Below are 57671 nucleotides of genomic sequence, written 5' to 3'. Positions count from 1 at the left end.
GGATTCTTTAATATCCGCGGAACAACCTTATCAGGAGGCATGCAATTTATTTTCTGTATAATCATGATTGCAGCTATATTTATACTTCTACTATTAGTTGGAATCCAGCCAGGCGCGGGATTCTCCAATATCACACCGATGTTCCCGGCGGAAACAACAGCAATTGCTGCGGTTATTTCCATCGTTGCTATTGCGCCGTGGGCCTATGTCGGTTTTGATAATGTGCCACAAGCTGCGGAGGAATTTGACTTTCCCTCCAGCAAAGCATTTAAATTAATTGTCTTTGCCATTTTAGTAGCAGCAGCATTATACAGCTTAATGATTATTGTCACTGCAATGGTTCGTCCATGGGAAGGCGTCGTTGAGGAAAATCACATCTGGGGTACAGGTTATATCATTGAAAATCTGCTTGGACCTTTAGGATTGGCTATTCTTGCAGTGGCATTGACCATGGGGATTTTCACCGGGCTGAATGGATTTATTATTTCATCCAGCAGGCTATTATTTGCCATGTCCCGGGCTAAAATTATTCCAAAAGGCTTTTCCAGACTGCATCCAAAATATAATACGCCTTACTTGGGGATTATATTTGCAGTAATCGTTGCGATGCTGTCACCATGGTTCGGGAGAGAAGCCCTGATGTGGGTTGTAGATATGTCCTCCATTGGTGTGACCATTGCTTATTTTTATACCTGTTATGCAGCCTTTACCTTATTTAAAATGAAAAAAGACCATACCTTTAATGAAAAAAAACATATTGAAGCTCCCGGAAAGAAAGTTATTGCGATACTGGGGATGATTGCCAGCGTTATCTTCCTTAGCCTGCTGCTTATCCCGGGTTCGCCGGCATTTTTAGGCGTAGAGTCCAGAATTGCTTTGATTGCGTGGATTGTTTTAGGGATTATTTTTTATATTATCAAACGTAAAGATTTCAATAAAATTCCTGAGAAAGAATTAAATTATTATATTCTTGGGAAGGAAGAAATTGAGATTGAGAGGGATGAAAATAATTAAAAGAAAAAAACTTGAGCTTTTAAAGTGGACGTACCCTATAAAACAGATAAGCATGTTTTTATCTGTTTTATAGGGTCCAGTTTATATTTTTTGTCACAAGCCTATACACAAATAAAAGAAAAATCAGCGTGCCGATATTTTCTTACATGTTCTGTTGATTCATTGCCCCTACCATCGAAATAATAGTAAAAATGACAGCAATGATAAAGACCTTTAACCAAAATTTGGATATGGGTTTCTTTTTTATGGCGCGGTAGATAAGGCTCCAAATTCCTGTGAGTATTAAAGAAAGTAAAAATGCTCCAAGCAATCTGCCGAAGAGGTAAGCGATCATGTTGGTCATGGCGGTTTTCTCCTTTGTTTTTATTTGGTTTTGATGGAGAAGATGTATATTATAGAAATATATTATCAGATTTATCTGGGAGTATCTATACTGTGATTTAGTTATATTAGATATGTGTGATCTGATTGATAGCAGGAAGTGACTGGAAGTCTTAAAAATTTAAGTTTATTCTGATAGTATTTAAGAAACTTAGAAATTTGTTTTGGAATCGTTCATTGCCAGCATCAGAAAACGTGGAGGATTCAATCCACAGAAGCTTCAGGATGTAACATATAACATGAAAGGAGAACGAAAATCATGATATCTCACGTCATATGGGATTTAGGAGAAACCTTAACAACCCCGCCCAATGGAAGGGTAGACGCAAAGCCCCTTACAGAATATCCGGAAATAGAGCTGAGAGAGCATGTATTGGAAGTACTGGAAACAATAAATAACATGGGTTTAAAGCATGCGATCCTCAGCAATACAGCGACAAGTGACACCGATGTCGTCCGGGAGCTGTTAAAAAGGTTAGGGGTTCTGGACAAATTTGAATATGTTTATGCCACGAAGTCAGAGCTGGACCCGTCTATTCCAGAAAAACCGGATAGTATCGTATATCAGTATGTACTCGATAAATTAGATATTAAAGCCGAAGAAGCTGTTATGATAGGTAATACCTGGGATACGGATATTATTGGAGCAAATAGAGTTGGAATGCATGCGATTTGGCTTCAAAACCCGGAAGTATCTGTTAGAAAGGATTTTGATGAAAAGGTTATAACTCCTCCATGGATGTTACCGGTATGGGATATAGCGGCGGTGCCGAAAGCGATTGAACTGATTGCAGGAGTAGAGTTAAGCTCAAATAAGGATAAGCAGTAAGCTTTAATGATTTTTATGAATCAAATTAAAACACATTTAAAAGTATATATAACATGAAAGCCAGCTATTTTAAAGTAGCTGGCTTTCATGCTTGAACGGGCACTTTATTTGTCTTGAAAAAGAAATAGGGCGATAAGAAAGTGGCTTCAGTGTATTTGTAAGTACCTCTCTTTTTTCACATAAGTTAAGCTTCTTTGGTTATTGGATTGCACTTGGTTCTACATGGTAAATGGTTTCCCCATCCTTAATCGTCTCCAAAACCTGTATATCTCGAATATCCATCTTATCCACTTTCAACGGATTCCTATCTAATATTACTAAATCAGCTGCTTTGCCTTCCTCCAGACTCCCTTTATGATCCTCTTCAAAGTATTGATATGCAGCATTGATAGTTACAGCTTTCAACGCTTCATAAACACTGACACATTCTTCCGGCCCAATACGGATGCCATTTCTCGTTTGTCTATTCGCTGCACACCAGATTGTATGCAGCATATCCGGTTTCACGATTGGCGGGTCCTGGTGGAAGTTCACACATAGTCCGCGGTCATATGCTGATCTGGCCGGGCTGATACGCCGGCCCCGTTCTTCACCGAGATTTTTTAGATGCACATCGCCCCAGTAATATGTATGCGCTATAAAGATAGAAGGAATCATAGATAATTCAGCCATTTTATCGAGCTGGTCATTTCGTACAGTCTGGCAGTGAATCATAACAGGTCTTAAATGATGTTTATTTGGATTCTTTGATTCTTCTAAAGAAGCCTGATAGTTACGCAAAAGCTGATCGGAGGCAGCATCACCGTTACAATGTGTCAGCAGCTGCACATTGTCATTAATTGCGGCATCTGTAAATTGCTTCACCTGCTCATCCTGATACCATGGATATCCCCGATAGCTTTCTTCTCCTTCATATGGTTCTGTCAGCCAGGCGGTTTTTCCTTGAGGAGACCCGTCTAGAAACATTTTATAGCCGCCGATTTTAAAATGGTCAGCATATTTTTTTGCATATGACTGATTTTCTTCCATCAGCTTTTTTGGTTCCGCATCAAAAACAGGGTAGGCGACCACATCTATTTTCAGCTTTTGCTGCTGTGCCAAGGCTTTGAATAAGTCAATAATTTCTTTGGATGATGCGCCGTCCTGGACAGTTGTAATGCCATTTTTGATATAAATATCCTGAGCAAACTCAGCCAGCTTGACATCATCCCGCTTCACACCTTTGAAAAGCGTTTTTTGCAGCCCCATCATGGCGTTTTCTTCTAAATAGCCATTTGGCTCTCTGCTTCCTTCCATCCGACCGATTGTTCCGCCTTCCGGATCTGGTGTATGCTTGTCTATACCCGCTGCCTGCAATCCCAAATCATTCGTGCAGCCCAAGTGGCCGGACGCATGTAAAATGAAGATTGGATGCTCCGTGGAGACTTGATTCAGAATATCTTTGGCTGGATGACTGTTTTCCTCAAGAAAATTATTATCGTACCCGAACCCGACTACAATATCACCTTTATTCAACCGTTTTTCCTGAATATAATCTTTCAATGTCTGGATAATATCGCTAAAATTGCTGCATTCACTTAAATCGGCCATCAATGAAAATTGACCGACCATTGAAATATGTCCATGCGGGTCAATAAAAGCTGGCACCAAAGTTTTACCCTGGAGATCAATTTTTTCTGCATGATGATCAGCTGCCTGTTTCACTTCTTCCAGACTTCCTTGCTTCTTAATAAGACCATCCTCTGTTAAAACAGCCTCGGCGTAGTCATCCTCTCCTGTCATTGTAAGGATATCGCCGCCATAATATAGTTTTTGCATTACATTTCACTCCTTATTTTTCATAACACTTTTGCATAGGATTTCTCTTTCCTTTCACTTGTTTCAATATTTTCCTTAAAGTCATATGTTTTTCTGCCCCATACTTTGAATACTTTTAATAAAATTAAATAGAGGGGAATGGGTGCTAGTAACCATAGAATTCCTGCTGTGACAGATAACGTTCCTGCCATAATCATCATAATGGTTGTAACTGTCACATAAGAGAACATCATCGGGATATTCATCATGCCTAATTCAATGGCGGTGGTGGAGCGCAGGGAAGGCTCAATAATCCTTACCAGCGCAATCCCGCTCGGCACAGTTCCCAGCGAAGTTCCCAGTAAGCCAAGTGTCCGGGAAAAGTCATTATCACCGCCCAGCCGTTTTCCAAAATATAAGACTACGGCGACTGTTAAGATCGTTATAACAATGGATTCGATAATAATCGGGACAATCCACTGGCCGATGATACTGAATTGAACAGCCATAAAGGAGCATACCACCAGATAATCTGTGGACCAGCCGGTAATTTTTGTTTGAAAGGTATTATCCAGTAAATGGTCGAGCCGGAGCTTTTTCAATATCATTTTTACCAGATAACCGGCCAGCATTCCATAAATAAACAGCATTCCGCCGAGGGTTGGACCTGCACCCGGGATCAGTGAAACGAGATACGCCATTCCTAAAGCCAGCACATAACAGATTCCAATCATTGTAAAGTGAAAGGTCATCGTATCCATATTACCGCTGAAGACTGTTTCCTGTCCGATAGACTCTCTTTTGTCATCCTTTGTATAATAGCCGCGTTTTATATAATTTTTAATCTCTGATTCTCCATATTTCTTGGCTAATCCGCGTTTTAAGCCATATTTCGCAATCGGTACGCCAACTAAGAAGCAGGCAATAAAACCGATTGCTGCAAAGGTTAGGCCGACCATAGCCGCATTTTCTATGCCATACTGCTGTTCGAAAATAGCGCCGAATGTAGCTGCCTGCCCGGGACCTTGAGCAAATGCAAATGGGATAAGCAATCCATATAGTGCGTCCATCCCGAAATAACTGCCGATTAAGAGAGCGACAACAATACCGGCAACAGGTGTCAGTGCATATAATAGATTCCAAAGCATACCAAGACCGACAGCTCCCTTGACAATTTGTTTACCAACCGCATCTTCTTTATTATTTTTGTTATTGCTTGTTAAACCAATGGAAATGAATGTAATCGTAAATAACTGTGTGACAATGATCATGAACATTTCTGCATTGGTTGCCTGAATAAGGTTTGTATTCATTAAAACTAAGCCTAGAATACCGGCTATGACACTGGCAGGTACCAGCATATTTCTAATAAAAGATATTTTTGATCTGATAATCATCCCAACACAAAGCAGGATGCTCGCGATGCCGAAAGCAATCATAAAACTCATTTTTATGACCTCCTTGAGACTGTCTATATCTGTGCATAGAATTAGTATTCTTCATTTTATGCTAAAAGTAAAAGTATTCTCAAGGAGGTAAGAATGTTCGTACCAGTTAAGAAATAATAGATTATTCTACATCTATCTGCTGTTTCTCGACAAGGTTATCTTAAATGCGTACATGTCCGCCCGATAATGAGCTCTTTCAAATTCGACAAAATCCCCATTCATATCTGTAATTTTTCTTTCCGCAATAATAATACTCGAGCCTTCTGAAATATTTAATAGCTGTGAATCATTCCCTGTTGCGGTACTGGCTCTGATTTCCTGCTCTGCCTGAAAGGTTTTTACTTTAAGTTCCCGTTCGAGTAATTCATAAAATGCCTCCTGATCTAAATTAAATTGAGACAGCTTCTTACCTAACGCAACAGGATAATAATGTCTTTCAACCCCCATTGGAATATCATTTGCATATCGTACTCTTTTAAAGTGATGGGCTTTATCTAATCCAGTGATATCCTTTAATCTTCCAAATAGTTCAATTTCTTTTGATGTAATTAATTTCGCTCCCGGTGACATTCCCATTTTTTTAATATTCTCTGAGGTGCTGCTGAGACTGCCGAGCCAGTCATTGATTGTCCTGACTGCTATAAAGGTTCCTTTTCCGGGCTTTCTCATCAGGATACCTTCCCGGACAAGCTGCTCTATACTTTGCCTGACGGTACTTCTGCTGACATAGTATTCATTCATTAGTTCCCGCTCGCTGGGAATTTTATCTACATAATGGCTGTTATATATTTTTTGTTCTATCTTTTGTTTTAATTGCACATGAAGAGGAATGGAATTTGTATAGTCTAAGCTCATTGGTGTTCCCTCCGATGGTTGCTGAGTTTATTTTGTGATTGATATTTATTATTTTAGCATGTTTTGGGAAGAGGAAGGATTGAGAAGCTCGTTATATAGAGGAGAGATTAAAAATAAAAAAATGAAAAATTTATAAAAGGAATTCTTAAATTTTTATCAATATTTGCGAATAATACTTAATTTTCACTTGTTTTTAAGGTATAATTAACTATGAATATAGTTCTGTTAATTTATATCCTATCAAAAATTCCCCTGTGTTTTATAGGTATACAGAAATAAACACTAACCATTAAAATCTCTATTTACATAATGAAACAAGAGGTTATTTTAGTAGGAATAAATGCAAAATACAGAAAAATGGAAGGGCTATGTTGAAATTTGCTGGAATTGTAGCCTTTCATACAAAAAAGGGGGTTATAGTATTGTCTATGGCATTAATACTTATTGGTTTATCAGCTTTATTTTTTTCACTTATTTATTTTATTATCTATTTTGTTCAGAAGAATATCTTTAAGCGTGAAAAGGTATTAAATAAACGGCTACTTTGTACTACTGCAATCAGTGGTGTAATTTTATTTGCTGTTGGTATTGGTTTTGAAAATACAGATAATAATTCCGTGAAGGTAAAAGAGCTGACAGAAGAGAACGAAGAGTTGAACAGTGAATTAGAAAGCATACACTCTGATCATGAACAAGAACTTGCTGCATTAGAGGAGCAATATAAATCTGAAATGACAGATTTAGAAGGTCAACATGAAGAGATATTAGCTGAATTAAAAGCAGAAGCAGAGAAATCCTCTAATGATATAGAAGAGTATGAAGAGTTAATCGCAACCTTAGAAGAAGAAAATGAGCAAATCAGTTCGTTGAATGATGATATTGAATCTCTAAATAATGAACTGGAAGAGCTGTCTGAGGAGAATGAATCTCTGAAAAGTGAAATAAGTGATTTAGAGTCACGACTTGCAAGTGCAGAGTCGAATGCAGCTGCTGCAAGTGCCGGCAGTAATGCATCCAGCTCAGGTTCGGAATCAAGTTCTGCATCTGATTCCAGCTCAGATACAGATTCGAGCGGTTCATCATCCAGCCCTGATGTATATTATAAAAACTGTACAGAAGCCAGAGCAGCAGGAGCAGCACCTGTATATCAAGGTGATCCGGGATATGCAGCTCATTTAGATCGTGATGGAGACGGGGTTGGATGTGAGTAATCCGAACCTGCGATTGCCCAACTTGGATTGGGAAAGAAAAATATTAGCTGCTTGAAAAAGTGGAGGATAGTCCATACCTAGTTAAGTAGGTGTGGACTATTTTGGATATATAGCTTTTGGATTACTCGCTATTTAATTTCTTGAACCACAAACAGCTGTTGATCCATTCTTATAAATTGGATACGTACGCTGTATTTCTAATATGAAAATTCAGGATGATTATGCTTGATAATATCGAAAATATAGCCAATTTCACTGATAGGCAGGCTAATGTTATAAACATTCTCCAATTGAATGAACGCTTTTTTTATTCCTCTTATAAATTCGTGGTGGCTCTGCTTAAAGCTTTCCAAATCTGTATAGACCTCAATTGGCTGTTGTTTAACAAGCCTTTCTATTAAGCAGCTGATATGAATATATAAACTGATTTTTGAAGAATTAGATAACTCAACCTGAAACATTTCCTGTAATAAAGATAATGTTTTTTCGACATGATTGATTATTTTCTCCGGATTTAATATCGTAATATGGTCAAGCACACTTTGCGTCGAAAATTGTTTAAGCAGCTTATCGTTAAGTATGGAAATTTCACTTTCTGTTAACACGGCTTCAAGGATTTCATACCATTTAAACTGATTATTCCCGCTGATGATATCTTCAATTGCGACAAACGGGATTCCTTCTATTCCCGGGTCCAGCGATCCGACAATACCCAGGATGTTGTATTCATTAAAATAGTTGGCCTCTGTTCCGGCATGCTTCAAGCTGGAGTAGTCGTATGCTATCACATCAATGTTTTGAATATCCTTAAATATCCTGTCCAGTAATTCCTTAAATTTCATAGCCGTTCCGATACCAGTATCACAAGTAGTAATAATGACATTTTCTTTTTTAGTGACAGGAGGTTCAATAATTTGATATTGAGGTACCTGTTCCTCCATTTTTGCTAATATGTCATGGATTGGTTTGTTTTGCAGGATTTTTTCTCCTGCTTCTATCACCATCGAGGTTGTCACATTATTGACTAAGCCGATTGTTCCTTTAAAGCTGTTTTCCAGTCGATCGGACAGCTGTATAAGTGATCCCATATCGACAAAAATAATAATATCACTGCTGTTATCGATGGTTTTGAGAAATAATGTAATCTTTTCAATAACCTCGGAGACAGACACCTCTATCGGCATATCAAATCCTTGAAAAAGGTATTTTCCCAATAGCCGATTAGCGACATTGGCGATGCTGGAAGCGGTATTTTCTCCGTGGCAAACAATAATCGATTTGATTCCCTTGTTATCGGTCAGCTTTTCAAAACCTCTTAAAAACAGGATAATAATATTTAAGTCCAGTAAATTAATTTGCATTCCCAATACATTTTCCAACTCTTCTTTTATCAGATTTGCCTGGTTAAATTCTCTTGGATAAACATGCTTTAAGCCTTCTAAGAGCTTTCTGAACGTCCCTTCTTCATCTGCTGCTGTTGAAAATGATTCATTTCTGTAAATGATGTACTTCGCTATTTTCAAAATGGTCTGCTGTGAATAGAAGATGTAATCGTAAACCTTTAAAACATTAAATAACAGCTTTTCGATCGTATTAACCTTTTGTTCAGAGCGTTCAAGAATCGAAAATGACTGCAGGGTATCTAAATATTTGTTTACATCTTCTACTAACACGGAAAAAGGGATGTCCTGATGCTGCTTCACTTTTGTTTGAATCTCTGTGAATAAATGATTGATGATATTTTCTGTTTCTGAAAGATGCTTATCGGATAATTTAGTGCTGTCCCTGTAATCAATAATCATGCTGTCCAGAAGGATATGCTTGAATTGATAATGTAAATAATACTTATTATCTGCGTACAGCTTTATTAAATGCTCGGGAAAATGTCTGATGTTAATCGAAATATTGTTATCAGCCTGAGAATTTTCCTGCAGTGCGCTGGCACAGGAAAAAATAATGACATTTCTGAGTCCGCCGATATTGCCGGGCGGATCATATTTAAAAAGTGTGTAAACCACATCTTTAGAAATATCTAATGTCTTGTTGATCCGTTTGCTCTCATCCCTGTAAAATTTTTTGATTAAGGCTTGCTTATTTTTGAGAGAAATTTGATGAAGGGATGGTAAGTCAATTATTACTGGTATTCTTCTTGTAAAAGTAGGTAAAAAAGCTTCGCTGGGGTTTTCCGTAGTTGCAAGAATAACCCTGACATTTGTTTTCCTTTCTACATCACTGTTACCTAAAGGGTTATAGACACCTTTATCCATCAGTAAAAATAATTTTTCCTGACTTTCAAAAGATAACCGATGTGCTTCGTCTAAAAATAGTACACCATTATTGGCAGCTTCGACTACGCCATTTTTATTACTGTCCGCCCCGGTAAATGCTCCTTTGACATGTCCAAATAGTTTAGCAGTAATTAAATCGGGGTTATCTGCATACTCTGCACAGTTAAAAGTAATAAATTTACCGTCCTCCGGGATAATTGCTTTTGCTGCAGCATAATCATAGATTAATTTTGCCAGATAACTTTTTCCGACACCTGAATCGCCGGTGAGCAGTATCGGCAGTCCGCTGGGAGGGTAACTGATTGCTGTTTTGCATTGCTCAATCATATTTTTAGTATCCATGGAATCGCCAATAAAGCTTTCAAAAGGATCAAAGGTGTTTTCCGTAATGGAAAAATAGCTTTTTAATGCATCTATACTTTTGAAGACGAATGTTTCAATAACTTTATCATAATAGTTTTCTAATGTTTTTCTCTCAAAGAATAAAACGGGACGCGAATTTACCTTGATGACTTCCTTCCGATGGAATAAGTCATTCAGGAGACGGCTTGCTACACTTCGATTCATTTGAAACGTATCGCTTAATCGTGTTGCAGTAACACCTTTTCCTGGCTGCTGTGTATCCTTATTGATTGATTGTTCGCTTAGAAATTGAATTAGTTTATCTCTCTCCATAGATCTCATCCTTTTAAAATAAATAGTCATTGCAGCGTACCTGTGATGCGGGGTACGCTGCAATGTCCTATTATGATTTGCTTCTCATCAGCTGATGGAAATTATGAAATTTAGAAACAGCAGGGTCAATTCCTTTTTCGTTTGCAAGTACAGCAGACAGCAGCTGTAACGGGATAATATATTCAAAGATGCTAAATAACGGATCCTCATCCGTAGCAAAGTTTAAATGTTGCTTCGAAGCATCGAATTCCTCGCTTCCAATCAAATAACAATGCTTGGTAATTTTATTTAGAAATTCTTTTAATAGCACTATTCTTTCCTGACTCTCATGCTTTGGTGCCAGGAAAATAAAATTGCTATCTTCACTGACACAATTATAAACACCATGCATATATTCTTCCATTTCGTATCCGATAACAGGTACTCTTACCGTTTCCAGAAGCTTTAATGCTCCTTCAAGTGCCGTAGCGTAGTTGGCTCCATATCCGATAACCATGATTTCGCGGGCGTTTGTCAGTTCATCTTTAATCCGGTAAACCCATTCCTCCGAGGCTTTTGTGATTTCATCCAGCTTCTCGAAAGTGTTCTTCATTCTTGATAAATAGCTGTTATACTCTTCACTGCTTAATAGATAATGATGCTTGCTGAATTCTAATGCGAAGAGCATTAAGGTAAGGATCGATGCGACATATCCTTTCGTTTTTGCACCAGCCTTTTCGTGGTCTCCTACGCAAATAGGTAAAAAGTAATCAGAAGTATCAGCCAGATGACTATCTTTATATTCTGACATACCTACTGTTGGAATCTTCATTTCCTGTGCGCGTTTTATCCCATTTATAGTAGATAAACTGCTGCCGCCCTGAGAGATACCTAACACAAGACTGCTTTTATCCGCTGTCAGATTTTCCTGCATAAAGTGGGTAGGGTACGTAGGGTGAACCTCCCAATTGGTTACTTCTTCAACCAACGGCTTTGCAGCTACGGCCGCATGATAAGATGTTCCCGATCCGATAATATAGACATTCTTTACTTCCTTGCTGATAGATGGAATAACAGCGCTTGTGATATCTTCTCTGTCCGCTATTAAATTCAACAGTACTTCCTTTTCCTCCAAAATATATTGATGCATTAAATTAACCGTCATATTAAATTCCTCCTTTAGAAAATTCCTAAAACTGAGCTCACAATTCCTATTGCAATAATTCCTAACATAATATAGTTCACTTTAACGTTTTTCTTTAGCAGATAGAGTATAAATAAGGTTAAGCCCAGCGGTATCACTTTTGGCAGAATCTCATCCAGCGTCTCCTGCAGATTTACTTCACTGCCCTGCATACTGAAAGAGAGGGGAGTGGATAAATCGATCAGCGTTCCTGTCATTGCTCCAATCACAATCAAGCCTAATACCGAGGCACTTAAAGATACTTTTTCAAATTGCCCTTTTTCCTGAACCTTGTCCAATAAGTCTGTTCCTTTATTAAAGCCTATGAAAGTCCCGTAGTACCTGGCTAAAAAATGCGGGACATTATAGAGCACCAGAAATAAAATCGGACCTAAAATATTTCCGTCAGTAGCCAGGGAGATTCCTATACCGGCAGCGATTACTCTGAATGTACCCCAGAAAAATGAATCACCGATACCGGCCAGCGGTCCCATTAATGCCACCTTAATATTATTGATCGTGCTTATATCAAAATTCTCTTTGTCTTTCGCGTTTTTCTGCTCCATCGCACCGGAGATACCCATAATAAAGCTGGATACTGCCGGAGTCGTATTAAAAAATGCCAAATGACGCTGATATGCTTCTGCTCGATCTTTGCTGTCGGGATACAATTTCTTTAATAGTGGAATTAAAGAAAAAAGGTAACCCAATGCCTGCATCCGTTCATAAGTAAAAGAACCTTGGAGTGTAAAAGAGCGCCAGAACACTTTTCTTAAATCCTTTTTTGTAATTTCACCCGGCTTTTTTTGTTCTTCCATTACAATGTAACCTCCTCATCGTCAGACTTATCTAACTGATAGAGTATGACTGCAATAATGGCACCGATAATAGCGACTCCGGTGATATCCACGCCAAAGTAAATAGCTATGACAAACCCCAGAAAGAAATAAGGGGACAGCTTCATACTGAAGGTCATTTGCAGCAGCAATGCAAAGCCCAGAGCTGGAAACATCGACGCTGCTACTCCTAATCCATCCGTTATAAAGGCAGGGATATTATTGACAAATGCCTCTACCGTTTCTGAACCCAGCATGATCCCTAAAAAATTCGGTACAAATCCATTTAAAAAGAATAGTGAAACACCGAGCCAATGCATCAGGGTTATCTTTCCTGTATCTCCTTGCTTGGCATAACGATCCGCCCGATGAATAAAAAAAGTATTGATCGTCCGAACCAGAATCCCTAAAGATTGCGCCAAAATAGCAATAGGTACAGCTAATGCCAAGGCGACTTCCGGACCGCTGCCTGTCATAATGGCAAACGCTGTCCCTAACACTCCACCAGTAGTAACATCCGGGGGAGTGGCTGAACCAATACCGACAATCCCCATCCAGACCAATTCCAGTGTTGCACCTACGATAATCCCTGTTTGCAGATCCCCCAGAATCAGCCCAACCACGGGACCAAGTACTAACGGCCGCTCAATCATGGTTTGTCCAAAAATTCGGCCATCCAGGATTCCAACTGCTCCGACAAGCCCTATCAAAATCGCTTCCAGCAGCATTTTCTTCCTCCTTCCAAAGCGTTTTTAAACAAGATTTTTAAATAATTTCTTTGTATCATTAGGAACCTGGCGAATCTCTACTTCTATTTTTTCTTCAATTGCTTTTAAATTTTTAATATCTTCATCATCTACCGCTACGGCACGGGAAATTAATTTTTTTCCTTCTGCCATACGCATGCCGCCAACGTTAATGCTTTTGATGTTATCGGCAGCCTCGACAAGGCTTTTCGCATCTTTGGCAGAATCAATGATGACTAGCGCTTTCATTTTGGGGTTGTCCAATTTAGGCAAATCCTTGATCGCTTCCTCAACCGATTTAATATAAAGCTTGGCATTTGGAGGCTTAGCCATCTTCAGCGCCATTTGCTTGGTTTTATCCTTCGCAGCATCATCGTTCGCCACCAGGATAATATTGATGTCATAGTGCTTTGACCAGGCAAAAGCGACCTGCCCATGTAATAATCGATCGTCAATCCTCACCAGTTTAATCATCAGAATTCCATCCTTTCCTGCTCCTCTTCCTCGACAACTTTATTGATATAAACAATTCCTTCTTTTCCTTGAAGGATGCTTTGGTGAATAAGCTGTTCGAGACGGATATCTTCGTTGTTACTTATTAATTCAATAGCCACCGGGAGATTGGTTCCGGTTAGAACGTGGATATTTTCTTTTGTAATCCATTCGGCCATTAAATTAGTAATGCTTCCGCCTAAAATATCTGTGAGCACCACATATTCTGTATTTTCAGCATGCTGGTTAAAAATTTCCTGTAATTGTTTTCTAATGGATTCTGTACTTGTAGCAGGGTCCATTGTAATCGAGTAAATATTCTCTTGCTTTCCCAGTATCATTTCTATGGAATATACAAATGCTTCAGATAGATAGCCGTGTGTTGCAAATATAAAACTTCTCATTCGTTCACCTCCTTCTGCTTTCTATACAGCAAAAATCATGCCAAGATAGTGTGCTTTGGAGGATTTCATTTGTCATATTCATTGATAAGTGCTTTAGAATCGATGTTTGCGGAGATTAGAATTATTTTGTTGATGATTGGAGAAGGGGAGGTGAAATGGGTTTTGTGCAACACTGGAGGGGGAGAGGTTTTGCGGGTCATATTTGGAAAGCAGTACGATACTGAATGTAGTTGATAGTATTTATTCTCAAGAAGGATATACATACCAAGACAGGAGCATGGCTTTATTTTGGGAGTACCAATTAAAAATGGAAAGTTAAAGACTTCACACCAAAGTAAAGGGTTTCTAAAAAAGCAATGAACGCTTTCTTAGAAACCCTTAAATGCTCTGTTTTCTACAGCTATCTAGAGAAGTTCAACGTATTGTACGAGTTATCATGATTTATGAGGAATTTGCTACTTTATTCCGTTGTTCTAGTAGTTTGTGTCGGTAGAGTATCCCAAAAAGAAACATCTTTATTATTAATCGATCCATCTGAAATGGCCCTAACCGTAGCATCCAACGTATTCACTGTTTGTTTTATTAAATAGCCATTACTTTTTTGCCCTAAAATGGCGGACTCATTGAAATGATCCGACATGCCACGCATTTCAAATAACAGGGTAGAGATTCCATATTCAACGGAAATCCCATTTCGGGAAATTGTCTCGGCAGAACCGCCATTATATTTAGCAAGATGGCCCCAACCAGTTGGTTCAATTTTATCAAACACCACAGCACCTAATTGTTTGGATTTATGAACGACTTCGGGATCTGCATTTTCCGTAGTCGGATAAAGGATGGAACCAGACACTAACTCTCCATCACGTTCACTATTAGCTCCCTGATGATGAAGGTCTATCATATAATCAATATCGTAAGCACGTAATACATTATTATGCAGGGCTTGTGTTTCCGGGAAAACTTTATTCACATGATCACGATTTAAATCCTCGCCTGCTGCATTGTATCTTGTTAGATGACGATCTCCGCTGGCAATATAATCATCTAATTCAAAATCTACATCTCCCATTGCTCCATCAGGGTTCAGCATCGGAACGATTAACACATTCACATTATCCAGTACACCTTTTGTTTTACCAGTTCCCAGGTGTTTAATGAACTCAAGCGTTCCTTCTGTTGTCAGCTGCTCATTACCATGCTGTTGTGTTAAGAAAAGAATAGTTGGGTTTTCGGGATTGGAGATGTATTTAACAAGATACAGATCGCGACCTTTCATAGATTGACCAATCACTTCCAATTCCATTTGACTCTGTTTTGTGTCCTGTTTCTTAAGGTAATCAACCATTTCATCATAAGTAGTAAGAATAGAAGTATTAATCGTTTCATTGCCATTGTAATTGGGCCCGTTTCCTACTGCATGGACAGCCGGTGAGGTAAGGGTTGATCCTCCCGCAATAAGTGCCCCTGTAAGACTGAATATGAAGAGCTTTTTGTTTATTTTTTTCATAGGTATCCCTCCCATTTTGTTATATTATCAAATTCGCTGGGAGTAAGTACAAACCCTCTAAAAAACATGAAAATAGAGAATATTATCTATTATTGAACAAGTGGGAGGTATTTTGATAGGGAAGATGGTCACAAGATGTGTGAATGATAGAAAAAGGGTTTATATTAAAATAAAAATAATAAGCAGCAAACACCCCGTCTGTTTGTGAACATAGGCGGGGTGCTGCTCTTAGCTAAAAGATAATTTATTCTACTTCCGCACAACCGGAATCCACATCTCACCAAACACTTTACCGTCACGCTGTCCCATCTCTATAGAAGTATTTGGTCCTCCGACATATTCCACTTCCTGTGCTTCTATCAAAGCTTCGCCAAAAGCCATGCCAGTCAATGTCTCATGCAGGGCTTCAGCAGTTTCCGCTTCTCCTTTAACAACAACATATTCCCCTTTAGGAAATTGAATCACCCTCGTTGCATCAGGTAATGTTTCCTTTGTCATCACACCGGCATAATGCATCATTTTGTTATTGACCGCTTCATTCACAATAAAAATATAGTCATTTTCAGCAACGGTCTTTAATTTATCAAGTGTTCCATCTTCATTGACTTTATTCCAAAAATCAGCCTTTTCTTTATTGATGCCCATGTAATCTGTATAGTCACTCTTCAGTTCTGTTCCAAAACCTAATACAACAAAGCTGTCTTTTTCTTCTAAAGTATAATTAGCCATATTCAAAACCATCCTTTTTTTTAGAAATTGTATCAAATGAGTTGTCTTTTCATTTGATACGTTTATACTAACCTTAAATCATGTCAAAAAATGATACTGTTTAGGAGGATATCATGAAAAAAGTTGAGCGGATTAATACGATCATGCGTTATATCAACAATCGTTCCCGTTTTACCATATCAGAAATCATGCAGGAGTTTAACATCTCCAGATCGACAGCTATTAGAGATATACGGGAAATTGAAGCGATGGGAATGCCGCTTGTCGCTGAAGTAGGAAGGGACGGGGGCTACTTTGTCATGAACAATTCTGTCCTTCCTACTGTCCGCTTTACAGACAATGAGATAAAAGCTCTTTTTCTTGCTTTTATGGCTACGAGAAATCAGCAGCTCCCTTATTTAAAAAGCCGCCAGTCCTTAGCTGAAAAATTGCTTGGCCTTATCTCTGAAAATCAGCAGGATGAGCTGGTTCTTTTAAATCAAATTCTGCTGTTTGAAGGAACCAATCCCAATAATCCTGATCTGCTTGATCTGTCTGACTTGCCTCATCCTATGCTGGAACAGCTTATCGAAAACATTCTTTTAGACAGCTATTTATGGATTACTGTGCAGGAGGGAGAGCAACGCAAGTCCTATCCAATTTGTCTTCTGCACCTTTATCGTGAAAAAAGCCGCTGGCTGATTGAAGGTTTCCACCTGGAAGCGGAAAAGCCGCAAATTATTCCTGTAGATCATCTGACTGATGTTAAACCCTATCCTGTTAAAAATAGAATGAGCAGAAAAAAGATTTTGGAGAAGCAGCGCCGACAGAAAAAAGCTGTTAATCTTGTGCTTGATCTGGGTCCAAAGGCGATTGCTCAGTTTAGGAAGTATCATCCGCTGACTGTTTCTATTTCTTATACTAATCCTTACCAGACTAGTGCCCGTTTAAACACTTTTGTTGATGTGGGGAAGGAGGAGGAGATGAGTGAGATGGTTAGCTGGCTGCTTTTTCTTGGGGAGGATGTTACGGTCAGGGAAGTACCGGGGGAGGTGTTGGAGAAATTACGGGAAAAAGTGAGATTGTATTAGTGAAAAGGGGAATTAAAGTTAATTGCAGCTATACACTATGGTAGGATTAATAAGATGGGTCTCTCCGGATTTAATAAATAAGAAATTATATTATTGAATACATATCTATACCATTTAAATTAGATAGGTTATAGTTAGCGGCTATTACAGCTTTATCGGGTATAATTTACAACAATATGGGGTTAAACATTGTGTAGAATGATAGGACATTTAAATAGATGGCATGTAAGAAAAAAGACAGAAATTTAGTTATCATGAATGCGGGAGGAGAAATAATGACATTGAATTTAAGATATGATCAAGGACGAATTAGAAAATATCATTACTTTATGCTGCTAAGTCTAATTCAAAAATATAAAAAAGTTTCAAGGTCCCAGCTTGCTAAATTAGGTAACGATGCGGGGATGATTGGTGCAGCTTATATTGTTCTCCATAAGATAGGTAAATAAATTTCAGTTTGAAAAACTCAGTTTTCCATTGATTCAAGTTAATCCTTTTCATGCAAAAGGATTAACTTGAATTTGTGAAAAAGGTTTTATTTTGTTAAGATGAAAAATCTTAACCTAACGAACCTTCAATAAACCTTCTGGTAATTTCCTTTGGTCTCGTTATTGCACCGCCAACAACACTCGCATAAGCACCAAGCTCCAGGCAGCGCTTAAACATCTCAGGAGAAATCACATTTCCCTCTGCAATGACAGGAATCTGAACAGCAGCCAGTACATCTTTTAAAAATTGGAAATCATTATGATAGAGCTTTTCCCCGGCTGTCTCTTCCGTATAGCCGTGAAGGGTGGTGGAGATACAGTCAAATCCGAGACGTGCGGCCATTTTGGCATCCTCTACAGTGGCGATATCAGCCATGATTTCAATAGTACTATTTTGTTTTCTGATATACTTTACTAATTCGCTGAGTTCGATATTATTTGGTCTTGGTCTTGCTGTGGCATCCATGGCAATCATTTCACAGCCGCTCGACAAAAGCTCATCAATTTCCTTTGCTGTGGCAGTAATGAAAACAGAGCTGTCGGGGTAGTCTCTTTTAACAATCCCAATAACTGGCAAATCAACTTCTTTTTTGATTTCCACGATATCCTTTTTAGTATTGGCACGAATACCGGCTGCACCGCCTTCTTTTGCAGCCAATGCCATCTTCGACATGATAAAAGAGCTGTGCAATGGTTCGTCAGGCAGTGCTTGACAAGAAACAATTAAACCGTTTTTAACTTGTTCTAACATTTTTAAAGGTCCTCCTTAAAGAATGGAAAAACTGCTCCATATAAAGCAGCATCATTATATAGTTGTGCTATTTTTAATTTTGTCTCTAAAAAATTGTCCGGAAGAAAAATATTTAACCGTTCTTTGAGCAAATCAAGTAAATAATCACCTTGCTTTGAAATTCCTCCGCCTACAATAATGATAGAAGGATCCTTTATCAGAATTATTTGCGCGAGTCCGCTTGCTACTTCTGTGCCCCATCTTTGAATGATGTCGGAGCATTTCTTATTTCCAGAACGCGCCAGTTCAAATGCCTTCTCTGAACCAAATGAATCGCCCAGCTCCTTTTTTAAAGCATTATTTAGAGCAGAGGTGGATGCTCTTGTCTCGTAATTCGATTTTGTCTCCGGATTATATAAAGTATAGCCGATAGAGTCAGCTTTCAAATGGGATCCATCCGTAATCTGGCGGTTATCATAATGGGCGCCGCCGATGCCTGTGCCCAGTGTTAAACAATATACATTATCGGCTCCTTTGCCAGCACCCTTCCAAATTTCTCCCAGCATTGCTGCATTCACATCATTTTCGACATATACCGGGATGTTGAATTTTTTAGTCAGCCGCTCTTTAAATGCTGTTCCTGCGTAATTGGGAATAGTAGGACCTGCATAGATAATTTCTCCTTTATTTCGATCAACAATGCCGGCTGTACTGATACCGATTCCTGTAATCGTGTATTTATTCATTTGTTCGGAAATAATTTCTTCTGCCTGGTAATAGATCGCATCATCTGTATTTACCTTTGTCTCCACCTTGCTTTGAAACGAAAACGAGTGATCCGCATCCATTACGCCAAATTTTATGAAAGTCCCGCCAATATCAATCGATACATAATTCACCTATAACCACCTATACTTTCTTCGTATTATTTATGTGGGTCGTTAATAGACTTTTAGCGCCTTCAACATCATTGCTAATAAGCATATCTATCATTTTTTCGTGTTCATCGCATATTTTCTGAAATTCTTGATAAGTGATATCAATACGTGATGCGGATTCAAAGAAATAGCTGGTAATCATATTTGTCATTTGTATGAACAAAATATTATTTGTAGCCTCTAGCAGCCGCTTATGGAAGTCCATATCAGCTTCCTTAAATGCCTCCTTGCCCGCAGCTTCTCTATTTCGGTTTATTGATTCTTTCATTTCAAGAAGATCTGCCGTATTTCCATTCTTAATAATTTCTTCCATTGCACTGGATTCAAATATGACACGTAAGCTTTGAATATCTTTGAGGTTCCCGCCATTCACCTGCCATAGAAAAAAGAAATTATCAAGCAGTTTTTCAATATTGGATTCATTTAAAAAAGCACCTTGTCCTTGCCGCACTCTGATAACATCTGTATTTTCCAAATAACTTAAAGCTTCTCTTATGACAGAACGGCTCACCCCGAATATCTCCATAAATTTTCTCTCCGTAGGGAGCTTATCGCCTGCTTTAAGATTATTATCGATAATATATTGTTTTACTTCCTGAATGATCGTTTGTTTTAAAGATTTTCTTTCCGATGCATTAATTGGTTCCATTTTCTTTTAACCCTTCCATTTCATAAATATATTCAAAGATAGGTTCAAAATGTACAGACATGATTTTATGGCTGTATTCCAGATTTTTTTTCTTGAGACCTGCAAGTATTTCATTGTGTTCCTGAAAAGATGTTAACAAGTCCTCCTGATTTTGCACTAAATCAATCTTTACAAGTGAAAAATATTCTCGAATAATCTCTGTAAAATTGTAAAAGGTCTTATTGTCGGCTTCTTTGATAAGATGCTGATGAAAAAGCTGGTCATATTTTTTTGTATCTGAACCGTGCTTAATTGCTTGATAATATTCCTGATTCAGTTTTTCCAGGTATTTGAAATCTACATCAATATTTTTTTCAATAATCAGTCTTAAAGCGCCCAGCTCAAGTATTTTTCTTATTTCGACTAATTCTCTGATTTTTACTCCATGAGTATCATAATGATGTTTTAAGATCGTTTTAATGGAACGGAAATTGGAATCTCCAACAAAAACACCACCGCCGGGTTTAATTTTTAGAATACCGATAGACTCTAATGACCTCAAAGCCTCTCTAACTACGGTCCTGCTTACTTGAAGCTTTTCAACAAGCTCTTTTTCCGTTGGCAGTTTATCGTTTTCTGTTAATTTATTTTCAAGAATATAGGCCTTTATCCGATCCATTGTGATTTCTACCAATGATGTTTTTTGAATTGTCATATACACCACTCCTAATAGAATAATCATAACACACGAAGGGAGCAGCGTGAGCAGCAGGGTAAAAGTAGACAGCAATTATTTCAGTAACGGAAAGAACAATCAATCTAAAATCATTGTCAGGTAAAAGCTTTAGCTTATAAAGCGGATACAATAATTGAAATTTACTAAAAATTATCTTGACAATCTGAATAACTCCTTCTATGATGAACATAACAAAATTGGTCTGACCATATTATATATTTGAATAGCTATTTATTTCAATTACTTAGGAGGTATTTTTTATGAAAGGCATATTCTCGGCGTTATTGGTCCCTTTTGACGAACAGGGAAATATAAAAGAAAAAGGTTTAAGGGAGATAGTGAGACAAAATATTGATGTACAACAAGTTGATGGATTGTATGTGAATGGAAGTTCCGGAGAAAACTTTATGCTATCCGTGGAACAAAAGAAATTTATTTTTAAAACAGTCAAAGAGGAAGCAAAATCAGATGTGAAATTAATTGCCCAGGTTGGTTCTATTAATTTAGATGAAGCTGTTGAGCTGGGACAATACGCTACAGAATTAGGGTATGACAGTCTATCTGCGGTGACGCCGTTCTATTATCCATTCAGTTTTGAAGAGGTAAGGGACTATTATGAAACAATTATTGAAAAAACAAACTATAATATGATCATTTATGCCATTCCTTCATTAACGGGTGTCACTATTTCAACGGATCAGTTTGAAGAATTATTCCAAAATGAAAAAGTAATTGGTGTTAAATTTACAGATAGCAATTTATTTCTGCTGGAACGGCTGCGAAATAAGTTTCCAAATAAGCTGATTTATTCCGGTTTTGATGAAATGTTAGTTTACGGAGCAATTTCAGGAGTGGATGGAGCAATCGGAAGCACCTTTAATGTCAATGGCAAACGGGCGAAACAAATTTTTAATCTTTGCCTTCAGGATAAAGTTGCAGATGCTTATGAAATCCAGCATCTTACCAATGATTTAATTGAACAGGTTCTTGATTTAGGTATCTATCAGACTTTAAAAGAAATTTTAAAAGTAAAAGGAATCGATGCAGGAACTACGAAGAAGCCGATGAAAGCCTTTGATGAATCAAAGCGCAGAGAAGTAGTTAAATTAGTGGAGCAATTTCAATTATAGGGGGAAAAGCCGCTTTTTACACGGCTTTTAAATCTAATTTGAAAGCGCTTTATCAATGGGTGCATAAAATCTTATAATTCTGGGAGTGAAATAAGATGGATAAAGTAGGGCTTGGAACATTTAATTGGATGGTGATAATTGTATATTTAATTGCGATGCTGGCAGTAGGGCTTTATTTTACAAAAAGAGCGGGTAAAAATACAGATGAGTTTTTTACAGCCGGCGGGAAAATACCTGCCTGGGCGGCCGGGTTCAGTATCTACGCTACGACATTGAGTGCGATTACGTATATGTCTACACCTGAACAGGCATTTTTGACAGATTGGTCTTATGCAGCAGGGAATCTTGCTATTTTTGCGATTATTCCCATCTTAATCTATTTTTATATCCCGTTTTTCAGAAAATTAAATGTGACGAGTGCTTATGAATATTTAGAGGCAAGATTTGGGGCATCACTAAGAGTAGTAGGGAGTTTACTATTTATTTTGTTCCACATTGGCCGTGTTGCCATTGTCGTTTATTTACCTACACTTGCCATTACCTCGGTTTCAGATATAAATCCGGTATTGGTTGCCTCCATCATTGGCGTCTTATGTATTATTTATACCTTCCTTGGAGGAATGGAAGGAGTAATATGGAGCGATGTTATTCAGGGGATTATCCTGCTTGGGGGAGCAATACTGGTCATTATAATTGGAATAAACTATATAAATGGCGGATTTTCAACTGTGTTCACCGATGCATTGGCGGATGATAAGCTGATAACAACAGAAAATTTTCAGTTCGGCACAGCTGCAGCTGCGATACCTATCATCTTTTTAGGATCAATTTTTAATAATTTGCATCAGTATACAGCTAGCCAAGATGTCGTCCAGCGTTATCAAACAACCAGGTCGATAAACGAAACAAATAAATCACTCTGGACAAACGGAATCCTTGCATTGATTACCATCCCGGTATTTTATGGAATGGGAACGATGTTACACAGTTACTATTCCCATTCAGGAGGTTTGCCGGAAGAAGTAAATACTTCGGCGATTGTCCCTTACTTTATCGTAACAACCCTTCCATCTGGGGTAGCGGGATTATTAATTGCTGCGATATTCGCCGCAGCACAATCAACGATTTCTTCCAGTTTAAATAGTATTTCTGCTTGTGTCATTACAGATTTTAAGCAGCGTTTCTTAGAAAAAGAAAAGAAGGGAAATGATGTATTACTTGCAAGATTGGTAGTTATCATTGCAGGAATATTGGGGATGGCAGCAGCACTCTATTTGGTTTCTACAAATAGGGCAGAAACGTGGAATCTATTTTTAAGTATAACCGGACTATTTGGGGTTCCAATCGCAGCGGTTTTTGCATTAGGAATATTAACAAAACGGGCAAACACACCTGGCGTTTTTATTGGTCTGGGAACAGCAGCTATCGTGGCATATTTTGTTCAAGGTACGGATTTAACGCCATTTGCTGTTAGTATGGTTTCCTTTTTAGTTGCTTTTGTTGCGGGTTACCTGGCAAGTTTTGTATTCTCCAATCGGGGGAAAAATATTAAAGGATTAACTATTTATACAAAAGGCGATGAATATATTCAGCCAATAAGTAAGGCGGAGTGAGATTACAAACACTTCTGTTCATATTGTGATGGGCAGAAGTGTTTTTATGTGTAAAAATTTAAGAGAGTGTCATTTCTGTACAAATAGGTAAGTAGAAAGAAATATATAGCAAGCTGGCAGGCAGAAAATGAACCTATCTTTGCTAATTGCTGAATCTACTTATTTTCTTGCAATTTTTGGGTAATAGAAACATAAATACCTTTATATTCCACCTATTTTTTCAAACTTCACTGTGGTGTATTTGGTCTTACTGTAATAGTAATCTCTGACTATAATAAATCTAAAGGCACATACTAATTCTAAAAAATAGATTGAAGGTGTCGCATAATGGATCAGCGCAGTATGGCAGTTTTGAATCAGTTGTTGAAGCAGGATGGATATATCACCGTTCAAAAACTGGCAGCAATGTTAAATGTATCGCGACGTACCATTTATAGCGATCTCGTTAAAGTCAATGACTGGTTGAGCGAAAATCATTTGGAAGCAGTGAAGCAAGTAAGAGGGCAGGGCTTGTATATCGAACATGAAGCGAAAAAAGCAATCCTGGCAGGTTATTCTGTATCTGATATACCGTATTATGAATTCTCTGCAGCAGAAAGACAGGCATGGATTTATCTTCATTTGACTGGAGCAAATAAGGCATACTTTCTGAAGGATATTCGTGAACTTTTTCAAGTGAGCAGAAATACAGCATTAGAGGATATAAGAAAATTAAAGAATAAACTTAAGCCTTACCAGCTGCACTTATATTCGCAACGTAGAACTGGCTATCATATTGAAGGAAAGGAAAACGATATCAGGAGAGTACTGATTCATTGTTTATCGATTGTTATACCAAAGGAAGGCTGGTATAACTTTCTGACCAATGTATCCAGTGCTGGAGATCAGGCATATAAGCCTTATGCTATTTTGGATCTTTCATGGATGCAGCTGTTAAACCAGCTGTTAAATGAGTATGAGAAGCAATTTATGGTGGAGCTGACGGATGAAGTGTTAACGAATATCGTTGTCTGGTTCTATTTCTTCTTGAAGCGGATTGTCAAAGAAGAATTTGTTGAAGTAGATGCCGTTGAAAAAGAAGTTATTCAAGCAACGGATGAATATAGAGGAGTATGTGCCTTATGTAGTAAGTTATCAGCAGCTTTACAGATAGAAATACCGTTAAATGAGCAGCTTTATTTTTCGAAATACCTGCTAGGTGCCAAAGTGAATTATAATTTTAATCCAGGATTTCAAAGCGAGGAAATGAAAACGCTGATTCAGGTAGTAAAAAAGATGGTTCGTGATTTTCAATTGTATGCAGCGATTGAATTTCGCGATGCTGAACAGATGATGCAAAATCTACTCCTGCACGCGAAGCCTGCATTCTATCGAATGAAATATGGAATTGAAATTGAAAACACGTTACGGGATTCTGTGAAGCGGAATTATCCTGAGGTTTTCCATTTAACGAAAAAGGTTGTGCATCACTTTGAAAATGTTATTGGAAAGCCAATCAATGAAAATGAAATTGCTTTTCTTGCAATGCATTTCGGCGGCTGGCTTCGTAAGGAAGGAGTCCAGCTGGGAAAGACGCAGACAAAGATGCTGATTGTTTGTACGAATGGTTTGGGGACATCCAGATTGCTGGAAAGCCAGCTGAAAGGATTATTCTCTGATGTCAAGATGATTGGTGTTACATCCTTGAGGGAATATGAAAAAATGAATTTGGATGTGGATTTTATAGTTTCAACGATTCCGCTGCCCGACCAGGGTGTGCCTGTTTTTGTTGTTAATCCGGTTTTAGATAACAAGGAAAAAGAGCAGCTGTTAAAAAAAGTGAATATTTTATTCAGTTATTCACAAGAAAATCAGATTTACTCTGTTGAAACGCTGATGGATATTGTGAAAAAGTATGCGGTTGTAGAACATAATGAATTACTTTCTGAAGAGATTCGCAGTTATCTCCAGTCCCCCTTTCATGTTGGCAGTAAAACAGATAAGCCAACTTTAATGGAGCTTTTGCCTTCCGACAGGATTGTATTAAAAAAGCAGGCAGAAGGATGGAAGGAAGCGATCAAACTTGCTTCTGAACCATTGCTGAATCAAGAGTATATTAAGGAAACCTACCTGAATAAAATGATTGAAAATGTGCATCAATCAGGTCCTTATATTATCATATCTGATCAATTTGCACTTCCTCATGCAACCCCTGATGACGGTGTGGTTACAACAGGAATGAGTATGCTTCATCTAGACGAGCCGGTGGATATATTAGGGAAACCAGCAACAATTATTGTTATATTGGCTTCCAAAGATAACGAACAACATTTAAAAGCTTTGTCACAATTAACAAAGCTATTCTCCAATAAGGAGGCAAAGAAAGAAATTATAGCAACGAGAGATAAGCAGGTTATCATGGATTGGATACAGCGCTATTCAACAGAAGCCAATCAGGAGTAAAGGGGCAGGTGATTAATAGTTATGAGGTTTTTAGAAGAAAGTATCGTTAAGGTTGGGGTGGAAGTTTCTAATGCTTATGAAGCGATTGAAGCTGCTGGTAATCTGTTAGTAGAGGGTGAGCTTATCGAAGAATCATATGTTAAAGCGATGAAAGATGCGTATAAAGAAAATGGACCATATTTTGTGCTGGCACCACATATTGCTATTCCTCACGCAAGACCAGAGGATGGGGGAAAGGAAGCATCTGTATCTCTGGTGCAGTTAAAGAATCCGGTTGAATTTGGCCATTCGGCTAATGATCCGGTACAGCTTGTATTCGGTTTAGGTGCATCATCCAGCGAGGAACATTTAACACTGCTTCGCAAGCTTACCATGCTTTTGAATGATTCAGGCAATGTAGAAAAATTAACTGCAGCAGAAACGTATGAAGAAATAAAAAAAATAGTGGAAATGGAGAGATGAATAATGATAAAAGTATTGGCAGTTTGCGGGTTGGGGCAGGGAACAAGTTTGATTTTAAAAATGAATATAGAGCAGGCATTAGCGGATAGAGGGATTGGTGCGGATGTGGAACATACAGATGTCTCCTCAGCTTCCAACATGGACGCAGATTATATCATTACCGGCACCGAATTAGCAGAGAGTCTGACGGATCATCAGGCAAAGGTTCTGATCGTTAATAATTATTTTGACATGGATGAGATAAATAAAGTGATTGATGAGAATCTGGTGAATTAAATAAATAGAGGAGGGAATTACGATGGATGTGATTTTCTGGATTGCCACGAATATTTTTGGACAAGCAGCAATTCTGCTGGGATTTATCGTTCTTTTAGGCTTACTATTACAGAAAAAGAGCACAAGTCAGGTTATTAGCGGTACATTCAAAGCAATCATTGGTTTCTTGATTATCTCTGCTGGAGCAGGTGTCATTACTGGTGCACTGACAGTATTTGAACCACTGTGGAAGGAAGTATTTAATTTATCAGAAGAACCGCTTGGAAGCTTTATGGGACAGGAAGCTTTTAATGCAAGGTATGGCAGTGCGGTGACGCTGGCAATGACGCTTGGCTTTGTTATTAATGTTCTCTTAGCCAGATTTACGAAGCTGAAATATATTTATTTGACTGGACATATGATGTTTTGGACGACGACCATTTTTGCAGGTATTGTGATTCAGACAGCAGGAGATGTTTCCTTTGTTAAACTGGTTATCTTTTTAGCAGTTATTATGGGCGTATATTGGACCGTGCAGCCTGCCTTAACACAGCCATTTATGCGAAAAATTATGGGCAACGATAATATCGCTCTCGGTCACACATCTGCTTCTGTTTCTTTATTAAGTGCTTTGGCTGGTAAATATTTCGGTAACAAAGAGAATGACTCTGAAAAAATTAAACTGCCAAAAGGATTGGAGTTTTTAAGAGATTCAAATGTTATTACTGCCCTAACAATGGGACTGTTATTTTTAGTTGGAGCGATTATTATTTCCTTTAAAGATACACCGGGCGCACAAGAGCTGGTAGCTGCTGCTGGAGAACAGAACTTTATTGTCTATGCAATTATTCAATCATTTACATTTGCAGCGGGAATTGCAGTTGTTCTTTTAGGGGTACGCATGTTTATTGGAGAAATGGTTCCTGCCTTTAAAGGGATTGCGACGAAGATTGTTCCGGGAGCAAAGCCTGCTCTTGATAGTCCAGTAGTATTCCCATTTGCACCAAATGCTGTTATTTTAGGTTTCCTCGGAGCGTTTGTCGGAGCTTTAATCTGGTTAGTCGTGTTAGGAAATACAGTCAGCTATGTGTTTGTCCCAACTATGATTGTTTTATTCTTCCACTCTGCAACGGCAGGAGTATTTGGAAATGCAACAGGTGGTGTCAGAGGAGCTGTCATGGGCGGATTTATTACAGCTACAGTCGTTGCCTGGGGACAATTTATCATGGTAAAAATGCTTTTACCAGGTACTGTGCCAGATACAGCTATGTGGGCTGCGGATTCTGATATGTTTATATTGGGACCGATCATCCGATTATTAGCACAGTTATTCTTCTAATAGAGGATGTTCAAAAAGGACTCAAATGATAAGCGGCGAGCTAATGGCCTTCTGCTAAAAAGCAACGTCGTATGGACAACGCAGAAGTCTCATCACAACACGTGAGAAGCCCGTTTGTTAAAATCATGTCGCCTTGATCTTCAAGACTCCATTCGGCACTTTTTGAACGTACACTAATATAAACTGAACAACTGGAGGGATTCTAATGAGTTTTATCAGGACATTTCACGGCGATATTGAGCCTTCCGCTTTAGGCTTCACCTATTCACATGAACATATCGTCTGCCGGCCGCCATACTGGATTGAGCAAAAAAAGGATGATTTGCTTCTGGATGATAAAGATAAATCAAAGCAGGATGTCCTGGATTTTCAAAAGCTTGGCGGACAGGCAATTGTGGATGCAACTGCTGTGGATTATGGGCGTGATATACAAGCAGTGAAAGAAATTGCAGAAGAGACCGGTATCACGATTATTGGTACAGCCGGTTTTAATAAAAGCTTTCTATGGGATGCCTCAATACCAGAGCATGTAAAAAAAGTGACAGGGGATTATGTCACGTATTATCAATGGATTGATGCGAAATCTGTTCATGAGCTGGCTGACTTTGTTATTCGTGAAATAGAAGAAGGATTAGAAGGAACCGGAATACAAGGCGGGCAGGTGAAGTTTGGTACAGGCTATAATCGCATAACACCATTAGAAATAAAAACATTGCGTGCAGTAGCCATTGCACATCATGAAACAAAAGCTCCAATGCATTCTCATACGGAAGCTGGAACAATGGGGCTGGAACAGATTGAACTGCTGCAAAAGGAAAGCGTTAACCTGGAGTATATGAGCTTTGGGCATATGGACCGTAATCCGGACCCGTACTACCATGAGCAAATCGCACAAACGGGCGCCTATCTTTCATTTGATGGTATTTCAAAAATTAAATATGCCCCGGAAAGTACACGTATTCAATGTATTTTAGAACTGGTCAGAAAAGGGTATGAAGACCAGATTCTTGTCAGCGGGGACACAGCAAGAAAATCCTATTATAAGCATTATGACTATGGCTTAGGATTGGAATATATTATTAGGAAATGGGTTCCACGCTTTATTGACGAAGCATATAGAAATGGGTTTGATGGTGAAAAACTAATTGATAAGTTCTTTATCCATAACCCGGCACGCTGTTTTACATTTAAAAAATAGAGTGTACAAGCAATTTTAACGTCAAGATAACGGATGAAAAAGCAGGTGATGAAGAAGATGGAATTCCAATATGAGAATTCTTTTGAAGTGAAGGAAAAAATTAATCAATCTAAAGTAGCTATTTTACCGATTGGTGCAGTAGAGGCCCATGGTCCCCACTTGCCGCTCGGGACCGATAATATTCTTGCTGAACGTTTGTCACATAAAATAGCAAAACGTGTTCATGGGTTGGTCCTGCCTGTATTACCTTATGGGCAGGTGTGGAGTCTGCGTAATTTCCCGGGAAGTATTCATATAAGTAATCATGCCCTTATTGCATTTCTGGTTGATATTGGAGAAAGCCTTTATAAGCAGGGATTTAAAACATTTGCAATGGTGAATGGACATTTGGGAAATCAGACTGCATTAAAAGAAGCAGCTCGTGAATTATATGAATCCTGTCCGGAAATGCGTGTATTCTATTTCTTTTATCCAGGTATGAGCAAGGCTGCAGAAGAGATCCGGGATAAAAATGCTTCTCATAATACCTATTTTCATGCCGATGAGATAGAAACATCTTACATGCTTTATCTGGCTCCGGAATTTGTAGATATGGATAAAGCACCTGCTGATATTCCTGATATACCGATGTATGCTGACGCTACACCCACACCATGGGAGGATTTTACAGATACTGCCGTCTTAGGTGATGCCAGTATCGCTACAGCGGAGAAAGGGAAATATATCATTGATATTGCATTAGAAAATATAGTCAGCATTATGGAAAGTGTAGATGAGACAGGACAGAGAGGAGAGTAACGATGATTCATTCGTATTTTAACCAAATCACAGATTTATTGGAAACGGTTGAAAAAGAAGAAAAGAAAGCAATGACTGCTGCAGCAGAAAAAGTGTCAGATGCGATTCAACAGGGCGGAATTATTCATTTGTTTGGCTGCGGGCATTCGCACATTCTTACGGAAGAGGTCTATTACCGCGCTGGCGGACTGGTTCCGATACATCCTATTTTTCATGAGCCGCTGATGCTGCATGAAGGAGCTGTCCGCTCATCGGATCTGGAAAGAAAAAATGAATATGCAAAAAGCTTTATGGAAGAACAGGATATTCGTCAAGAGGATATTGTTATTATTCTTTCCACTTCTGGAAGAAACCCTGTACCGGTTGATGCAGCTGAAATTGCTAAAAGCAAAGGTGCTTATGTTATTGGTGTTACTTCCATTGCATATGCGTCCAGCCAGCCGTCACGTCATGAAAGCGGGAAATATTTGTATGATGCAGTGGACTTAGTCATTGATAATCATGCTCCAATCGGAGATGCACTTCTGTCACATGAAAGGGTAAAAATAAAATTCTCACCAAGCTCTACTGTCATTGGTGCAGCAATATTAAATGCTATTTTTGCAGAATCTATCAGGCAGATGGCAGAGAATGATTGTGAACCTCCTATTTTCTTAAGCGGAAACCTGGAAGGATCGGACGATCATAATCAAATGCTGATTGAGAGGTACAAAGAGCGGGTGAAGCTTTAAAAATAATATTTCCTTTATATTGCATTTAGTCAGGGAAGAGCAACTGATTCAATCAATATAAAAAATTTTTTACAAGATAGGAAGTATAAGAAAAACTATCGATTCGCTAAAAGACAAGCGAATCGATAGTTTTTTAATGACTTAAATAATTAGAAATCGAAAATTAGTATGATTCCTTATTATTAGATAAAATAAATATAACACCAGTGACTTATTTTACCTTAAATATGACATAAGGAGAAGGAAATCATGATATCTGATTCTACTGTAGAAAAACTGAATAACGAGTTGAACCAAACCTGTAAGGAATTAAAAATTCCCGGGATGGCACTAACCATTTACCAGAACGGCAACAGCATTTATGAAAATTATTATGGCTATAGAGACGTGAAAGAAGAGCTGCCAATTACAAAAGATACGATATTTGGCGTAGCTTCCATCACCAAATCCCTGACATGTCTTATAGTTATGAAACTGGAGGAGGAAGGAAAATTAACTGGCAAAGATAAAGTGAAAGCATGGCTGCCTGATTTGAAATGGCCGAAAGAAGATTATTTGAAACAGTTGGAAGTTAGACATCTTATGACCCACACCAGCGGGTTGCCGGGATTACCTTCGATTCATAACGCCCGTATCAGAAGTATTATGGCTGACCCCGATGGTGCGTTTTTATTTGGAAAATGGCAGCCTGATGAGCAGACTATGATAAAAAACGTGGATGAATTGATTGAACAAATAAGTAAAATGGATTTTGAATTACTGGGTCCGCCTGGAACTGTGTTTAATTATTCCAATGAAGGATTCGGGATACTGCAAAAAATTATCGAATCGGCAAGCGGAATGCCGTTTATCAAATATGTTAAAGAAAAACTATTTTCCCCGCTCGATATGAAAGATTCATTTTTCCTTACTAAATCAATCATTAACAGAGAAAATGTAACAGAATTATATGCATATAAAGAAGAACAGGCAGGTATTTTTCATTCACCGGCCTGGTGGGATGTTGGTGATATTTACACGAATGGATCCTGGAAAACATCTGCTGCTGATTTAATGAGATTTGCAGAGCTGCTGCGTTTAAATGGCAGTTTTAAGGGAAGGAAGATTATATCAGAAGATGGAATCAAAAAAATGACTTCAACTGCATTTGGTTTACCTAATGGCAGCGATTATGGCTATGGAATGGAAATAAACTCTATAGGAGAATACACACGATTTGGACATGGGGGCAGTATAAAGGGAGTATCCTCTAATTTTCAAGTTATCAGAGAGAAAGGAATATCTGCTTCCATTTTGATGAATATGGCTGATGTCCCGGCTGAAAAAATATTAGTCTCTGCATTAAATACTATTTTAGAAAAGCGGGCTGAGGAGCCTTTCAAGAAAAGTCAGGTACTGTCTGATAAACAAGTGGATTTAAGCATTTTTTCTGGGTTATATCAATCAGCAGAAGGGAATAAAGCTTCGGTATCGATACAGAATGATTTGCTTTACCTGAAGCAGAATAAGTTATTAACGTGCTTTTATCCAATATCTGAAAATGATTTTATAGCTAAAACAGGGGAGAGGATTTATTTTTCAAGGAATGGAGATAAGGTGACTTCTGTTCTGATTGGGAAGAGAGTACTGGAAAAAGTAGATTGAGAATTGGCTAGATAACCCCTGGGTATTCATGTGTTCAGTTGAATATCCAGAGGTTTTTTGAGTGAAATAAATTTTATATTCTATCGCAGTGCTGTCGCAAGTATAAAATTCTGTTTACTAAAAATAAGAATGGGGAATGGTAACTGAAAGAAGAAGTAAGGAGATCAGATGATGCTTTGGTCCATTATAGTTATCATTTTAGTTTTATGGCTGCTGGGTTTTATTGGCGATATAGCCGGAAACCTTGTGCATATATTATTAGTTGTAGCTTTAGTTATACTGATTGTAAAACTATTAACTGGCCGTAAACCTTAGATGAGAGCTTATTTAATATTGGAATGTTGGTTTTCTGTAACTAGTAAAAAGTTAACTCTATTAATTATTTCAAAGGAATATATCTGTTTACGAACCTAAATTATCTGTTTTAGATATAATTTATGATTCAAGGTGTTGGATAAACTCAATTTAGCAAAAGGAACAGTACCTAAAGTGAGTTAGAATAGTGGCTAATGCTTTAAGGATACCATGGAGAACCCAGTGTTTTTTTATGGTATCCTGTTGTAAAAAACTTATTTAAGAATAGAAAATCGTGTGAGTACTCCTTGCTTAAAATCTCTTATAAACCAAGTTTAGCAATTAATTAATAAATATTTATGCCCAAAACAATTATAATATTAGTCCAATAGGTTTGAATTTGTTAATAACATTATAACGTTATTTACTTTAAAGAATTTGTGTGATATATTGTTTACCAAGAAGTAAAAGAATACGTTTTCAAATAATAGGAGGTAAACTGTATGAATATTTTATTATGTTGTTCAGCGGGAATGTCTACAAGTCTACTAGTTACAAAAATGCAGAAGGCTGCAGATGAGCAAGGGAGGGAAGCTGTTATTAACGCTGTTTCGGCTTCAGAAGTACGTAATCATGTTAGCGAGGCTGATGTTATTTTACTTGGACCACAAATCCGCTATATGCTTCAGGATATGAAAAAATTAGGTGGGGAATATAATATTCCAGTTGCTACAATCGATCAAAGAGATTATGGCATGGTTAATGGGAGCGCTGTGTTAAACCAGGCTCAGAAATTAATTGATGAGAGTGCTGATTCATGACAAAAGAAGAACTTTATGAACAGTCTTTTATGTTGATTATGCATAGCGGTAATGCCCGAAGCAGTGCAATGGAAGCAATTCAATCTATTAAGCAGCAGGATCAGGACGAGTGTAAAGCAAAGCTGAAAGAAGCAGATGAGGAGTTTGTAAAAGCACATCATATCCAAACAGAATTGATCCAAAAAGAAGCTGCTGGGGAAGCATTTGAACTTCCAATTATTTTGATTCACGCGCAGGATCATCTAATGAATGCGATGACTACGGTTGAACTTGCCAAAGAAATTATTGATTTATACAATGCGAAGTAAAGCTGCAGTAAAGAATATTTTTTTAATCAAAAACATTATAACGTTATTATGTTAAGGGAGTTAAATATGTATGAATAAATTTATGGGTTTCCTGGAAGAAAAGGTATTGCCTGCGACACATAGGATTGCTTCACAAAGACATTTACTTGCAATTCGTAATGGGGTGCTTTCTACGCTGCCTCTGACAATTATCGGTTCTTTCTTTGTGATATTACTGAACTTCCCAATTGAAGGCTATACAGATTTTATTGCACCTTATCGTGAAGTACTGGATATCCCATTTCGTTTCACAGTAGGAGCAATGGGGCTGTATGCAAGTTTTGGGGTAGCTTATGCGCTGGCAGGACATTATAAGGTCGATCAGCTCAGTGCAGGCTTGCTTGCAGTATTGGCTTTTCTGCTTACATCCGTTGTCCCTGTAAATGTAACAGAAAGTGTAGATGGTGTTATTGAAGCAGGACGCTGGTTAGATATCAGCTCTTTAAGTGCACAATCGCTATTTGGCGGTATTGTTACATCTCTTTTAACAGTAGAGATATTTCGCTTTTTTATTCAGCGGGATATTAAGATTAAACTTCCAGACACTGTACCGCCGATGGTTGCGAATTCCTTTTCAGCGCTAATTCCTGCATTAGTTATTATCGTGCTTTTCTGGTTTGTCCGTCACATACTGAATTTCGATATTAATTATGTCATTACCTGGGCTGTTACGCCGCTGAAAGACCTGCTCGTAGGTAATAGTCTGATAGGCGGAATGTTAACAGTATTCCTGATTGTGTTTTTCTGGACACTAGGTATTCATGGACCAGCTATTTTGGGACCGGTTATTCGCCCGATGTGGGATGCAGCAATTTTGGAAAATATGGATACCTTTGCAGCAACAGGAGATGCAGCTAATCTTCCTACACTTTTTACAGAGCAGTTTATTCAATGGTTTGTCTGGATCGGAGGGTCTGGATCAACACTGGCTTTAGTGATACTGTTTATGCTTTCCAAAGCAAAATATTTAAAGGAGCTTGGGAGACTTTCATTTATACCGGGTCTTTTCAATATTAATGAACCAATTATCTTTGGAGCGCCGATTGTAATGAATCCACTGCTTGCGATTCCATTTATAATTGCTCCGCTTGTAAATACAGTGATTGCTTATCTATTTTTTACATTTAACCTGATTCCAATGATAATGGCAAAGCTGCCATTTACTGTACCATCACCAATTGCTGCCATTATCAGTACAGATTGGTCGATAACTGCCGGCATCTTAGTTATTATTAACTTTACCGTCGCGATGCTTATTTACTATCCGTTCTTTAAAATGTTTGAAAAGCAGCAGCTTCAAACAGAAGAAGAGTCACAAACTTCATAAAAAGGAGTGTTATCTTTGCTAGAAATTATCTTTGCAGCAGCAGCTTTCGTCGGGTCTCTTATTTATTTTAATAAAAAAACATTAAAATCAAAATCTATATGGAAAGCAATAGGACTTTCTATTCTGATTATTCTTGCGGCTATTGCGTTGTTTGTTCTGACAGGCAGCCGTTTTATGAGCATTATTATTGTATCAACAACTATATGCTCGGTCTATATCTCTACACTTTATCGAGAAATGCTGACACGTATACATAAACGTCAGCAGCAATTATTAAAACAAAGAGAGGGGTAATATTCTATGCGTCGTTTAGGTGTATCCATTTATCCTGAAAAATCGACTCCGGAGCAGGACAAAAATTATTTGAAGAAGGCAGCTTCTTATGGATTTAGCCGTGTCTTTACCTGTCTGCTTTCTGTGCAAAAACCAAAAGAAGAAATCAAGGCAGACTTTGTGGATATTATTTCATGCGCGAAGGAATTGCAAATGGAGGTAATCTTAGATGTTGCACCGGCTGTATTTAATCAGCTTGGTATCAGCTATGATGAGCCGGGCTTTTTCGCAGAGCTTGGCGCGGATGGGATCCGGCTTGACCTAGGTTTTGACGGATTAAAAGAAGCACAGCTGACTTACAACGAGTATGGATTGAAAATTGAATTGAACATGAGTAATGATGTTGCTTATTTAGATAATATTATGACACATCAGCCAAATGCAGCAAATTTAGTTGGCTGTCATAATTTCTACCCGCAAAAATATACAGGGCTTCCGTATGAATTCTTTATCAGCTGCTCCGAACGTTTTAAAAAACACAATTTACGTACGGCAGCCTTTGTAACATCAGCCCATGCAGAATTGGGACCATGGAATATTAATGACGGTCTGTGTACACTGGAAGAACACCGGAATCTGTCAATTGATGTACAGGCAAAGCATCTGTTTGCTACAGGGCTTATTGATGATGTTATTATTGGCAATGCGTATGCCAGCGATAAGGAACTGGAGCAGCTTGGAAAGCTTAATCCAGCCAGGCTTGAGCTTTCCGTAGAGCTGGAAGATAATGTATCCGATATTGAGAAAACAATTATGTTTGAAGAAACGCATATACGACGGGGCGATATCAGCGAGTATATGGTTCGATCCGTAGATGTCCGGAAAAAATATGCTTCCCATTCAGTAGTATCTGCGGCAACTCCAGCGCAAAAACGTGGAGATATATTCATTGGAAATGATTCTTTTGGAAAATATAAAGCGGAGCTTCAGGTTATTTTAAAAGACATGCCGGCAGATGAACGAAAAAATAAAGTAGGACATGTACGTAAGGAAGAGCTATTTTTACTAGATTACATTCATCCTTGGGCAAGCTTTACTTTAAGAGAAATATAGAGAAACACATGATGGACTTCTGTCGGGGAAATGGGCAGAGGTCTTTTTGTGTCGTCAGTCATATTGAATCTTTCAATCGGGGTTCAATATGAAGATATTGAAAAAGCTTCTTTTTTGATCTTATTAATTACTTTTGACCTTTAGTAATTACCGATTAAAAATAATCCCTTTCTTTATATTCAATTAGAATGGGTAAATGATCTTTATAAAGGAAAGCTGCACACACTTCTACTCCTCAATCCCCTATGATATATTATGAATAACAGAGGAAGGAGCGAAAAATAATGGATTTGAAATTAAAGGACAAAAAGGTACTTGTTTTAGCTTCCAGTAAAGGAATCGGCAGGGAAATTGCCCATAGGTACTCTGAAGAAGGAGCATCAGTCATTATTACCGGCAGAACGGAAGATGTTCTGAAAAAGACAGCAGCTGAAATTTCGTCCCGGACAGGCGTTGAAGTGATTCCATTTGTTACAGATGTTTCGAAAAAGGAAGATATCCAACGTTTATTTGCTTTTGTGAAGAAACATTTTGGTGTGCTTGATGTATTAGTAAGTAATGCAGGAGGGCCGCCTGTTATTGATTTTGAAACCAGCGATGAAGCGGACTGGTATGATGCATTCGAATTGACATTGATGAGTTCTGTCCGGGCAATCAAGGAAGCGATTCCTTTGATGAAGGAAAATGGGCGGGGAAGAATTTTATATGTTGCTTCAACTTCCATTAAAGAACCAATCAGCGAGCTGCTGCTTTCCAATATATTCAGGAGCGGTGTACAAGCTCTGTGCAAAACACTGGCACAGGATTATGCAAAGGACCAGATATTAATCAATATCGTTGGGCCGGGAAGAATTGATACAGACAGGTTACGAAATATTGATAGGCAAAATGCTGAACGCAATCAGGTTGCGTTAGCGGATTGGCGAAATAAAGTGCGGAAGTCTATTCCAATCGGCCGATATGGCACAGCGGAGGAATTTGCGGATGCGGCGGTCTTTTTAGGATCTTATCGAAATACGTATATAACCGGGCAGACGTTGTTGATTGATGGTGGAGTGGTGAAGTCTTATTGAATCCAACGTTCCGTAAAAAAACAAACAGCCGAATGGAAAACGGAAAAGATGTACCTAAATTAATGACACTATAAAATCTGCTGAGTAGAAGATTCTTTTAGAGCACCAAAGTTAAATAAATAGCATATTTTGAAAACTTCTTTTCTGTCACACTCTATCAATATACCGTATCAATTACAAGCTCAGCTCCAGGCAAAAAGTGAGCTTCATTGAATACACAAAGGCCAGATATATATATAATATTTTAAAATAAAATCAGATAATAAAAATGTAGCAATCCGTCTTTATCTAGTGCTTAACCCGCTAGAAATGGCGGATTTTTAATGCAGTGCACAATTTCAGCCAAAAAGAAAGCACCTTTCTTTATTTCCTTTAGATTAGTGAAATTTCATTATTAATAGTGAAAATAATGAAATTGAAAACGATTCCATATGATATAAAATAAAAGTGTACTAAAAAGTTAATATTAACTGATAATGCACTCAAAAAATGAAATGAAATATAGAAAGGGGAGAGTGACGTGGCAAATGAATTTGGAATTTTGGTCATGACCCATGGGGATTTTGGTAAGGCAGCAATAGAAAGTGCTCAATTGATCGTAGGAGAACAGGAAAACTATGAAACAATCAGTGTTTTCGTTGTCGATAATCTGGATGATTTAAAGCAGGAAATGGAAGATAAGGTAGCAAGCTTAGATACTTCTAAAGGGCTGGTAATTCTTACGGATATTGTCGGGGGGACGCCAATCAATTTAGCCAGCAGCCTTCTGACCAGAGAGGACACCATTATTGTATCAGGTGTGAACCTGCCAATGCTATTAGAGGTTCTCATGAATCGCAGGAAAGAAGTCAATGAATTGGAAGAAGTTATTCAGACAGCTTACGCACAAGGTTTATCGATTAGAACAAATAAAGATTTAGAAGGAGACGATGACGATGATTTGCTTTAGTAGAATTGATGATAGATTAATCCATGGACAGGTTGTGACAACCTGGGTGAATATGCATAAGATTGAACAGATTGTTGTATTAAATGACAAAATCGGAAATGATGCAACACAGAAAAACATTTTAACAATGGCAGCTCCATCAGGAATTAAAGTAAGAGCATTTCCAGTGAAGAAGTTTGCTGAAATTATTAAAAAGCAAAAGATTACACGCCGTACGATGCTTCTATTTACCACAAGTGAAGATGTTCTGGAGGCTGTGGAGAATGGTGTGCCAATTGATGATCTAAATGTCGGAGGAATGAGATACCGTGAAGGAAGAGAGAAAGTATCCAAAGCATTGTCTGTAACATCGGAAGAAAGAGAAGCATTCAAGGAATTACTTGAAAAAGGTTTAAATATCACTGTACAAATGGTTCCGAATGATGAAAAAGTAGATTTGAGGGAGGTCATCTAAATGGTCACCTCTTTACTCGTATCACTTTGGGCCGGTATTTGTGCGATCGATGATATCGGTACACAGATGATTAGACGGCCGTTACTGATTTCAACGGTTGTCGGATTAATTATGGGAGATTTGCAGACTGGTTTGTTAATCGGAGCAACATTGGAAGTGATGTGGATGGGCGTAGGAAACGTCGGAGCCTATTCTGCACCGGATATTATTACAGGTTCAGCAATTGGAACGGCTCTTGGAATCATTTCTGGCGGAACAGCAACTGCTGTTGCGTTAGCAGTCCCTACTTCTTTACTGGCACAGCAATTATTAATTTTATATCGTTCCGGGATTGTTTATTTGAACCCGATTGCTCAAAAAATCGCAGAAACGGCAAATTTTAAAAAGGTATTTCGTATCCAATATGTTCCTATGATTTTTGCTTTCTTAATCCGTGCAGTTCCAACTTTCTTAGCAATCTATTTTGGTGCTGGTGCGATTGATACAGCTGTCGAAGCATTACCTGATTCGGTGATGGATGGATTATCGATAGCCGGTTCGATTATTCCTGCTGTCGGTATTGGTTTATTGATGCTGATGATGATTAAGAAAGGTGAATTATGGGTTTTCCTCATTGCAGGTTTTGCACTTGCCGTTTATCTTGATTTATCGGTACTGCCAATTACCTTGATTGCCCTGCCATTAGCTTATCTTTACGATTTGGCTACACGGGAGAAGGAGACGAAGGATGAGTCGAAATCGGATGATTTTGATGATGAGGAGGATTATGATCTATGACGGAGCATAATGAGCAAAATAAGATTACCAAAAAAGATCTCAATCGAATTTTTTGGCGCATGCAATTAATGAATGTGACAAACAACTACCAATCCATGCAGGCAATTGGTTTCTTATCCAGTTTTACTCCTGTTTTAGAGCGGTTATATGCTGATAAGCCAGATGAATTAAAAACAAAAGCGATGAAGCGTCACTTAGAATTTTACAATAGTCATGTAAATGCGAATGCATTAATTATGGGTGTTTCTGCGGCAGTAGAAGAAACGACAGCGGAAGAGGAAAAGGAAACTGTTACCTCTATTAAGACAGGGTTAATGGGTCCGTTAGCTGGAATTGGAGACAGCCTGCTTAAATTTACCTGGCTTCCTATTTGCGGGAGTATTGGTGCTTCGCTAGCTTTAAATGGTAGTGTGATTGGCCCTATTCTGATGTTTCTTTTATACAACACTGTAAATATCGGTACGAAGTATTATGGCATCCATATTGGGTATAAGCAGGGTGTACAAATGATTCAAGGTGCCGGCGGGAATTTCCTGCAAAGGCTGGCCAGTATGGCGAATGTAGTAGGTCTGATGGTTATAGGAGCATTGATAGCCAGTATAATTAAAGTGAATGTAGATGCCCAGATTACAGCGGGTGAAAATATTATCGAAATTCAAGAGATGATTGATCAGGTTATGCCTGGCCTGCTTAGCTTATTAGTGACATTTGCCGTTTATAGAATCTTCAAGAAAACGAATGGAAAGTATGCCCCGCAATTAATTGTAGGGATTATGATTTTAGCGATTTTATTAACGATGGCAGGTGTATTAGCATAGTATGAATAAAAAATATGAAGTTACTCAAGTCAAAAAAAATAAATTTTTATTTCAAAAGGACGATCCAAAAGAGCAGGAAGTAGAAGTCTATTTAATGAAAGATGCAGAAGATAAGCAGCCGGTGTTTTTATTGAAAACATCTGAGACAAGCTTCTCCATTGAGTTAGATCCGATGGATTATCGTCCCTATTTTCTTTTGAAATTTGCGGATAAAGCCTATACAATTGGAGAAAGAACACTTCCGGTGGCAGGAATGAATAACTTCCGGGATATGGGAGGATATGAAGCAGAGAATGGGAAGACGGTTAAATGGGGAATGCTGTATCGTTCTGATCATATTTATAATGCAACAGACGCTGGGGTCGCCTATTTAAAAGGGCTGAATATTCATACGATCATTGATTATCGAAGCGATGATGAGATTAGGAAATATCCTAATAAGATCATTGATGAAAAGATCAAGACGCATCAGCTCGATCCCGTAGCGCATGCTGCCGAGCTGGCTGCTCAGTTTACCTCATCGAAGCAGGATGAGGACATTAATTTAATCAATAAGATTGTTGAACAGAAGGAAAAGGGCACTTTAGTCAACCAGGCGGATGTAGTACTCGAGCAGTACCGTACATTTGCCAATAAAGAAAATTCGAAGCAGGCCTTTGGAGAAATGCTGCGTCTTTCAGCAGATCCGGATGCTCCTGCTGTTCTGCAGCATTGCCGTGGCGGGAAGGACCGTACAGGTTTTGGAGCTGTGCTCATTTTAGGTGTTCTAGGTGTGAAAAAAGAAGATTTGGTAAAAGACTATATGCTCACGGAAAAAAATCGTCAGGAGCGTAATCGTGTAAAGATGGAAGGATATAAAAAATTGACTGACGATCAGGACGTCCTGGATCATTTATATTCCTTCATTGACACACGTTCAGAATTTATTGCTACATCGATTGATACGATCACCCAAAAATATGGATCTATTGAAAAATATGTGATGGAAGAGCTCGGAGTAAGCCGTGAGATGATCGATACAATGAAGGATATGTACTTGGAATAATTTTATAATGTAAATAGAAGGAGAGATTACCATGGATATAGACTTGTCAAATAAATTTGGATTTTTAGATGGCAAAGCTAGGTTTAAGGCGTTATTTCTCCTTCTTTTGCGTTCAGAAGCCTATATGACAAGTGAGCGGCTGGCAGCAGAGCTGGGCGTTACGTCCAGAACCATCAAAAACGATATTCGTACGTTAAAGGAAGAACTTGCTAAAGCGGATCTGCTGATTATATCCAAGCAGTCACAGGGCTATAAATTAGAAATTACCGATAAGGAATACGAAAATCGAATTAAAGAATTCTTCCAAATCTATCAGCCTAGAACGATTGATACGGAATTTGATAATCGGGTGCAATATATTTTGCGGAGGCTGTTATCCTCACATTTACCTGTAAAAGTAGAATTCCTTCAATATGAGCTGAATGTCAGTTATCCATTGAGTAAAGAATTGCAAATGGTGAAGAAAATCCTGTTTGATTATAATCTGCTGCTTGCTGTAAAGCCGCATTATGGAATGCTTGTTAAAGGACCGGCTTTTAAAAAGATTATGCTGACGATACGCATCTATAAATATTTTGATAAAAACCCGACAGGTGATTTTGGGATAAAGGAATACAATAAGCTTTTCCTCTATGAACGGATGGATATGGAGATTATCAGAAAAATATTTTATGAGACCATCACGCAATCAAGAATTGTATTCTCTGACATTAATGCAGAACGTTTTATTATTTATTTCGTATATTTCCGTAATCAAAACCTGGACGAGAACGAGATAGAACTGGAACTTCCGGAGATTGCGTTTGATTATCAGACAACGGAAGAATTTGAACTGGTAACTCAACTGATTAAAAATTTACAGCAGGAATTTGAAGGGTTTCATTTTACAGAAGATGTTATTCAATTTTTAACCTATATTGCAGTTATCAGCACAGATCTGTATCGGTTTAAAGATTGTTCGGTTGAAAATTATGACAGTCTGATTGCATTAGCTGAGGAAACACGGAATTTTCTGCTGAAGAAGTTATCAGGATATTTACAAATTGATGCATTTGATAGCGAGGTATGTTTAAAAGATCTGCTTAAAATAATGATACCAATTAGCATGAAAATAAAACTCGGTGTATCTGACTGTGTTGATTTAGGCTATAGAAATATCAGGGATAGTAATGAACAGGATCCATTTTTACTGCATGTCATGAAAAAGATCTGTCAGCAGTTTCAGCAGCAATATGGCTATACCTTCTCTGAAAATGAGGAGCATATGATTTTTAGTACGTTTTTGCTGATGCTGAATCGAATTGAATTAGACCACCGGAAGCTGCGGTTAGCGATTATTGCCATCGATGGCAGACTAAGCACACAACAGTTAAAATTCAATTTACAGCACCATTTTTCAGACTATATTGAAAGAATTGAAACAAGAGTTTTATATGAATTAGATTCGATAGCTTATAATACATATGATTATTATCTGTGTGCAAACTACGGGAAAAATATGAATATCCATTACTCCCCGATTTATTTTGCAGAAGAGGGCATGACAGAACTGGAGTATGTTGACTCACTGAAGCATATTTTTTTAGATGCTTTTGATTATAATAAGAAAATGCCTGAAATGAGGTATGAGGAAATAGAACCAAAGTATAAGTTCAATCATTTCCCGATCGAAGCTCACTTTCAGTATGGGTGTGATTATGAATACATTGAGGTTCCTGGAGATATACATATTCATATTTATCTCCATCTTACTTCAAAAAAGGAAGCTTTCAAAATCTTTTCCTTTCCCCAAAATGGTTCCGCGCAAATAGGCGGAGACGAATATTACTTGCTTATTAATTTAAATGTAAATGGGGACAAGCAGAAACTGCGGATGCTTTTAGATATTTTAAACCGGATGGTAACAGATAAAAATAAGCTGGTCCGCCTATGTAAAGAAAAGCAAACGAACTATAGTCAACTTTTTATTTAGCAGAAATCATGAACAGAGAAAAATTCAGTTTGCACAATGAAAGGGAATTTGCAACAGGAAAAAGAAGCGGTTGTCCAAAACAGATGATTTAAGGTAATCAGAAGCGGTAAGTGGTGGTATGGAGAAATTTATAAAAGAGAATTACATAATCATGCAGGTATAACGCTATATATGTCTGCAACGGGGTGTGGCTATGCATTGTTAAAAGTAAGGAATGAAGTGGCTGCCATTAAAACATTTGTAAAGTTACTGACCGGGAAAGGTAAAACACATTTTGTCAATCTTATTTTACAGGTTGTCCGGATAGCGGAAGAGAATGTCTATTGAAAGCTCCATACAGATGGTAGAGGCTCTTTTAGAGAGTAGAGATATAACTTTTCTTTAAATACAAAGCGCTGCTTACTTTCCAATGAAGGTAAGCAGCGCTTTTGTACGCAGTGAAGTGAGTATAAACTTTCGTAATTATAATGAGAACAAGAGCAATCAACCTTTTGAGGATAAAGAACTCAGCAGAAGGACTCCAATAAGTGATTGCCCTGTGATGAAGGGGGAATAATCCATCTTTGGAAAGCGCTTACCTTTGAGGGCCGGCAGGATTGTTCCCGGTAAAGGTGACGAGGAGCTCATTAAGTATATTAGTGAGACTAATGGGAATGGAAACTCCGCTCTCTCCACTATTTTCAATCATAACGCTTAATTGGTGGCAGCGTGCGATTTGTCTTTCCATTCGAATTTTAGAAACAGGCTGAAATAATACTGTACCATCTTTAAAAATAATATTGCATCCACTATCTTGTTTTACAATTTTTGAAACATGACGAAAAAAAATCCATGCACATGCCGGGTTGGAGAGGCCATGTGTTGGAAAAACAAGAATTCCTAAAGTAGAACTGATGGGAATAGGGGTCTTCATTTTAAATGGTGTGTGATGTAGAACAGATGCTCTTCTTCCGGCATAGGAAGAGAAATATTTCATGCAGTTCTGTTCAATGATTGCAAAGGGTTTTTCATGGAAAGTAAGCATGTTTTCCTGATCGGCTTCAAAGACTTTAGATTTATTTCTAGATGATCTGGATGGTAGTATTGCCATGGTTTTGTCAGTTATTTCATAATTTGTTATCATTATAATCCCCCTTTGACATGCTTTTTTAACATATTATGTATGGTATAAAATAGTTTAACATATTGAAAATAATAAATAAACTTAAACTATTTATTTGGGAAGGTTAATAACTGGTAGAAGACACTATAACATGTAAGGAGTCCGTTGACGGCGTTTTTTTCGGGGAGTGATGATGTTTCCTTATCGGGATGGGATAATGGGAGAAGTTTTTTCTTAACGGATGAACAAAGAACCTCTTCATAAAACATGTAAGCTTTGCAAGAGGTTCTTTAGATATTTTGATGAAATTTGATAACTGTATTCGCCTCAAGGAAAATAACTAGGAGTAGCAGCGATTTATGATGCTTGTTCCACTACATCATCAGGTATTTCAATTTCATCCATATTATTTATATCATTATAATTTACTTGGATATTTATATCTACATTTCCAGTTTCATTTTCAACAGTAAGATTATATTCTAAATTCTCAATGTAGTAATCAGCACTGTTTACTTCAAAGGAGAAATCTAAAGTCATGTCTTCGTCAGAGATATCAGAGCCGCCCACCAGTATATTAAAAGGACCTTCAAAAGCCTCGTAAATATCACGTTCAAAGCCGTTATAGCTAAAAGTGTAAGTTCCGCCTACCGAGTCAAATTCAGCATAATCAATGACATTCTCCAGAACCGAAACAATGTCTCTATAGGAAGGGCTAAACAGGGCTTCATCTTCTTCTGCCTCTCTCTTTACCCAGGGTCCGTCAGCTTCTCGTGTGTATATTTCATTATCTACACGATACGTATCAGTAGATGTTTCTTCTCCATCTGATTCAATTGTTGAAATTTGATGCAGAGCAGCAGGGTCTTCTGTCAAATTAACCTCTATGCTATAGTTTACTGTTCCCGTAAGGTCGGAGGTATTAATACTAAATTCGGCAGCATATTGACTGACGTCACGGTAAGAATTTAGAACGTTATCAACAACTTCCTCTTCACTTGCTTCCTGGGAACAAGCAATTAAAAAAAGCAGCAAAGAAACAGCAAGCAAAGCGAATACCTTTTTCACGTTTTCACCACCTTTCCTAAGTTTTGGGTAAATAATATTACATTCTATATTATAGTCTATATCATTCGTAAAGGTTTTGTAAATTGACTGCAACATGGAAATGAATATAGCTTTCTTCTTTATTTTGGAAAACTCCTTTTTCTTCCTCTAAAAAGAAAGCAAGCTGTTAGCTGTCTTCTTGTTCTTCCGCTGTTAATTGCGTAAACAGCATTTTAATATACTTCCCTTTATCCTCTAGATTGGTATGCTGTAAGGCATTCTGATAGGAGTCAACAACGCTCTCCATTAGAAATAGATTAGGAGTGTTTGATTGTAGCTGTTCCAGTAAATATTGATGATAATATGTCAGCCTCTGATTTTTCAATTTTTCTACATGACTACCCAAATCTGTTAATGTTTGCTGCAAAGTCATTTTAGTGTCTTTTTCCGCAGCATGCTTTTCTTGTTGATAGAGAAGGAAATAGTCTGCTTTCAAAAATGGCGGATGAGTGTTGGTTTTCTCAATTTGCTGTAGAGCGAAGTAAATCGTCTCTTCAATAGGAATTTCTGTTTTACCAAGGTCCATCAATATTTTTGAAGTTAAATGGATTGTGCCGAAACAGGTAACAGCATCGTCATAGGCATATTCCTGTTTTTCGTCACCAAACACGTCGCGGATTCGTGCTGCCATCCATGTTACTTCTTCCAGATATTGCTGGTTTAAGAATTCTTTTAATTCTTGATGTGCTTTATCTGAACTCGCCAAAGAAGCAAATAATGCCATCAGGTTATGTTTTTTATCGATATGAAAACGGGCAGCAATCTGCTTTACAAAAATATCTTTATCTGAAGGAGATTTACCAAGGGCAAGCTGTTGCCGGTCATGGATTACTTCCTCTTTAATAAATAACAAAATAGCCATTAAGCATGCTGTTTTGGATGAAAAATAATTATAGAATGTTCCTTTTGATACATTCGCTTCTTCTAGAATATCCTGAATCGGCGTTGCAGAAAAACCTTTCTTGATAAAAAGTGTTTGTGCAGCTTCGATAATTTGCTTCTTTTTCTTATTCATATAACCGTCCCTTTGTGTGATTTTAAGAAATTAGAACTTAAGTACAATATTTATACTAGTCTATATTTATTGATATATCAACATTTGAAGATTGTTTGAAGATTTTTGTTGCATTTATTAGACTGTAGGTATAAAATAGTTAAGTCTTAAGAGAGAAAGTTGCTTTGAAATGAAGTAAAAAGGATTTAACCCTCTTCAAGATGCTTTTTTTGCACTTCAGAAAACCATAAAAATAAGATCGTGAAGTATTTCGATGGAGCAGAAAATATAACATACCGAGTAGAAGAAAAATAATCGTTTCTCTGCAGGATGAGGAAATGTGATTTTTTTCTGAGGAAAGAAAGTGAGGGTCTTTAATGACTGATATTCAGGAGATGCATAAGCAACCGCCTTATGGCATGATTGCTATTTTATTCATTGGGGCGTTTGTCGCAATTTTAAATGAAACATTATTAAATGTAGCACTGCCTTCCATTATGGCAGAATTTGAAGTAAGCCCGACAACAGTTCAATGGCTGACAAACGGGTATATGCTTGTAAACGGAATTCTTATTCCGGCGAGTGCCTTTTTAATTCAACGTTTTACAAATAGAAAGTTATTTTTAACGGCAATGACTTTATTTACATTAGGTACATTAGTAGCCGCTATTTCACCAACCTTTTCCGTTCTGTTAACGGCAAGGCTAATCCAGGCAGCAGGCTCTGCTGTGATGATGCCCCTGCTAATGAATGTGATGCTGACTGCTTTTCCCATTGAAAAGCGCGGTACGGCAATGGGGACTTTTGGTCTTGTAATGATTGTAGCGCCTGCCATTGGTCCGACATTATCCGGATGGATTGTTGAGCATTATGATTGGAGAACATTATTCTATATTGTCTTTCCGATTGCTATTATTTCTTTATTAATTGGCGTATTCAAATTGAAAAACATTACGCAGCAGCGTGATATCAAGCTCGATGTATTGTCAATTATTCTGTCCAGCTTTGGTTTTGGCGGTTTATTATATGGATTTAGTTCAGCAGGAGATCCAGATATGGGCTGGAGCCATCCAGCTGTTTATGTTACATTAATTGTCGGAGTAATTAGTGTCATCACACTTATCCTTCGTCAATTACGTATGGAAGATCCGATGCTTGAGTTCCGTATTTTCCGTTATCCAATGTTTGCATTATCCTCGGCAATTTCTGTTGTGCTGGCAATGGCATTGTTCTCCGGGATGATTTTAATTCCGTTATATGTGCAGACAGTCCGGGGCTTTACACCGTTTGAGGCAGGGCTGTTAATGCTCCCGGGAGCACTTGTGATGGGGATTATGTCACCAATTACCGGGCGCTTGTTTGATAAATTTGGTGCGCGTACATTAACCATCATTGGTTTAACGATTACGGGTATAACAACTTACTTCTTTACACAGTTAGATATGGAAATTACGATCACATCGCTTATGGTTATCTTTGCCGTTCGTTCATTTGGAATGTCTATGGTGATGATGCCTGTAATGACAAATGGATTAAATCAATTGCCGATGCATCAAAACCCGCATGGTACAGCAATGAACAACACTTTGCAGCAGGTATCAGGTGCGATCGGTTCTGCCTTATTGATTACGGTAATGAACAGCCAGACAAATAAAGAAGCAGAAGCACTGGCTGAGGAAGCAATGAAAAATATTGATCCATCGCAAATACCGACTGGCGCTGCAGCGGAACAAATGCAAGCTGAAATAATGAATGAGGCCATGCTTCATGGAATTAACTTCTCGTTCTTTATCTCCTTGTTAATTATTGTTTTAGCATTTATTCTGGCACTGTTTATTAAACGTGTTGGTACGGATGGGAAGATAATTACGAAAGCAGCTGAATAAGAAGGAAAATCCGCGGAGTATCACCCTTACTCTGCGGATTTTTATATCACAATATTTGTGTTCATAATTCCCCCTATTACTACATAAGGAAGCATCATTTTTTTGTTTATGAAGAGAAAAGTCACGACATGTCCTGATTGAACTGTATCATATCGAGACCATAAGGGAAGAGAGAATATCAGCAGCTTTTTGGATAATAAAAAAGAAGAGCAGCTTCTGCGTGAACCGCTCTTCTTAAAATGCTCTTCCATCAATAGATTAAAAAATTCTATTTGACTACTGTCCAATTTTGGTCTGCAGCGGGAATAAATTCTTTTGTGTTTTCTAATTCCTCAATAAGCATTTCGGTTATCCCAAATGGAAATTCTTTGATAATTTTTTCTGAATGAAACATATTGTAGCCGCCTGTGCCACTTGCACGATAGCTGCTGGTGGCAACGCGGTATTTTTTATGCAAATTGATAGGTTCTCCATGGACAGTAAGATTCGTAATTCGTTTGCCTTCTGGTTTGCTCAATTGAACAGTATATTCAATTCCTTCCCACATATCATAATTATAGCTAAGCAGACGGGGATGCTTCCATGATTCATTTATGACAATATTTTCATTCTGATCTAACGTGAGAAATGTATTGGTAAACTCCAGGGAAGCACGGATTTCTTCCCCTGTCACTTCCATTACCACTAATGTATTAGCGTATGGATAAAAGGTGTGCATATCCCTTCTGGTGAGTACTTTCCCAAATGACATCCCATGTGTAAGAAAATAAGCTGTTGATGCCAACTCTGCGCCTGTTACCTTCAGAAATGTTTTATTCACCCACTCAATCATAGGGTGTTCCTTGACCCAAACATCTGACAAAGGATCGTTAATCTGCAGCATAGATGGATCCGTGATTGTTGTGAGTGTTTCATCAAGCCAGGCATCTACTTCTTTTTCAATATCCTCTATCTCCGATAATATCGTCTCGTCTGCTGCTGCGTCTTTTACAGAAAGGAGAGAGGTTTCCCGTTGGACTAATTCATAAGGTTTACTGCTACCCTTCTTTTCAGCCCATAAATCAATCCGACCGACAAATTCACCCTTTGTTCCAGATTGGATAACTGCTCTGTTGTCTTCTGTAACAGCTTGATATACCAAGTGCTGATGACCTGTAATCAGTACATCTATCTCTGGAATAGCCGCTAACAGCTCATTTCCTTGATTTTCTCCGTTGCTGACAGCTATGTGCTCTCCGGTTACAGGATCTTGTTCAAATCCGCCATGGTAAGCAATAACAACAATATCTGCTCCCAGCTCCTCTTTTAAAAAAGGAACCCATTTTTTTGCTGTTTCTACCGGGTCTAAGAAGTCAAAGCGGTCAATATGCCGATCAGGCTCCCATACGGGAATGTTTTTCGTTGTTAATCCAAGAATGCCAACAGTCAGATCATCATATTTTTTAATGAGATATGGTGTTCCAAAGTAAGGCTCTTCTGTTCCTTTTTTTACTGTATTAGCAGACAGCCAGGGGAAATTGGAGTCGTGAATCGCCTTTTCCAGCTTTTCACGACCATAATTAAACTCATGATTTCCAATAACTGCTGCATCATATTGAATGTTATTACAGGCTGTAATGACAGGGTGTATGGTGGTTTCATCCTTCTTTTCAACAAGTGCAAAATGAGAAAGCGGTGTGCCTTGCAGCATATCCCCGTTATCAAGAACAATCACATGCTTTTCCTGTTCCCTGACTGATTTTATGATGGAGGAGACCTTTGCATATCCTTTTCCGTCATAACTTTTATCCTGACTGTTATAGGGGGAGATTTTGCCATGAACATCACTTGTAAATAAGATAATAATTTTCTGTTTTTCCATATGTAGTGGCTCTCCTTTCTTATTTTATAAAAAATCTTTTTTTATTGGCTTTAAACAATTCGTTTTCGAAGCGCACTTGAAATCAAGTCAACAATTAATACAACAATGACAATACCGATAATAATGATGCCAACCCGATCCCAGCTTCGGCCCTGGATGGCAAAAATCAACGGTGTCCCAATACCGCCTGCTCCAATTAAACCTAAAGTGGCAGCAGAACGCATATTGATTTCAAATCGGTATAATGTAGCAGAAATAAAGCCGGGTAATACTTGGGGAATTACTCCGAAAGCAAGCTGCTGCAACTTATTTCCTCCAACTGCGGCAATCGATTCAACAGGGCCTTCATCCATTGCCTCTACCTCTTCTGCATATAGCTTGCCCAGCATGCCGATTGCACCAATACCAAGTGCGAGCATGCCCGCATATGCACCAGGACCGACAACTTTAATAAATAAAAGAGCTAAAATAATATCAGGCATCGTCCGGAAGAAGCTCAGAATTCCTTTTCCACTTTGTGAAATAAGCGAAGTGGAGCTAAGATTTTTTGCGGCCCAAAGTCCAATCGGAATAGCAAAGATAATGGATAGCATAATTCCCACGACGGCAATGGCTAAGGTTTCCAACAGCCCTCTGATCAAGTCTTCTCCATCTGGACTGTAGATAAAGCTGAGGTCGGGTGAGATAAATCCATGAATAATATTCTTGGTCACTGGCCATGCTGTCTCTTGTATTCCTCTAAATTCAATCCCGGAGAATGCCCATATATACAGAGCAATGAGAATAATAAAGAGTGTTGTAAATTTCCATCTTCTTTTTCTTCGTGCTTTTTTTAACGGATCAGATTGATTCATAGCAGCTTCTCCCTTATTTTCAAACTAATTAAATCAATTAAAATAACAACAACTAAGGTGTATAGAATCAGTGCCAGAACTTGATCGTAAGCGAAAAACCCAAGTGCACGATCATAATACAGCCCAATTCCGCCAGCTCCCACTAAACCGAGAATAGCTGCAGCCCGAATATTGATTTCAAATGTATATAGAACATAAGAAACAAAATGCGGCAATATTTGCGGAACAACGCCAAACGCAATCCATTGTAATTTGTTTGCACCGACAGCTGTCATCGATTCAAGCGGACCGTTGTCAATATTTTCGATTGCTTCAAAGGATAGTTTTGCAATAATTCCAATAGAAAAAATGGATAAAGCAACAATACCGGCAATTGGCGAAAAACCAAGAATTGCAGCAAAAATCGCCGCTAATAGCAAGTCTGGAATAGTTCTTAATATGTTTAGGCCAATTCGTGACGCTTCCACTAACCAGCGGATTCGGAAAATATTACGTGCGCAAAGGAACATGATAGGAATGGAAAGTATCATTCCGAAAGTTGTTCCAAGTAGTGCCATTCGAATCGTATCAAGCATTGCCGGGGTTGTGGTTGCAATGTAAGACCAGGCAGGGGGGAACATACTGCCAATCAAGTCAAACATATTTTCACTATTTCTAAAAAAAGTAAATGGATTCGCGTCAATGTATATAGCGCTTATTAGAACAATAATAAATATCCCGATAAGAAAAAGATAGAATGACCATCTCGATGGTTTGGACGGAACTGGACCATTTAGCTTTGTGTCCATCATAGGTTTTCCTCCCCTAAAAGTTCATCTTCTTTTAATGATCGACCGTAAATTTCCTCAAACACCTCATCCGTTGCTTCTGCAGGCGAACCATCAAACACTACCTTTCCTTCCCGCAAGCCTATGATTCTGGTTGAATATTCTTTCGCCAGATCTACAAAATGCAGATTAATGATGACGGTTACTTCATCCTCTGTATTTATCTTTTTTAAATCATCCATTACCTGTTTAGTAGTTACGGGATCAAGGGATGCAGTCGGCTCATCAGCTAAAATAATTTTCGCTTCCTGTGCTAATGCCCTGGCAATTGAAACACGCTGCTGCTGTCCGCCTGATAATTCGCTCGATCTGGTATACGCTTTATCCAATATGTTTACTCGTTCCAGTGCTTTCAAAGCCAGATCCACATCTTTTTGTGGAAATAAATTCAAAAGGGTTCGTAAGGTATTGTTATGTGCGACACGTCCAGAAAGTACGTTACGTAACACACTGGAGCGTTTAACAAGGTTGAAATTTTGAAAAATCATTCCAATGTCCCGGCGTATTAAACGCAAGGATTTTTCATTTGCCGAAGTAATAGACTGTTCATTTATTCTTATATCTCCAGAAGAAATATCAATTAAACGGTTGATCGAACGTAATAGTGTTGATTTACCAGCACCTGATAATCCGACAATGGAGATAAATTCCCCTTTGTCGATCGTTAAATTAATATCCTGTAATCCTTTTACACCATTAGGATATATTTTCGAAACATTTTCTAATTCAATCATTTTTTATCCAACTTTCTTTTCAGAAATAGTTTATTACGCTGTAATTGTCTTTGATGGGATGGGTAATCGCAGTCCTGTTCCGCTGGTGAAATCCAGTGTAACGGAATGCTTGCCCTTTTGCTGAATCTGTATGTGTAAAAGCTCTGTGAAAAAACTGTATGCCGGACTTACAGATAATTTGCATGAATTTATAACGTATTCGTGTCTAAAAAAGGATGTTTAAAAAGAAAATTTCTCCTTTTAGACATCCTTTTAAAAAGTGTAATACCAGATTGAAAATAAAAATAATTTCTGAGGGGCTTATTCTCCCTGAATTCGTTCGGAATATTCGCGGACAATATCAAAGTTCGAGTCTTGTGATTCTACATAGCCTTCATGTGTATAAATATCGCGGACAATTTCTAAGCCTTCCTCTGATTGTCCAATATTAATAAAAGCCTGCTGGATTTTTTCTTTCCATTCATCGTCCATATCTGTTTGAACAGCAATTGTGTCATTTGGAATAGGCTCTGTATAAGCAATAACCTTTGTATCTTCAAATACATCCGGGAAATCAGATAAAACGACATTACGTGCATCCTGGAAGATAGCAGCTACATCTGCTTCACCATTTAGGACAGCAGTAACAGCAGCATCATGCCCTTGGAGTGTTAATGGATTGACATCCGCCAATGGATCAATGCCTTCATCTAATAAAACAGCTGCCGGCCATACATATCCGGCTGATGATGTTACATCCTGAAATGCAACTGTTTTTCCTTCTACATCTGAAATATCATTAATATCAGAATCTGCTCTCGCGATAAAGATTGCATAGTAAGAGTCGACAAGTTCATCTGTACTTGTGCCGTCTTCATTTACCCCATAGCGCTGAGATTGTAAGATAACATCTGCTGCACCATATTCGTCATGTGCCTGTATATATGCGTTTGGAGGCAGAAAACCAACATCAATTTGTCCTGAAGCCAAAGCTTCAACCACAGTGTTATAATTAGTTGATACGCTTACAGTTACATCAATACCAAGCTCATCTGCCAGTAAGTCTTCCAAAGGTTTTGCTCTTGCTTCTAATGTTTCTGCATTTTGAGAAGGTACAAATTGAACGGTTAGCGAATCAGGTACGTATGTATCTCCATTTGAAGTGTTATCGCCACTGTCACCGCCATTTGCATCACCATCGGAATCTCCACACGCAGCAAGCAGGAGCAAGGCAAACGCAATGAAAAAAGCTCCTAATTTTTTCAACTTCATACTTGAAACCCCTCCTAAATAAATATAGATTTAGACTGTTTATGAGTTTGAAACGCTACTTTACTAGTATAACATGGAATATTTACTAGGAGATACAAGATTTTTGTTTAAAAACAGTAAATCTTGTAAAAATTTCTCGATATTCCATTCATCACTTGAAAATTTTGTTATTATAAAATTATCAAGTTGTAAACGATCGGAGCAATTTGTTTATTACAGGAGGGGAGGACAGCTGGACAAAGGTTCGTTAACAGTCTGATATATTTTAGTTCGTACATCGTTTACGATTTCATTTAAAGATGACAGAATGCTCTATTTAATCTGAATCATGTATTTCAAAAACTGGGAGGTATGTAAAGGATGAAACATACTTTAAATTTCATTTTGTCAGCTCTAATGCTAGTAGTGTTTTTTGGGCAAGCAGCAGTCGTAGAGGCAGAGGGACCAAATGATCCGGCACCTGTACTTTATCCTGAGGAGCCAAACGGAATGAAGGTTTTGTTCGATAATAGCCATGGGCAAACAGCTGGACAATCTGATTGGGTCATTGATGGAGCTTTTTCGGATTTTGCAGATGCATTAGCTGAAGAAGGTTATGTTGTTAAAGAACATCGTAGTACAGTCCCTTTATCCCTAGGTGACCTGGAAGGTTTCAATGTGTTGGTTATTCCAGAAGCACAAATCCCTTTTAAGGCGGAGGAGCAGGAAGCAATTGCTGCATTTGCTGAAAATGGAGGAGGCGTTTTCTTTATTGCCGATCACTATAATGCTGACCGGAATTTTAACCGCTGGGATTCGAATGAAATTATGAATGGCTGGCGGCGTGGAGCATTTAAGGACCCTGCTAAAGGAATGAATGCCGGCGAGAAAGAAGCAATGGCTGGTGTTGAAAGCAGTGACTGGTTAAATGAAGAATTTGGAGTGCGATTCCGTTTTAATGCAATTGATAATACGATTGGGGATGTCATTGTTTCTTCAGAAGAATCATTTGGTATCACAGAAGGAGTAAGTGAAGTCACGATTCACGCCGGTTCTACGCTTGCGGTTATGAATCCCGAGATTGCAAAGGGCATTGTCTATTTGCCTGATGGGTTAACAGAAAGTGAGAACAAATGGAATTCTGCTGTGGATCAAGGCGTTTATTTTGGCGGCGGTATAGAGGAAGGACCGTTTGCTGCTATCGGGAAAAAGGGAGACGGAAAATCAGCCTTCATTGGAGATTCCTCGCCAGTAGAGGACAGCACCCCGAAATATCGTAATGAAGAGCATGGAGAAATAAAACGAACCTATGATGGATTTATTGACGCGGATAATGGCGAACTATTAGTTAATATGGTTAATTGGTTAGCAGAACAGGAGGATTATCAAACTTTTTCAGAAATTGATCTGCCTTTAGATGATTCTTCTCCAATTTTACCAATGGAAACACCAGAACAGTCCACTGAGCCTGAAACAGAGCCATGGAGAAATCCGGCGCAAGGTTATCTATGGTATGATCAGTCAACCTTTGCTGATGGCTCTTTTGGTTCAGAAGTGGATCCGCCAACGGAAATCAAATATAACATTGACACCCCGGAAGTAGTCCCTATTGACGGGACACCATTCGAAGTCACCGTAACACTGACAGATATGAGTCCGGGTCAGGTTATTGAGAATGCAGAAATGCAAATTTATCTGGATGGCGGGAAAGCTGTTTCACAGATACAAAATGAAGATGGAACATGGCCGTCAAACTATGGCTATCAAAGTATCGGCACGTTAAAAGCGGATGAAACTGGACAGGCAGAAGCCACTGTGATCATGCGAACTGGTAATGGTGCTTCAGAGGGGAATGCAAATATAAGACTGCGTCTGGGGTCAGGAAATAATGTATTTACCAAAACGATTACACTTGGTACACAAAGCTTTTTAATGGAACAGAGTGAAGGGATGTTTTTGATTGCAGGTTAACCAGAATGAATCAGATTTGAAATGGGACGATTGATTTTGGTTTATATGTAAGGTAGATAGGGACTGGACAGTGAAAACTTTTCACTGTCCAGTTAACGTGCCACTTCAAAAAATAAGGAAACACATCATTTCTAAGCGGGAGAGCAGACAGCAAGTCAACAGCCCGTTTGGTTCAAGAGCCTTTAAAGAGGCTGTTTTGCGTCACACCTTTAGGTGCATGCAGGACTACAAACAGCGGTTTTGATGGGGCTAGTAGCCGCAGTCCCACTTGTATGAAAACAAACGTATTTAGGCTTACTAACTTATTTAGTCTAAACCGAGTCCTGTTACACTGTGATAAACTTAAGACTCCTTATTTGCTATTTCCCTTTCCCTCTTTAAATGGAGCTCTTTTTGCTGAGATTCAAAGGAAGAAATCGAAGCCTTTATATTGCTGATCTCCCCCTGATAGATCGTGATTTGCCGCTGGATGTCCTCTATTCTTTGTTCCATCTGGGTTTCTGTCAACTGTTTAAAGCTGTCTGCTAAAGTATCATGCCGGAAATCATTCAACTGATTGCTGTTTTTTCCTGCAAATGTTTCTGAAGTAAATTCAGGCTGTAGATAAGCACTTTTCATAGTGTCCAATGCCGTTTTTGTTTCTGTTAATTCCATTAAAGCCTTTTCTAAACGATGTAATTTCCCTTGATTATCTATGAAACGCAAGTTATAAGAGCCGAGAAGCTGCTGAACATTCATTAACGCTGCATCGATCGTACGAAGTGCTGAATCCATTAGATAACCTCCATTCTTTGATTATTTTTTCTTTTATCAGAAAAAAATGGTATTTATAAATTGAATCTATTATACTGGAAAACAAGAAAAATTTATAGTGTATTCCAGTCTTTTAAATGAAACTATACAGAGAAGTGGAGGGGGAATGATGGGAGAAATAAAACTGAATCGTCCCGCTGTAGAAGGAAAACATCGGCAGATTACAGCAGCTGTCAATCAGATAGAAACCTGGGAAAGTCAACCGATAGATGCACAGAAAGCGATGGAGGTGGCGGAAAAAATGCAAGACATCGCTGTGCAGTGGCAACAAGTAATGACATCTTATCAAAATATCGTCAATCAGCATCTTGCATTAAGCGAGGCGGCACTGGATAGCTTAGAGGAAAAAGAGCGGCAGGCAGCAAAAGGCATCGAAATGCTCAAGTAAAAGAAAGGGGGATTGCAGGAAAAAAATGAAGCGCTTAAAAGCGGAACCAATTCACGAAGCAA

Annotated in this window: 57 protein-coding genes (1 of these 57 running past the window's edge); 32 read left to right on the top strand and 25 right to left on the bottom strand. The window is 38.2% G+C overall.

What is annotated here, in order from left to right; genetic code table 11:
- A protein-coding gene (locus FLK20_RS15910; protein ID WP_152657642.1) for an APC family permease crosses the window boundary here: on the top strand, positions 1 to 1014 show its 3' portion. The gene continues 453 nt to the left of window position 1, outside the view; 1014 of the gene's 1467 nt are visible here — the last part of the coding sequence; its start codon lies beyond the left edge, outside the window; the stop codon is at positions 1012 to 1014.
- A gap of 142 nt (positions 1015 to 1156) precedes the next feature.
- Here FLK20_RS15910 and FLK20_RS15905 read toward each other — a convergent pair whose 3' ends face one another.
- Positions 1157 to 1357 (bottom strand): hypothetical protein, encoded by a 201-nt coding sequence (locus tag FLK20_RS15905; RefSeq protein ID WP_152657581.1) that lies wholly within the window; start codon positions 1355 to 1357, stop codon positions 1157 to 1159.
- 297 nt (positions 1358 to 1654) lie between these two features.
- Between FLK20_RS15905 and FLK20_RS15900 the strand changes: the two genes are divergently transcribed.
- Positions 1655 to 2224, top strand: coding sequence for an HAD family hydrolase (locus tag FLK20_RS15900; RefSeq protein ID WP_152657580.1), 570 nt, complete (start codon positions 1655 to 1657; stop codon positions 2222 to 2224).
- 198 nt (positions 2225 to 2422) lie between these two features.
- On the opposite strand, the gene FLK20_RS15895 is transcribed toward FLK20_RS15900, so the two are convergent.
- The 3 genes from FLK20_RS15895 to FLK20_RS15885 form a co-directional block, all read right to left on the bottom strand.
- The gene (locus FLK20_RS15895) at positions 2423 to 4042 is read right to left on the bottom strand and encodes an amidohydrolase (protein WP_152657579.1); all 1620 of its coding nucleotides are present in this window, start codon (positions 4040 to 4042) and stop codon (positions 2423 to 2425) included.
- A 20-nt stretch (positions 4043 to 4062) separates the two neighbouring features.
- Complete coding sequence (locus tag FLK20_RS15890; RefSeq protein ID WP_255473840.1) at positions 4063 to 5469, bottom strand: sodium/glutamate symporter; 1407 nt, start codon at positions 5467 to 5469, stop codon at positions 4063 to 4065.
- A 132-nt stretch (positions 5470 to 5601) separates the two neighbouring features.
- Positions 5602 to 6324 carry a GntR family transcriptional regulator gene (locus tag FLK20_RS15885; RefSeq protein ID WP_152657578.1) on the bottom strand — a complete coding sequence of 241 codons (723 nt, stop codon included), beginning with the start codon at positions 6322 to 6324 and terminating at the stop codon, positions 5602 to 5604.
- A 428-nt stretch (positions 6325 to 6752) separates the two neighbouring features.
- On the opposite strand from FLK20_RS15885, the gene FLK20_RS15880 reads away from it, so the two are divergent.
- Entirely contained in the window at positions 6753 to 7535 is a 783-nt protein-coding gene (locus tag FLK20_RS15880; protein ID WP_227995085.1) for an excalibur calcium-binding domain-containing protein, read from the top strand.
- Between the two features lie 197 nt (positions 7536 to 7732).
- Here FLK20_RS15880 and FLK20_RS15875 read toward each other — a convergent pair whose 3' ends face one another.
- The 8 genes from FLK20_RS15875 to FLK20_RS15840 all read right to left on the bottom strand — a co-directional run bounded on the left by FLK20_RS15875 (position 7733) and on the right by FLK20_RS15840 (position 16377).
- Entirely contained in the window at positions 7733 to 10498 is a 2766-nt protein-coding gene (locus FLK20_RS15875) for a sigma 54-interacting transcriptional regulator (protein ID WP_194165642.1), read from the bottom strand.
- Between the two features lie 70 nt (positions 10499 to 10568).
- A complete protein-coding gene (locus FLK20_RS15870; protein ID WP_152657575.1) occupies positions 10569 to 11642 on the bottom strand; it encodes an SIS domain-containing protein in 1074 nt (357 codons plus the stop codon).
- A gap of 14 nt (positions 11643 to 11656) precedes the next feature.
- A complete protein-coding gene (locus tag FLK20_RS15865; RefSeq protein ID WP_152657574.1) occupies positions 11657 to 12478 on the bottom strand; it encodes a PTS system mannose/fructose/sorbose family transporter subunit IID in 822 nt (273 codons plus the stop codon).
- Positions 12478 to 13224 carry a PTS mannose/fructose/sorbose/N-acetylgalactosamine transporter subunit IIC gene (locus FLK20_RS15860; RefSeq protein WP_152657573.1) on the bottom strand — a complete coding sequence of 249 codons (747 nt, stop codon included), beginning with the start codon at positions 13222 to 13224 and terminating at the stop codon, positions 12478 to 12480. Before FLK20_RS15860 ends, FLK20_RS15865 begins: the two co-directional genes overlap by 1 nt.
- A 24-nt stretch (positions 13225 to 13248) precedes the next feature.
- Positions 13249 to 13716 (bottom strand): PTS sugar transporter subunit IIB, encoded by a 468-nt coding sequence (locus tag FLK20_RS15855; protein ID WP_227995073.1) that lies wholly within the window; start codon positions 13714 to 13716, stop codon positions 13249 to 13251.
- A complete protein-coding gene (locus FLK20_RS15850; RefSeq protein WP_152657571.1) occupies positions 13716 to 14138 on the bottom strand; it encodes a PTS sugar transporter subunit IIA in 423 nt (140 codons plus the stop codon). The genes FLK20_RS15855 and FLK20_RS15850 overlap by 1 nt, the downstream gene beginning before the upstream one ends.
- Before the next feature lie 460 nt (positions 14139 to 14598).
- Positions 14599 to 15648 (bottom strand): M14 family zinc carboxypeptidase, encoded by a 1050-nt coding sequence (locus FLK20_RS15845; protein WP_152657570.1) that lies wholly within the window; start codon positions 15646 to 15648, stop codon positions 14599 to 14601.
- A 249-nt stretch (positions 15649 to 15897) separates the two neighbouring features.
- On the bottom strand, positions 15898 to 16377 hold the full coding sequence (locus FLK20_RS15840) for a GyrI-like domain-containing protein (RefSeq protein WP_152657569.1): 480 nt from the start codon (positions 16375 to 16377) through the stop codon (positions 15898 to 15900).
- 113 nt (positions 16378 to 16490) lie between these two features.
- Between FLK20_RS15840 and FLK20_RS15835 the strand changes: the two genes are divergently transcribed.
- Together FLK20_RS15835 and FLK20_RS21665 are read left to right on the top strand one after the other, a co-directional pair.
- Complete coding sequence (locus FLK20_RS15835; RefSeq protein ID WP_152657568.1) at positions 16491 to 17447, top strand: helix-turn-helix transcriptional regulator; 957 nt, start codon at positions 16491 to 16493, stop codon at positions 17445 to 17447.
- A 275-nt stretch (positions 17448 to 17722) separates the two neighbouring features.
- Positions 17723 to 17896, top strand: a complete 174-nt coding sequence (locus FLK20_RS21665) for a hypothetical protein (protein WP_194165641.1) — start codon at positions 17723 to 17725, stop codon at positions 17894 to 17896.
- Between the two features lie 109 nt (positions 17897 to 18005).
- Here FLK20_RS21665 and FLK20_RS15830 read toward each other — a convergent pair whose 3' ends face one another.
- Genes FLK20_RS15830 through FLK20_RS15815 form a run of 4 tightly spaced genes read right to left on the bottom strand, consistent with a single transcriptional unit; the run spans position 18006 to position 20946 of the window.
- Positions 18006 to 18686 (bottom strand): N-acetylmannosamine-6-phosphate 2-epimerase, encoded by a 681-nt coding sequence (locus FLK20_RS15830; RefSeq protein WP_152657567.1) that lies wholly within the window; start codon positions 18684 to 18686, stop codon positions 18006 to 18008.
- A gap of 2 nt (positions 18687 to 18688) precedes the next feature.
- Positions 18689 to 19564, bottom strand: a complete 876-nt coding sequence (locus FLK20_RS15825) for an ROK family protein (RefSeq protein WP_152657566.1) — start codon at positions 19562 to 19564, stop codon at positions 18689 to 18691.
- Positions 19565 to 19574: 10 nt separating this feature from the next.
- Positions 19575 to 20252, bottom strand: coding sequence for a FadR/GntR family transcriptional regulator (locus FLK20_RS15820; protein WP_152657565.1), 678 nt, complete (start codon positions 20250 to 20252; stop codon positions 19575 to 19577).
- A complete protein-coding gene (locus FLK20_RS15815) occupies positions 20239 to 20946 on the bottom strand; it encodes a FadR/GntR family transcriptional regulator (RefSeq protein WP_152657564.1) in 708 nt (235 codons plus the stop codon). The genes FLK20_RS15820 and FLK20_RS15815 overlap by 14 nt, the downstream gene beginning before the upstream one ends.
- 281 nt (positions 20947 to 21227) lie before the next feature.
- Between FLK20_RS15815 and FLK20_RS15810 the strand changes: the two genes are divergently transcribed.
- The 24 genes from FLK20_RS15810 to FLK20_RS22135 all read left to right on the top strand — a co-directional run bounded on the left by FLK20_RS15810 (position 21228) and on the right by FLK20_RS22135 (position 44169).
- Positions 21228 to 22097 (top strand): N-acetylneuraminate lyase, encoded by an 870-nt coding sequence (locus tag FLK20_RS15810; RefSeq protein ID WP_152657563.1) that lies wholly within the window; start codon positions 21228 to 21230, stop codon positions 22095 to 22097.
- Positions 22098 to 22192: 95 nt separating this feature from the next.
- Entirely contained in the window at positions 22193 to 23710 is a 1518-nt protein-coding gene (locus tag FLK20_RS15805) for a sodium:solute symporter family protein (protein WP_152657562.1), read from the top strand.
- 327 nt (positions 23711 to 24037) lie between these two features.
- Positions 24038 to 26152, top strand: a complete 2115-nt coding sequence (locus tag FLK20_RS15800) for a BglG family transcription antiterminator (RefSeq protein WP_152657561.1) — start codon at positions 24038 to 24040, stop codon at positions 26150 to 26152.
- A gap of 21 nt (positions 26153 to 26173) precedes the next feature.
- Positions 26174 to 26614 (top strand): PTS sugar transporter subunit IIA, encoded by a 441-nt coding sequence (locus FLK20_RS15795; RefSeq protein WP_152657560.1) that lies wholly within the window; start codon positions 26174 to 26176, stop codon positions 26612 to 26614.
- Positions 26615 to 26620: 6 nt separating this feature from the next.
- Entirely contained in the window at positions 26621 to 26890 is a 270-nt protein-coding gene (locus FLK20_RS15790; protein ID WP_152657640.1) for a PTS sugar transporter subunit IIB, read from the top strand.
- 22 nt (positions 26891 to 26912) lie between these two features.
- Positions 26913 to 28208, top strand: coding sequence for a PTS ascorbate transporter subunit IIC (locus tag FLK20_RS15785; protein WP_152657559.1), 1296 nt, complete (start codon positions 26913 to 26915; stop codon positions 28206 to 28208).
- 205 nt (positions 28209 to 28413) lie between these two features.
- On the top strand, positions 28414 to 29406 hold the full coding sequence (locus FLK20_RS15780; RefSeq protein ID WP_152657558.1) for a phosphotriesterase family protein: 993 nt from the start codon (positions 28414 to 28416) through the stop codon (positions 29404 to 29406).
- 57 nt (positions 29407 to 29463) lie between these two features.
- On the top strand, positions 29464 to 30204 hold the full coding sequence (locus tag FLK20_RS15775) for a creatininase family protein (RefSeq protein WP_152657557.1): 741 nt from the start codon (positions 29464 to 29466) through the stop codon (positions 30202 to 30204).
- Positions 30205 to 30206: 2 nt separating this feature from the next.
- Positions 30207 to 30935 (top strand): SIS domain-containing protein, encoded by a 729-nt coding sequence (locus FLK20_RS15770; protein WP_152657556.1) that lies wholly within the window; start codon positions 30207 to 30209, stop codon positions 30933 to 30935.
- Positions 30936 to 31184: 249 nt separating this feature from the next.
- Complete coding sequence (locus FLK20_RS15765) at positions 31185 to 32579, top strand: serine hydrolase domain-containing protein (RefSeq protein WP_152657555.1); 1395 nt, start codon at positions 31185 to 31187, stop codon at positions 32577 to 32579.
- Between the two features lie 171 nt (positions 32580 to 32750).
- Complete coding sequence (locus tag FLK20_RS15760; protein ID WP_152657554.1) at positions 32751 to 32894, top strand: lmo0937 family membrane protein; 144 nt, start codon at positions 32751 to 32753, stop codon at positions 32892 to 32894.
- Positions 32895 to 33376: 482 nt separating this feature from the next.
- The gene (locus FLK20_RS15755) at positions 33377 to 33694 is read left to right on the top strand and encodes a PTS sugar transporter subunit IIB (RefSeq protein ID WP_152657553.1); all 318 of its coding nucleotides are present in this window, start codon (positions 33377 to 33379) and stop codon (positions 33692 to 33694) included.
- Positions 33691 to 34002 (top strand): PTS sugar transporter subunit IIA, encoded by a 312-nt coding sequence (locus FLK20_RS15750; protein ID WP_152657552.1) that lies wholly within the window; start codon positions 33691 to 33693, stop codon positions 34000 to 34002. The genes FLK20_RS15755 and FLK20_RS15750 overlap by 4 nt, the downstream gene beginning before the upstream one ends.
- A gap of 70 nt (positions 34003 to 34072) precedes the next feature.
- Positions 34073 to 35368 (top strand): PTS sugar transporter subunit IIC, encoded by a 1296-nt coding sequence (locus FLK20_RS15745; protein ID WP_152657551.1) that lies wholly within the window; start codon positions 34073 to 34075, stop codon positions 35366 to 35368.
- 15 nt (positions 35369 to 35383) lie between these two features.
- Entirely contained in the window at positions 35384 to 35662 is a 279-nt protein-coding gene (locus FLK20_RS15740) for a hypothetical protein (protein WP_152657550.1), read from the top strand.
- 6 nt (positions 35663 to 35668) lie between these two features.
- Entirely contained in the window at positions 35669 to 36754 is a 1086-nt protein-coding gene (locus FLK20_RS15735) for a DUF871 domain-containing protein (RefSeq protein ID WP_152657549.1), read from the top strand.
- 284 nt (positions 36755 to 37038) lie between these two features.
- Positions 37039 to 37827, top strand: coding sequence for an SDR family oxidoreductase (locus tag FLK20_RS15730; protein WP_152657548.1), 789 nt, complete (start codon positions 37039 to 37041; stop codon positions 37825 to 37827).
- Positions 37828 to 38347: 520 nt separating this feature from the next.
- The gene (locus FLK20_RS15725; protein WP_152657547.1) at positions 38348 to 38776 is read left to right on the top strand and encodes a PTS sugar transporter subunit IIA; all 429 of its coding nucleotides are present in this window, start codon (positions 38348 to 38350) and stop codon (positions 38774 to 38776) included.
- Entirely contained in the window at positions 38763 to 39230 is a 468-nt protein-coding gene (locus FLK20_RS15720) for a PTS sugar transporter subunit IIB (protein ID WP_152657546.1), read from the top strand. The genes FLK20_RS15725 and FLK20_RS15720 overlap by 14 nt, the downstream gene beginning before the upstream one ends.
- The gene (locus FLK20_RS15715) at positions 39231 to 40007 is read left to right on the top strand and encodes a PTS mannose/fructose/sorbose/N-acetylgalactosamine transporter subunit IIC (RefSeq protein WP_152657545.1); all 777 of its coding nucleotides are present in this window, start codon (positions 39231 to 39233) and stop codon (positions 40005 to 40007) included.
- The gene (locus tag FLK20_RS15710; protein WP_152657544.1) at positions 40004 to 40825 is read left to right on the top strand and encodes a PTS system mannose/fructose/sorbose family transporter subunit IID; all 822 of its coding nucleotides are present in this window, start codon (positions 40004 to 40006) and stop codon (positions 40823 to 40825) included. Before FLK20_RS15715 ends, FLK20_RS15710 begins: the two co-directional genes overlap by 4 nt.
- 1 nt (position 40826) lies before the next feature.
- Positions 40827 to 41870, top strand: a complete 1044-nt coding sequence (locus FLK20_RS15705) for a tyrosine-protein phosphatase (RefSeq protein WP_152657543.1) — start codon at positions 40827 to 40829, stop codon at positions 41868 to 41870.
- 31 nt (positions 41871 to 41901) lie between these two features.
- Complete coding sequence (locus FLK20_RS15700) at positions 41902 to 43842, top strand: BglG family transcription antiterminator (protein WP_152657542.1); 1941 nt, start codon at positions 41902 to 41904, stop codon at positions 43840 to 43842.
- A 198-nt stretch (positions 43843 to 44040) separates the two neighbouring features.
- On the top strand, positions 44041 to 44169 hold the full coding sequence (locus tag FLK20_RS22135) for a hypothetical protein (RefSeq protein WP_255473839.1): 129 nt from the start codon (positions 44041 to 44043) through the stop codon (positions 44167 to 44169).
- Positions 44170 to 44416: 247 nt separating this feature from the next.
- On the opposite strand, the gene FLK20_RS15695 is transcribed toward FLK20_RS22135, so the two are convergent.
- The 3 genes from FLK20_RS15695 to FLK20_RS15685 all read right to left on the bottom strand — a co-directional run bounded on the left by FLK20_RS15695 (position 44417) and on the right by FLK20_RS15685 (position 47066).
- Complete coding sequence (locus FLK20_RS15695; protein WP_152657541.1) at positions 44417 to 44965, bottom strand: competence protein ComK; 549 nt, start codon at positions 44963 to 44965, stop codon at positions 44417 to 44419.
- A 336-nt stretch (positions 44966 to 45301) separates the two neighbouring features.
- Positions 45302 to 46012 carry a DUF6612 family protein gene (locus FLK20_RS15690; RefSeq protein WP_152657540.1) on the bottom strand — a complete coding sequence of 237 codons (711 nt, stop codon included), beginning with the start codon at positions 46010 to 46012 and terminating at the stop codon, positions 45302 to 45304.
- Positions 46013 to 46178: 166 nt separating this feature from the next.
- Positions 46179 to 47066: a TetR/AcrR family transcriptional regulator gene (locus FLK20_RS15685; protein WP_152657539.1), complete on the bottom strand. Its 888-nt coding sequence runs from the start codon at positions 47064 to 47066 to the stop codon at positions 46179 to 46181.
- Between the two features lie 356 nt (positions 47067 to 47422).
- On the opposite strand from FLK20_RS15685, the gene FLK20_RS15680 reads away from it, so the two are divergent.
- On the top strand, positions 47423 to 48931 hold the full coding sequence (locus tag FLK20_RS15680; RefSeq protein WP_152657538.1) for a DHA2 family efflux MFS transporter permease subunit: 1509 nt from the start codon (positions 47423 to 47425) through the stop codon (positions 48929 to 48931).
- Positions 48932 to 49199: 268 nt separating this feature from the next.
- Here the strand turns inward: FLK20_RS15680 and FLK20_RS15675 are convergent, their stop codons facing one another.
- The 5 genes from FLK20_RS15675 to FLK20_RS15655 form a co-directional block, all read right to left on the bottom strand.
- Entirely contained in the window at positions 49200 to 50792 is a 1593-nt protein-coding gene (locus FLK20_RS15675) for a bifunctional metallophosphatase/5'-nucleotidase (protein ID WP_152657537.1), read from the bottom strand.
- 50 nt (positions 50793 to 50842) lie between these two features.
- Entirely contained in the window at positions 50843 to 51646 is an 804-nt protein-coding gene (gene phnE / locus FLK20_RS15670; protein WP_152657536.1) for a phosphonate ABC transporter, permease protein PhnE, read from the bottom strand.
- Complete coding sequence (gene phnE, locus FLK20_RS15665; RefSeq protein ID WP_152657639.1) at positions 51643 to 52434, bottom strand: phosphonate ABC transporter, permease protein PhnE; 792 nt, start codon at positions 52432 to 52434, stop codon at positions 51643 to 51645. Before phnE (FLK20_RS15665) ends, phnE (FLK20_RS15670) begins: the two co-directional genes overlap by 4 nt.
- Positions 52434 to 53207, bottom strand: a complete 774-nt coding sequence (gene phnC, locus FLK20_RS15660) for a phosphonate ABC transporter ATP-binding protein (RefSeq protein WP_152657535.1) — start codon at positions 53205 to 53207, stop codon at positions 52434 to 52436. The genes phnE (FLK20_RS15665) and phnC overlap by 1 nt, the downstream gene beginning before the upstream one ends.
- Positions 53208 to 53507: 300 nt before the next feature.
- Positions 53508 to 54458 (bottom strand): phosphate/phosphite/phosphonate ABC transporter substrate-binding protein, encoded by a 951-nt coding sequence (locus FLK20_RS15655; RefSeq protein WP_152657534.1) that lies wholly within the window; start codon positions 54456 to 54458, stop codon positions 53508 to 53510.
- A 360-nt stretch (positions 54459 to 54818) separates the two neighbouring features.
- On the opposite strand from FLK20_RS15655, the gene FLK20_RS15650 reads away from it, so the two are divergent.
- Positions 54819 to 56408 carry a motility-associated ABC transporter substrate-binding family protein gene (locus FLK20_RS15650; RefSeq protein WP_152657533.1) on the top strand — a complete coding sequence of 530 codons (1590 nt, stop codon included), beginning with the start codon at positions 54819 to 54821 and terminating at the stop codon, positions 56406 to 56408.
- A gap of 342 nt (positions 56409 to 56750) precedes the next feature.
- Here FLK20_RS15650 and FLK20_RS15645 read toward each other — a convergent pair whose 3' ends face one another.
- Positions 56751 to 57182, bottom strand: coding sequence for a YwqH-like family protein (locus FLK20_RS15645; RefSeq protein WP_152657532.1), 432 nt, complete (start codon positions 57180 to 57182; stop codon positions 56751 to 56753).
- 148 nt (positions 57183 to 57330) lie between these two features.
- Between FLK20_RS15645 and FLK20_RS15640 the strand changes: the two genes are divergently transcribed.
- Entirely contained in the window at positions 57331 to 57609 is a 279-nt protein-coding gene (locus tag FLK20_RS15640) for a DUF5344 family protein (RefSeq protein WP_152657531.1), read from the top strand.
- Positions 57610 to 57671 lie beyond the last annotated feature (62 nt).

The sequence above is a fragment of the Oceanobacillus sp. CFH 90083 genome (assembly GCF_009389585.1).
In the GTDB taxonomy this organism is placed as follows: Bacteria; Bacillota; Bacilli; order Bacillales; family Amphibacillaceae; genus Oceanobacillus.
This window is presented reverse-complemented; position numbering and strand designations above follow the sequence as displayed.

Bases quoted from the DNA above. Each gene is read 5' to 3' on its own strand.
- FLK20_RS15905 (WP_152657581.1), bottom strand. From the start codon at position 1,357: ATGACCAACATGATCGCTTACCTCTTCGGCAGATTGCTTGGAGCATTT.
- FLK20_RS15900 (WP_152657580.1), top strand. From the start codon at position 1,655: ATGATATCTCACGTCATATGGGATTTAGGAGAAACCTTAACAACCCCG.
- FLK20_RS15895 (WP_152657579.1), bottom strand. From the start codon at position 4,042: ATGCAAAAACTATATTATGGCGGCGATATCCTTACAATGACAGGAGAG.
- FLK20_RS15890 (WP_255473840.1), bottom strand. From the start codon at position 5,469: ATGAGTTTTATGATTGCTTTCGGCATCGCGAGCATCCTGCTTTGTGTT.
- FLK20_RS15885 (WP_152657578.1), bottom strand. From the start codon at position 6,324: ATGAGCTTAGACTATACAAATTCCATTCCTCTTCATGTGCAATTAAAA.
- FLK20_RS15880 (WP_227995085.1), top strand. From the start codon at position 6,753: ATGGCATTAATACTTATTGGTTTATCAGCTTTATTTTTTTCACTTATT.
- FLK20_RS15875 (WP_194165642.1), bottom strand. From the start codon at position 10,498: ATGGAGAGAGATAAACTAATTCAATTTCTAAGCGAACAATCAATCAAT.
- FLK20_RS15870 (WP_152657575.1), bottom strand. From the start codon at position 11,642: ATGACGGTTAATTTAATGCATCAATATATTTTGGAGGAAAAGGAAGTA.
- FLK20_RS15865 (WP_152657574.1), bottom strand. From the start codon at position 12,478: ATGGAAGAACAAAAAAAGCCGGGTGAAATTACAAAAAAGGATTTAAGA.
- FLK20_RS15860 (WP_152657573.1), bottom strand. From the start codon at position 13,224: ATGCTGCTGGAAGCGATTTTGATAGGGCTTGTCGGAGCAGTTGGAATC.
- FLK20_RS15855 (WP_227995073.1), bottom strand. From the start codon at position 13,716: ATGATTAAACTGGTGAGGATTGACGATCGATTATTACATGGGCAGGTC.
- FLK20_RS15850 (WP_152657571.1), bottom strand. From the start codon at position 14,138: ATGAGAAGTTTTATATTTGCAACACACGGCTATCTATCTGAAGCATTT.
- FLK20_RS15845 (WP_152657570.1), bottom strand. From the start codon at position 15,648: ATGAAAAAAATAAACAAAAAGCTCTTCATATTCAGTCTTACAGGGGCA.
- FLK20_RS15840 (WP_152657569.1), bottom strand. From the start codon at position 16,377: ATGGCTAATTATACTTTAGAAGAAAAAGACAGCTTTGTTGTATTAGGT.
- FLK20_RS15835 (WP_152657568.1), top strand. From the start codon at position 16,491: ATGAAAAAAGTTGAGCGGATTAATACGATCATGCGTTATATCAACAAT.
- FLK20_RS21665 (WP_194165641.1), top strand. From the start codon at position 17,723: ATGACATTGAATTTAAGATATGATCAAGGACGAATTAGAAAATATCAT.
- FLK20_RS15830 (WP_152657567.1), bottom strand. From the start codon at position 18,686: ATGTTAGAACAAGTTAAAAACGGTTTAATTGTTTCTTGTCAAGCACTG.
- FLK20_RS15820 (WP_152657565.1), bottom strand. From the start codon at position 20,252: ATGGAACCAATTAATGCATCGGAAAGAAAATCTTTAAAACAAACGATC.
- FLK20_RS15815 (WP_152657564.1), bottom strand. From the start codon at position 20,946: ATGACAATTCAAAAAACATCATTGGTAGAAATCACAATGGATCGGATA.
- FLK20_RS15810 (WP_152657563.1), top strand. From the start codon at position 21,228: ATGAAAGGCATATTCTCGGCGTTATTGGTCCCTTTTGACGAACAGGGA.
- FLK20_RS15805 (WP_152657562.1), top strand. From the start codon at position 22,193: ATGGATAAAGTAGGGCTTGGAACATTTAATTGGATGGTGATAATTGTA.
- FLK20_RS15800 (WP_152657561.1), top strand. From the start codon at position 24,038: ATGGATCAGCGCAGTATGGCAGTTTTGAATCAGTTGTTGAAGCAGGAT.
- FLK20_RS15795 (WP_152657560.1), top strand. From the start codon at position 26,174: ATGAGGTTTTTAGAAGAAAGTATCGTTAAGGTTGGGGTGGAAGTTTCT.
- FLK20_RS15785 (WP_152657559.1), top strand. From the start codon at position 26,913: ATGGATGTGATTTTCTGGATTGCCACGAATATTTTTGGACAAGCAGCA.
- FLK20_RS15780 (WP_152657558.1), top strand. From the start codon at position 28,414: ATGAGTTTTATCAGGACATTTCACGGCGATATTGAGCCTTCCGCTTTA.
- FLK20_RS15775 (WP_152657557.1), top strand. From the start codon at position 29,464: ATGGAATTCCAATATGAGAATTCTTTTGAAGTGAAGGAAAAAATTAAT.
- FLK20_RS15770 (WP_152657556.1), top strand. From the start codon at position 30,207: ATGATTCATTCGTATTTTAACCAAATCACAGATTTATTGGAAACGGTT.
- FLK20_RS15765 (WP_152657555.1), top strand. From the start codon at position 31,185: ATGATATCTGATTCTACTGTAGAAAAACTGAATAACGAGTTGAACCAA.
- FLK20_RS15760 (WP_152657554.1), top strand. From the start codon at position 32,751: ATGCTTTGGTCCATTATAGTTATCATTTTAGTTTTATGGCTGCTGGGT.
- FLK20_RS15755 (WP_152657553.1), top strand. From the start codon at position 33,377: ATGAATATTTTATTATGTTGTTCAGCGGGAATGTCTACAAGTCTACTA.
- FLK20_RS15750 (WP_152657552.1), top strand. From the start codon at position 33,691: ATGACAAAAGAAGAACTTTATGAACAGTCTTTTATGTTGATTATGCAT.
- FLK20_RS15745 (WP_152657551.1), top strand. From the start codon at position 34,073: ATGAATAAATTTATGGGTTTCCTGGAAGAAAAGGTATTGCCTGCGACA.
- FLK20_RS15735 (WP_152657549.1), top strand. From the start codon at position 35,669: ATGCGTCGTTTAGGTGTATCCATTTATCCTGAAAAATCGACTCCGGAG.
- FLK20_RS15730 (WP_152657548.1), top strand. From the start codon at position 37,039: ATGGATTTGAAATTAAAGGACAAAAAGGTACTTGTTTTAGCTTCCAGT.
- FLK20_RS15720 (WP_152657546.1), top strand. From the start codon at position 38,763: ATGATTTGCTTTAGTAGAATTGATGATAGATTAATCCATGGACAGGTT.
- FLK20_RS15715 (WP_152657545.1), top strand. From the start codon at position 39,231: ATGGTCACCTCTTTACTCGTATCACTTTGGGCCGGTATTTGTGCGATC.
- FLK20_RS15710 (WP_152657544.1), top strand. From the start codon at position 40,004: ATGACGGAGCATAATGAGCAAAATAAGATTACCAAAAAAGATCTCAAT.
- FLK20_RS15705 (WP_152657543.1), top strand. From the start codon at position 40,827: ATGAATAAAAAATATGAAGTTACTCAAGTCAAAAAAAATAAATTTTTA.
- FLK20_RS15700 (WP_152657542.1), top strand. From the start codon at position 41,902: ATGGATATAGACTTGTCAAATAAATTTGGATTTTTAGATGGCAAAGCT.
- FLK20_RS15695 (WP_152657541.1), bottom strand. From the start codon at position 44,965: ATGATAACAAATTATGAAATAACTGACAAAACCATGGCAATACTACCA.
- FLK20_RS15685 (WP_152657539.1), bottom strand. From the start codon at position 47,066: ATGAATAAGAAAAAGAAGCAAATTATCGAAGCTGCACAAACACTTTTT.
- FLK20_RS15680 (WP_152657538.1), top strand. From the start codon at position 47,423: ATGACTGATATTCAGGAGATGCATAAGCAACCGCCTTATGGCATGATT.
- FLK20_RS15675 (WP_152657537.1), bottom strand. From the start codon at position 50,792: ATGGAAAAACAGAAAATTATTATCTTATTTACAAGTGATGTTCATGGC.
- phnE (WP_152657536.1), bottom strand. From the start codon at position 51,646: ATGAATCAATCTGATCCGTTAAAAAAAGCACGAAGAAAAAGAAGATGG.
- phnE (WP_152657639.1), bottom strand. From the start codon at position 52,434: ATGGACACAAAGCTAAATGGTCCAGTTCCGTCCAAACCATCGAGATGG.
- phnC (WP_152657535.1), bottom strand. From the start codon at position 53,207: ATGATTGAATTAGAAAATGTTTCGAAAATATATCCTAATGGTGTAAAA.
- FLK20_RS15655 (WP_152657534.1), bottom strand. From the start codon at position 54,458: ATGAAGTTGAAAAAATTAGGAGCTTTTTTCATTGCGTTTGCCTTGCTC.
- FLK20_RS15650 (WP_152657533.1), top strand. From the start codon at position 54,819: ATGAAACATACTTTAAATTTCATTTTGTCAGCTCTAATGCTAGTAGTG.
- FLK20_RS15645 (WP_152657532.1), bottom strand. From the start codon at position 57,182: ATGGATTCAGCACTTCGTACGATCGATGCAGCGTTAATGAATGTTCAG.
- FLK20_RS15640 (WP_152657531.1), top strand. From the start codon at position 57,331: ATGGGAGAAATAAAACTGAATCGTCCCGCTGTAGAAGGAAAACATCGG.